Origin of the sequence: Amphibacillus marinus, from assembly GCF_900110345.1 — a bacterium.
GTDB lineage: Bacteria > Bacillota > Bacilli > Bacillales > Amphibacillaceae > Amphibacillus_D > Amphibacillus_D marinus.
Genome location: NZ_FODJ01000006.1, coordinates 57,672 through 115,342, shown reverse-complemented (window position 1 = coordinate 115,342; position 57,671 = coordinate 57,672). Strand labels below are relative to the sequence as shown.

Here is a 57,671-nt window from a genome sequence, read left to right as displayed (position 1 = left end):
CCGAACTAAAAAAGGAGAATAGTGAGGAAGAGTCAAGTGAACAGACTAAGCGAATGTTTGTTGAAGCTGCTAATTTCTTTTTAAATAAAGGTGAAGATGAATTGACCTTTGAGGATAAGAGGCACTTAATCCGAATCGTTGTCAAAGAAATCATTGTTTACAAAGATCATTTAGATATCTTCACCTTTTAACATTTTTTCCCGCTACACTATTGACTTTAAGATCTCGTTCTTAAAGTCAAGACTGTAGCGGGAATTTTTTACATATATAATCAAGCAACTTTAAGCAATGCGTTTATGATTCAATACGCTAATTTTACAGTGTCTTTTGAATGGTAGCAAGTGTTTTAAACGCTAAGATTAGGTTTGCTAACATGACTTTTTAACCCTATTTGTATAGAAAGTATAGGCACAAAGGATAGATTCCTTTGTCATGAAAAGATCATTATTGATTCATTTCATTAATAACACCGCTTTTTCAATTCATATTTATCACAATTTGTCGATTTATATAGTGTATGAATACTTAGAAAAAGGGGAGAAAGACGTGAAGAAATTTAAACAGATCCAATTTAAATCTTTGAGATTAAAAATATTATTAGGATTTATGGTATTAGTTCTTTTACTGTTTGGTTACAGCGGATGGAATTTTTATTCATCTTGGAAAATACAAGAGGAAACAATAAATATTACTAATTCTCAGTTACCCTTATTAATTATTAATGAAAAACTTGGTAATAACATTGCTGAACGAATTGGTTTAGCAAGAGCTTATGTTTTGTATGGGGATGAAACTTATATTGAAGCATTTAATGTCTTAACCAGCGAAAGCCAAAAAATTCAAGATGAAGCAACTGTTGATCTAGATTCTGAAGAGCTTGGCCCTTTAATTGAATTAATTGGAAATTGGCGCAATATGGTTGAACAAAATGTTTTTTATGTTTATCAATTAGGTAATCAAGACGAAGCTGCTAGGTATCTGCAAGAGGTAGCAGAGCCAGTTGCTAATAAGTTAATGAGTGATTTTAAAGAGCAAATTGATTATCGTGAAGATCTTATTATTGAGTCTGGTGATAGTTTGCTTTCACAGAATGAAGCAAGTAATCTTGTGGGTCTAATTGTGTCGGTTAGTTTACTCATCTCAGCAATTGCAATTGCCTTAATTGTTGCTCAAATGATTACGAAACCAATTAAAGCAATTAGGGATCGGATGACTTTAATTGCAAGTGGTGACTTAAAGCAAGAACCAATGGTCAGTAAAACAAAGGATGAGCTGGCTGATTTAATTCAGGCGATGAACAGTATGCAGTCAAGCCTAGCTGATATTGTTGGTGAGATTCAAGGTGTCTCTAATACTGTGGCGATGCAAAGTCAGCAATTAACGGAAGCATCGGGACAAGTTAAAGAAGCTGGAGACCAAATTTCAGTGACGATGGAGGAATTATCTCAAGGTGCAGAGACCCAAGCTACCACTACAAGTGAAATTGCCAATTCAATGCATGAATTTAATCAGCAAATTACTGAAGCAAATGGCAAAGGCGAGGTGCTTTATCACTCTACTCAAGAAATGATTAAGCTTGCCACAACCGGAAGAAATGAAATGGAAACGTCAATAAAACAAATGGGTAAAATTTATGATGTGGTTTCAAATTCTGTCTCGCAAGTTAAAGGGCTATAAGAGCAATCAAATCAAATTACTAAACTGGTTAATGTGATTAGTGATGTGGCTGAGCAAACAAATTTACTCGCCTTAAATGCTGCCATTGAAGCAGCACGTGCTGGTGAAAATGGTCGTGGCTTTGCCGTCGTTGCGGATGAAGTAAGAAAATTAGCTGAGCAAGTAGCAAATTCGGTAACAGATATCACCAGCATTGTGGCTAATGTTCAACAAGAAACAGATCAGGTGGCTACTTCGTTACAAGGTGGCTATCAAGAGGTTGAAACAGGTATGAATCAGGTTGCCCAAACGGGGACAATTTTCGGTAACATTAGTAATGGCTTAGATGGATTGGCTACAGAAGTAAGAAACATTTCAGATAATTTAACAACTATCAGAGATAATAGTGAGTCAATGAGTAATGGAATTGAAAATATTGCTTCTATCTCAGAAGAATCAGCAGCTGGCGTTGAGCAATCCGCAGCTTCTGTAGAGGAAATTAGTAGTTCAATGCAGGAGGTTTCCGATAACTCCAGTCAATTGTCAAAATTGGCTAACCAGTTAGAACAGGTTGTAGCAAAGTTTCAGGTTTAAGGATTATAGAGTACGCTAATTAATAAAAAAGCACATGAAGAGACGCTAACGATTCTAAAGTTAGGTGGTCACTGCATGTGCTTTTTTAGCCTGGTCTTTTTGTCAACTATTTATTATTAAGTTCCGCGTCAATACGTACAGTCTGATAAGCTGATAAATCTTCATATTCAAAGGATTTATCAATCCCTTTCATATACAACACGCGATCATAACTTTGATCGGTTAGAGCTTGTTTCAACAATTGTTCTATATTTTTTGTATTATTCTTGCTATGTTTCATGTAATTAAGATAATCGTACTTGCTTATCTGTTGCCAGTCTATACAAAGTTTTAATTGTTTTCGCAGTATCTGATCTAGCCAAATACGTGTTGCCCTTCCGTTTCCTTCGAGAAATGGGTGAGCAACGTTCATCTCCGCATATTTCGTTATAATTTCAGTGAAAGTATTTTCAGGTAGCTTTTCAACTGTTTCTAAAGTTTCTTGCAAATACAACGCAGGCGCAAAGAGAAAATCATCTTTTGAAATATTTACTTCACGTATTTCTCCAGCATTATAACCCTCCAAGCCAGAGAATAGATAACGGTGTATTTCTTTTAACCCCTTTGTCGTACCCGCTTCAATTTTATTAATATAACCAGAGTCCCAAAGTTCCAAAGCTCGTTGCTTTGATAAATATTCTTCGCTAATTTGATCCATTAACTATCCCTCAGTTCGCTTGTAGATATCTACCTAAATTATAAAACTAAATTAAAATAAGTTCAATTCAACAATAATAAGTAATCTCTTAATAACAGAAGAAGAGGACCTGTTGCAGCGGTGCATTTCATCCTAACACGCAAGTGCTGTCAAATTTATTATTTCTGAAGCTGGAAAAAGCAAGTCAGTTGTCAGGCTAAGTAATTATCCTTCTGTTAATATTCGTATTTAAAAGTAGATAGGCAACTATGCAATTAATTAAAAACTATTTCCTAGGCAATCGCAAAATTCGGCAAAAATGCTTAAATTGTGTTAAAGATATTCAATTGTAGTGTTAATACTTATACCTGCTCTTAGCTAAAATTGATCAAGTAGACAAGCGGCTATTGCATATGCTCTACCAAGGGGATGAAGTATATGCAAAGACCACCAAATTAAATGACATAACTAAGCGTGCTTGTTATGAGTATTTATATACCATCTATAAGGAGAGCGGCTTGCATGAAAGCCATCTATGTCAGAGTGAGTTCAGACGAACAGGCGAAAAAGGGCTACAGTGTCCAAGATCAAATAGCTCTGTGCAAAGAAAAGGCAGCAACGAACGAAATACTTGATTACATACACGACGGTTATTCAGGAGGATTTTATTGACCGTCTGGCATTGACAAAATTAAGAGATGATGTAAAAGCGGGTTTAATAACGTAAGTGTCAAATACTACACACGTATGCAACACAGCCTCCAAATGAGATAATCTTTTTATCCCGTTGTCGATTACAGAAAACGAATAGCGTAGGCGGAAATGGGTCGAGCTCAAAAGATTCCTTGACAATCACGACGAGTTCGTCAATGGATTTCCGAAGGTTCGTTACCCCACACGCTAAGTAGGCACGGTTAAAATTCGCTAGTACGAGCTATCCTTCATGAGATGAATAGCATTCGCTAATAATTCACGATCGACATGGAGGTAAATATGGATAGACAATTGGTCAACATGCATGACGATCGCCGCTTGATCTGTCGATAATGGATGGGCTATTTGCGCGTATGATAGCCAATCAATGGGTTGTTCATGATCTGCCTCAACTTGTTGCTTAAGTTTTCTCTTCCAGTAATACATTTGGTGGATCTGGACGTTTTCCTGTCGACTCCACGCCGCCATACTTTATTTACTTTCATAGCACGATTCAAGACGCGCTTGCCATAGGTTATGTTTCTTTGACATTAAGAACCTCCTGCATCATTTTTAATCTAAAACGATTATCTCATGATGCGTTCAGGTTTCATATGTTTGGTTTATTTGACGCTTACGATCGTATGCTAGAAGGTCGAGAATAGGTGATAAGAGATGAAATAACTCAATAAATGAGGAGTGATGTTTAAATTGAAAATGGGAAAAAGCTAATGCTGTTTATGGTATAATAGAAGAGAGGTGATGAGAATGTTTGGAGAAGATAGACCATATGAAGAAGTTGACTATAAGTACTCTGAAAAGTATAAAAGAGAATTATGGAATACCAGTTTTGGTTTACAAAAAACGGATGGACTGAAACCCTCAGAATACCTTATTAGTCTTTCAGAAGAAGAGGTTAAAGGAAACAAAACATATGAAGAAATTGGAGAAGAATTAGATAAATATTATTCGTCAAGTGATGTGGATAAAGAAACTGAAGAAGCCGACAAAGTTTCTGTTCGAATAGCTGAGGGGTTATCCCAACCAAGACCTTTTCAATTGAATACAAGGAGATTAAAGCAAATACTGATGCTAGACTAAAAAGTAGACACAGATTGTTATAATAAAACTATAAAAAGTAAAGAGGAGTTTCTACATGGCAAGACAATTTGAGGAAGCATTTAAAATGGAAACCGTTAAGTATATCCATGAACACAATAAGTCTGTTGCTCAGGTGGCAAGAGAACTTGGGGTGAACGTGAATACAGTGCATGGTTGGGTGAAAAAGCTGATATAAAGGCTGTGAAGTCTTACTCATCAGAAGCAGCTGAACTTAGAGCACTTCAGAAGGAAATGCGTGATCTCAAGGAGGAAAATGACATCCTAAAAAAGGCGATGCACTTCTTCGCGAAAAGCCCTCGGTAAAATATGCATTTATGCATGAACACCGCTCCCAGTATCGAGTGGAGAAGATGTGTAGCGTTTTGGGAGTGTCGAAAAGTGGTTACTTTAAATGGATTGGCCGACCAAAAAGTGATCGACAAGAAACGCATGAAAAGTTAGCACGAAAAATTCTACAAACGCACTTAGAATTCAAGCAACGCTATGAAAGCATAAAAATTGCTAAAACCTTAAAAAGAAGAGGCATTAAGGTGAGTGAACGGACAGTATCTCGTATTATGACAAAAAACCAATGGAAGTCCTGTACGGTCAAAAAATACAAGGCGATAACCCATGCCAAACACCAGCTACCTGTGTATGAGAACGTTTTGGATCGCCAATTCAAAGTAAGTAAACCAAACGAAGCTTGGGTAACGGATATCACCTATATCCCCACACATGAGGGCTGGTTGTATTTGGCGAGCGTGATGGATTTATATTCGCGTAAAATTGTCAGTTGGGCCATGGATAAAACGATGACCAAAACATTGGTTATAAACGCATTGAAAATGGCTTGCAAACGACAACAGCCAGGGATAGGTGTTATCCATCACTCAGATAGAGGTGTGCAATACGCCTCACATGCGTATCAGAGATTAGTAAGCACATACAAAATGGTTAGTAGCATGAGTCGAAAAGGAAACTGTCATGACAATGCTTGTATCGAATCCTTTCACGCTATTCTTAAGCGTGAATTGGTCTATTAAATGTCCTTTAAGACAAGGGTACAGGCAAAGAAGCTGTTATTTGAATACATTGAGTTTTTCTACAATTCAAAGCGTATTCACTCGACGTTGGCTTATTATACACCTAACGAATTTGAAAAGTTGTATCAAAATTCAGTCGCTTGATTTACCATGATAAAACCGTTTAAATCGATCTTTATTTAAACGGTTTTATCATGGCGACCAAGCAAAGCGCGGTAGAATAAATCTGTGTCTATTTTCTTGACATAGTATCACTATTTTCTATTTCTTCTTCTACCTATGGAGGTGCCTAAAATGATTTATGAATTAGAAGAAAAAGATTTTGAATTAGTAGAGCCTTTATTGAAAGGCAATGCTCGTGTTCCTGAAGCAAATTCAATTATCAAGTTAAATAATCCGAGCAGAATATTTGTGGACAATGTACGGGTGCCTCAAACAGCTTTGATTTGGAATAAAGGTTTAGAAGGATTTTTAATTGCGGGGGATGTAAATAACTCGGAATTTGTTCCTTACCTGAATCAATTTATTGATGAAGAGATTATTCCAAGCGCAAGAAAGGCTGGTATTAATTTTTTTGAAATATCTGGTTTGCATTATGAATGGAATCCTGTGTTGGAAGAAACATTTAAACATCGTAAATTGGATAAATGTACGCAACTTGTATATACATGGCCAGCTTCGGTTAAGGACATTCCTGGAGATTATACTAACGAGGGTAAGGTAATAAAGGTTACTCATGATTTTCTAATGAATACAAAAATCAATAATATAGAATTTTTAGTATCAGAAGTAGAGTTGTACTGGGGCTCAATTAAAACATTTTTAGAAAAAGGGGGACTTTGTTATTGTATTATTCACGAGGAGGAGATAGCGAGTATTTGTTATTCTGCTTTTGTCCATAGAGAGACACAGGTAATAGGGGTTGTAACAGAAGAAAAACATAGGGGTATGGGGTATGCCTTTCAAGGTGCCCATGCATTAATCAATGAATGTTTGCAAATAAATAATGTGCCATATTGGGATTGTACAGAGGAGAATACGGCTTCGAAAAGGTTGGCGGAGAAATTAGGGTTTGAAAAAGTATCTAAATATTTTTGTCATTACTTTTTCTTCTAGAGCATTGTTGCTAGAAAGACGGAAATGGAGTAGAGGGGTTGAAAACAGTGGTTAGTATAAAAGAAGAGATAGTAGTGCACTTGAAAAGGTTTATCGCGGAATCATTTGAAGTAGAGTTGGATAACGTGGATGAAGAATCAGATTTCTATGAATTTGGGATCGACTCAATCTCGATTCTTCAATTAAAACACAGGTGCTGCTAGAATAGAAGTCGGAGAGGAGAAAAAGAAACAATTCTTCGTTTAGTGATAAAATTAAAGGATCTAAACGAGGAGGAAATGGTTAATGTCTAAACAATATCGTGCAGAATTCAAACAGGACGCTGTCAACTATTATCATTCATCAGGCAACTCACATGAACAAGTCGCGAGCGATCTAAAAGTGAGTAAGTCTGCCTTAAGTAAGTGGGTGAGAAGTTCTGAAGCTAATCATGGTGTTGTTCATCACAGAGGATCAGGGAATGATGGATCTGATGCTGAAAAGGAAATCGCACGCTTAAAGAAGGAATTAAGGGATTCAAAAGATGCACTTGATAGTTTAAAAAAGGCTATCCGCACACTGAACGATTAACAGAATCTATTTACCAAGCAACACGTTTGACAGCGAAGGAACGCAAGATTTCTGTTAACAGTGTGCTCAATCTACTGGGCGTTTCTTCATCAGGCTATTATAGCTGGGGCAAGCGGAAGCCATTTTCTTTTAAAGATCATTTAGATATCTTCACCTTTTAACATTTTTTCCCGCTACACTATTGACTTTAAGATCTCGTTCTCAATGCACCTAGCCGCGTATGTAGCTAGCTTGGTACCTTTGTCTGGCGAGTAGCTTTCAATCCCTTTTATTAAACCGATTGTTCCGATTGAAATTAAATCCTCATTATCTTCACCTGTGTTTTCAAACTTTTTAACGATATGTGCGACGAGCCTCAGATTATGCTCAATCAGTTTGTTACGTGAATCGTCGTCACCCTTCAACATCAGTGCTAAATATTTCGCTTCTTCATCTGGATCAAGTGGCATAGGAAAGGCATGATTTTTAACATAAGAGACAAAGAACAGGGCGTCTTTAATCAGCAAGGTTAATGCACTTAAAATAGTCGACAAATGATCACCTCCAAGCTTTTGGCAAATGCCTATATGCTATCTTTATGATTGATGCTTAACAATTGTGTCTGTCCATAAGAATTAAGCGATGTACATTTAAATGGTAGCGATGGACTTGATCAGATGCGTAAGTGATCTACGATTTATTTCTAGCTCAATTAACTTAATGAATTCACGATCTAGATTCAATTCGGTAGCTTTATGATAAGATTCTAACAAGCCTTCATCTGATAAATGATTCAATTCCATTACCTCCCTGTATCAAATTAACTGTCCTTGTTGCGATGTACCGTAACCATACCAAAATATTGGAATTGACACAAGTTGATAGTTATCTACACACCCTGTAGATAACTTGTGAATAAAACTGTGTAAGACAACTATAAAACTTTTGATAGCGGTATTTATATTGTGGGTAAAACTATCCACATATTCGAAAATAGTTTGAATTTGTCGAACGATTTATCGCATATTTAATTTGTTTGCCAGCAATTTTTTAAAAAGTAATGTTTGACTGTTCTTTTGACTAGAAAGGAATAATTATTAGAAAAACGTTATTTTTTTGCCCAATTTCGAAAATAGTTTTTGAAAGAAGACGATAAATTGTTTATGATGGTAAAGAACAACATTTAATGAAGAGTAAATTGAGGTGGCAAGTCTTGTTAAAACGTTTTTTACCAGACCAATATGTAAGAAGTATTTTTGAAATTACACCTGAGCACCTAAAGGACAAAGGTGTAAAAGGGGTTATTACTGATTTAGATAATACGTTAGTGGCTTGGAATCAAGCTCATGCAACACCAATGGTATTAGATTGGTTTAAGCGGATGGAGGAAGGCGGAATTGAAGTCACGATTATTTCTAATAATAAAAAAGACCGAGTTGCGTTGTTTTCTGAACCATTAAACAGACCGTTTGTTTACCGTGCTAAAAAACCGCTAAAAAAAGCATTTATTAAGGCTACCAGAGCAATGGGGTTAAAGCGAAGTGAAGTCGTTGTTATTGGTGATCAACTGATGACTGATGTTTTTGGTGGTAATCGTGGTGGATTCCATACGATCTTGGTTGTTCCAATTGTGGCAACTGATGATAAAGCAACCAAATTTAATCGTCAGTTAGAGCGACGCATATTAAATTATTTCAAGAGAAAGGGGTTAATTGAATGGGACGATTAGATTTCGAACAGGTGGTTTGTCAGGGCTGTGGCGTTGGCATACAAGTTGAGGATAAAGAAAAGCCTGGATTTGTTCCTGCCTCTGCCTTAGAAAATGAAATGATTATTTGTCAAAGGTGCTTTCGATTAAAGCATTACAATGAAGTGCAAGATGTTCCTTATACTGATAGCGATTTTTTGAAAATGATTAGCCAAATTGGCGAGACGAATGGCTTAATTGTAAAGATTGTCGATATTTTCGATTTTAGTGGTAGCTTTATTAAAAGTATGCATCGCTTAACTGGGAAAAATCCGATTCTTTTAGTTGCTAACAAAGTGGACTTACTACCAAAGTCAACAAATTTAAATCGCTTAAAGCATTGGATGAAGAAAGCCGCTGCTGATTTGGGCTTAACGGTACAAGATGTTTGCTTAGTGTCTGCAAAAACAGGCCAAGGTTACCAAGATGTTAAAGCTGCAATTGAGTCTTATCGAAAAGGGAAAGATGTTTATGTTGTTGGTTGTACAAATGTTGGAAAGTCAACCTTTATTAATTACTTAATTAATGATTCAACAGGTGAACAGGATGCCATAACCACATCGTATTTCCCAGGTACAACTTTAGGCTTTATCGAAATACCATTGGATGAACAATCTTCTTTATTTGACACACCGGGTGTCATTAATCGTGGCCAAATTGCCCATTATTTATCAAAAAAAGATTTAAAAGTGATTACGCCAACTAAAGAAATTAAACCACGGGTCTATCAGCTCAATGAACAACAAACTCTATTTGTGGGAGGCTTAGCACGATTTGATTTTGTTAAAGGTGAACGCCAGGCCTTTGTTTGCTATTTTGCAAATAGTATTGAACTTCATCGCACCAAGATTGAAAAAGCAGATAGTCTGTATCAAGAGCATTTAGGTGGATTGCTATCACCACCAAGTAGTGAAATTGAGCATTTCCCTGCATTGCAAGAACGCACGATTAAAGTAACCGCTGAAAAGACAGACATTGTCTTTCCCGGTTTGGGTTGGATCACACTCTCTGGGCAACCGGCAACTATTACTGTATCAACACCATATGATGTACCCATTATGAAACGTGATGCTATTATTTAGTTAAGGGGAGAGGAAAATGAAGCTAGGTCTTATTGGACATCCTATCCAGCATTCGTTATCACCTTGGATTCATGAGCAGTTTATTAAACAAGTGGGTGGTACGGGGGGCTATCAACTGTTTGAAATGAATCCGGCTACCTTTGACCAAGAGATCCGACAGTTTAAATCTTGTCAGATCGATGGCTTTAATGTCACCATTCCTTTTAAAGAGCGTATTATCCCCTTCTTAGATTTTATTGAGGGAGATGCTGCGACAATAGGTGCGGTAAACACTGTTGTAGCAAAGAATGGGAAATGGTATGGCTATAATACAGATGGTCAGGGATTTGTCCAAGCTTTAAAGAAAAGCTATCCGCAATTTTTTCATGCGGGGGCAGCCGTGCTTTTGTTAGGAGCTGGCGGGGCGTGTCGAGGTATTTATGCTGCCTTAGCTAAAGAGGGTTTTAAAAAAATAACAATAGCTAACCGCACTATTCAAAGGGCTGAAGAGCTTGCTTCTATAACTAACCATACTGAAAACGTATCGGTTGTTTCTTATTTAGAAGCAGAGAGAACTTTACAGGACTATACAATTATTATTAATACAACCTCGGTAGGTATGCAACCTGATGTGAGCAATCAGGCTATCTCTTTAACTAATTTGCAAGATTGCGCTTTAGTATGTGATATTGTTTATCGACCGTTTTGGACCAGCTTCTTGCACCAGGCAAAGTCACGGGGTGCATCCGTTCACCATGGTCATGAAATGCTGCTTTATCAAGGTAAGATTGCCTTTGAACTATGGTCGGGGGTAACGATTGATGCTGATCTAATTTTGCCATTATTTGAACGAAAAATACAAGTAGATGTATAAAGGATGATTATCTTATGTTAACGAGTAAGCAAAAGCGCTTTTTAAAAAGTAAGGCGCACGAATTAAAGCCAATTTTTCAAGTTGGTAAGGAAGGCGTAAATGAAAATATGATTAAGCAAATTAATGAAGCTTTGGAAAAACGTGAGCTAATTAAAATCTCAGTGCTCCAAAACTGCCTTGAGGAGAAAGAAGATGTGGCGGAGCAGCTTGGTGAAGGGACAAGCGCTGAAGTCGTGCAGATTATTGGTAGTGTTATTGTGCTCTATAAAGAATCAATTGAGCATAAGACGCTGCAATTGCCATAGAGAGTTAATAATGAAACGAATAGGGCTATTAGGTGGTACGTTTGATCCACCACATATTGGTCATCTAGCAATAGCTGATGAGGTATACAAGCAATTGGCATTAGATGAAGTCTGGTTCATTCCTTCCGCTTCACCGCCACATAAGCCTGCCGCACATGTAGCTACTAAAGACCGTATAGCTATGCTTGAGGCAGCAATTGATTGTGATGACCGATTTAAGTTGGAGTTAATTGAAATAGAGAGACAAGGCAAATCCTATACAATTGATACGCTAACTGCGTTAATAGAAAGATACCCTAATTTATCTTTCTATTTTATCATTGGGGCTGATATGGTAGAGTATTTACCAAAATGGAATCAAGTTGACAACCTTGTTCAGCTTGCCCAATTTGTCGGAGTTAAACGACCAGATTATCAGTTATTAACACCATACCCAGTTACGCTTATTAACGGACCTAGTCTTGATGTTTCGTCGACAGAAATTAGAGAACGACTGGCAAGTAATCAACCGGTACATTATCTAGTTCCGCCAAAAGTTATGGAAATCATAAAGGAGCGACGATTATATGAATAAAGCTAGTGCTTTAGCACGGGTAAAGCCACAACTTAATGCAAGTAGGTATGCCCATACAGAACGTGTGACGGATGTGGCTATTGCATTAGCTGATCGCTTTGATGTCGATCAAGAACAAGCAATGTTAGCAGCTGTTTTTCATGATTATGCCAAATACCGCGATTTAACTGAAATGGAAGAAATTATCAGGACTTTCCGACTGCCAATTGATTTATTATCCTACCATCACGAATTATGGCATGGCCCTGTAGCGTCAGTTTTATTAGAAAATGAGCTGGGCATTGTGGATGAGGCTATCAAGAATGCTGTTTTTTGGCATACTACAGGCCATGCTCATATGAGCATGCTTGAAAAAGTTATTTATTTAGCAGATTATATTGAGCCAGGTAGAAATTTTACCGGCATTGATCACGTTCGAAAGAAGGCCGAGACAAGTCTGAATGAAGCTTGTTTCATGGCTGTAAGAAATTCGATAAAATTCTTAATTGAGCATGAGCGCTTAATTTATCCAGAAACATTAAATATGTATAACGATTTAAAAAGGAAATTGGAGGAAACATATTCATGATTAATGAAGCATTATTAAAATTGGTTGTTAAAGCCTGTGATGATAAACGGGCACAGGATATTATCGCATTAGATATGCAAAGCGTATCGTTTGTCGCTGATTACTTTGTTATTTGTGACGCTACAAATGAGCGCCAAGCTCAAGCAATCGCGCGTGAGGTAAAAGAGCAAGCTGAAAAGAATAACACGATTGTCAAACGCATTGAAGGGTTCGATAAAGCAAGATGGATTTTAATTGATTTAGGGGACATCGTTTGTCATGTTTTTCATCAAGAGGAGCGAGGTTATTATAATTTAGAAAAGCTGTGGGGCGATGCACCAATTGTTCAACTAGCTCTAGAGGATTAGGAGCATGGCATATCAGGATTTGGCCATGCTTTATGATCGCTTGATGGCTGATGCTCCTTATGAGCAGTGGGTGAGTTTTACAGAATTCTGCGTGCGTAACTATAATTTAAAGCCAGCTAATCAATTGTTAGATTTGGGCTGTGGAACCGGCAGACTAACTTGCCAATTAGCTGAAGCAGGCTATACAGTAACGGGAGTTGATCTGTCAGAGCATATGCTAACTGAAGCATCAGCAAGAGCTTTAAATGCTAATTTGGCTATTAATTGGATTAAACAAGATATTTCTAAGCTTGAAGGGTTTCAAGACCTAGATATAATTGTTAGCTATTGTGATGTCATCAATTACTTACCGGGTGAAGAAAGTGTAAGGGCGGCTTTACATGCTATTGCTCAATCATTACGCAATCAGGGGTTGTTTATTTTTGATGTTCATAGCATTAAGCATGTAAGGGACAATATGGTGAATCAAGTTTTTTCCGAGGTTGCAGATGATTTCTCATACATTTGGTTCTGTGAGCAAGGTTCCCAAATAGGCGAGATGATCCATGATTTAACCTTTTTTGTTAAGGACCGAACTGATAGCGTTTATCACCGGTTTGAGGAGCAACACAATCAGTTAACATACTCCGCTCTTTATTACCAACAACTCTTATATGATGCGGGCTTTAGTACAATTGATATTTTTGCTAATTTTCAACAGACTAAATTAGTGGCTGATCAAGCAGATGAGCAGGGCGATCGATTATTTTTTGTTTGTAAAAAATAATTAAAATTTTTAAATATATTTTAAATGATTATCTTTAATTTGCTAATAAAAACTTAACAATCACTAATTGTAACTAGTGAAAAATGCAGATTATTAGGTGAAGACCAAAAAGGGATTTCTCAACTTTTGTAGAATCATTAAACAAGCAAATAGCTTTAAAGCTTGAAGGGAGTTTAATGATGAAACAATGGTTAATTGATCATCTGTTAATTGTAATAGTTGTCTTTGTGCTAGCAAGCGGTTTAATTTGGGAGTTTGGCTTCAGCAATAGTAGCCGCTTGTCGCAATCATTTGAAAAAAACACTTTAGCAGTTGAAGAAGAATGGTCTGTTAATGATGAACAGGTTGATGAAGGTGGTCTTGTTGATATAAAAGGAGCTGTTTATCAACCAGGTGTACTAGGTTTTGAAGCAGGAGACCGGATTGTCGATTTAATTGAAAAAGCGGGTGGATTTACAGAGCTAGCCGACCAAACACAAGTTAATTTAGCAGAACGCGTCTATGATGAAATGATTATTTATGTACCAGAAGAGGCTGATTTTGAAGCTGGTATATCTAATCAAGCTCTCCAAGCAAATCAAACAAAAATCAGATTGAATTTAGCGACAATTGAAGAACTTCAGCAACTACCTGGTATTGGCGCAAAAAAGGCAGAAGCAATTATCCAATATCGTGAGCAAAATGGTCCGTTTACATCGGTTGAAGCACTAACAGAGGTGTCTGGCATTGGGGTGAAGACGATTGAAAAATTTATTGACCAAGTGACCGCCCCTTAAAAAAATAATATTTATATTAAATCCTTTAAAGGAGAATGAATATGGAAAGAATATCTTGGAATCAATATTTTATGGCGCAAAGCCATTTAATTGCTTTGAGAAGTACCTGTGAACGCTTGACAGTAGGAGCAACAATTGTAAGAGATAAGCGAATTATAGCTGGCGGTTATAATGGAAGTGTTTCTGGAAGTGCGCACTGTGTAGATGAAGGTTGCTATGTTATTGATGGACATTGTGTTAGAACCGTTCATGCGGAAATGAATGCAATTCTTCAATGTGCCAAATTTGGTGTTCCGACTGAAAATGCTGAAATTTATGTCACTCATTTTCCCTGCCTTCAATGCTGTAAATCGATTATCCAAGCAGGCATAAAGTCAGTCTATTATGCAACTGCTTATAAAAACCACCCATATGCCATTGAATTGTTTAATGAGGCAAATGTAGAGGTTAGCTGTATTCCTTTAGTAAAAGGTACCTTAGATCTTTTAATTAAGCTATAGTAAAGGAGATTATTTTGTTACGGGGAAAAGGTCATTTGCTGATTGTAGCTGCACTGGCTGGCTTCTTTTGGGCTCAGTATCAAATAAACGGACTTATCCTTATTAGTGCGCTTCTGTTTTTGAGCTATCTTTATCAAAACAAAAGACTAAGGTTATTGGAACTGTTAAGTATAGTGGTAGTCATTTTTTTCTTTAAATATCATTATGCAGGTCACTTTAACCAAACATATATGCAACAAAGTGAGGATCGATTGCTAGGCCAGGTGCTTTCAATTAATAATGAGCAGGGAAGCTTTCGATCGTTTATCATAAAAGCGGAACAGGGCAATAAAGTGTTAATTGTTGATTTCTCTAACTCTAATGCCACTGTGGTTGTCGCTGGAGCAACCTGTATGATCACTGGAGAGATAGAGGTTATCAATCAAGCTACTAATCCTGGTCAATTTGATTATCAACGCTATTTACGAAATCAGGGCGTTTTGTATCAGGTTGTCGTTAATAACAGTGAAGATTTGGTCTGTCAGGGTATAAATTGGCTGGGGCAATTATCCTTGCTTAAAGGTCAATTGCTCAATTATTTAGAGCGTTATTACGACCAAGATGCATTAAAATGGATGTACGCCCTTGTTTTTGGTGATCGGTCATTAATTGATGCTCCCACTATAGATTTATTTACCAAATGGCATCTTTCGCACCTCTTAGCCATCTCTGGGTTACACATTAATATAATGATTGCGATTTTTTCTTTAATATTGCTCAAATTTTTTCGAGTTACTAAAGAAACAACTGTTTGGTTTAACATCATTTTGTTAATTTTTATGCCTTTTTTTGCTGGTGGCACACCCTCTGTATGGCGTGCTGCAATTGTTGCTTGGTTATCTTTGATGGCTTTGCAATTTAAACAGTATTTTTTAAGCTTAGATATTTTAAGTATAGCATTTGTACTGTTGCTACTTCTTAAGCCAGTTTTTATTTTTCAGCTTGGTTTTCAGTTTTCATTTTTAATTTCGTTCTTCATTATTACTTCTAAAAAAATACTTAGCGACTTACCTAAGCATGTAAAGCCAATATTTATAACCTCATTGAGTATGTTCGTTGCCTTACCCATTCAAATTCAAACCTTCTATATTTTTAATCCATTTAGTATATTTCTGAATCTCTTTTTTAGTTTTATTTTCTCACTTATTTTAGTTCCACTCAGTGTAACAGCAGTAATCATTGCTTTTCTGTTTCCATATTTAACGGGTTTGCTTAATAGCCTTATTAGCATTGTTGATCAAGCTATTTTACAGATTATTGATTTCTTTAATAAGTATTTATACATGCCAATTATCTTCGGTAGACAACCTGATTTTTTTATTCTTTTCTATTTCTTGCTGATTTATCTCTTGTTATTATGCTTTGAACGCAAACAAGTTAAAAAAACAGTTAGCATATTTATAGCACTGCTATGTTTGCTATTTGTAATGAACATTCGACCTTATTTAAATCCGCTCGGTAAGGTCACCATGCTGGATGTCGAGCAGGCGGACACTATAATTATTGAATTACCTTATCGAAAGGGCGTTATTCTTTATGATGTGGGTGGTAGTTATAGTGGTGATTTCACAACCCCTTCGCCTCGGCTGTATGAGCAAAGAATACGTCCTTTTCTTTATTATTACGGGATTGACAAAATTGATACCGTTATCCTATCCCATGAAGATCATGACCATATCGGTAGCTTAGCACCACTTGTAGCGGATTTTTCGATTGGCTTAATTATAACGAGTCCTTACTTTAATACAGATATTATTCAATCGATAGATGCTCCTCATAAATCAGTTAACTATGGTGAAAGCTTCATGATTAGAGGTCAACGCTTTACTGTCATTAGTCCGTTCAAGGATTGGGGCAACGCTAACGATAATTCACTTGTTTTGCAAACTAATTTTGCTGATCAAGCTTGGCTACTAACTGGTGACATTAGTAAAGATGTTGAACTGAACATTATTAATAATTTCCCTCAATTAGCTGTTACCACATTATCTATTGCTCATCACGGGAGCGCTTCATCTAGTCATTTTGATTTTCTTAACCAATTAGAGCCTGACTTTGCACTGATCTCAGTTGGTAAAAATAATCATTATCAACATCCACATCAAGCTGTTATCGACCAGCTTCGGGAAATGGGTATTACTATTCTTCGGACGGATAAAAATGGTGCGGTACAATTTTTCTTTTCAAATCAAAGTAAAAAAGGAACGTTTTATCCATTTATTCCATAAGCTATGATTGAATGTAACAGGTAAATTTAACTGTGTTAGCAACAGTTAACAAGCGTAGCAAAGCTATAATTGGCGAGAATAAAAGTAGAAACAAATTAGTCTTCTTGAAAAGGATTGCTAAAACATCGATTGGGAAGCAGTGAGCCTAGGTCTGTTCCCCAACCGTTCATATAAATAGGGAAGGACACTTAAAAGCGTCCTTCTTTTTTCTTGTCAAATTTCGCAACAAGCATTACGATAGAAGAGATAGTTATTTTGAACGGGGTTGTCTATTGATGAATTATCTTGATGCACAAAAAGAGTTAAAAAAAACGAAGAAGAATTTTTTCTTACTTGTAGGGGAAGAGCAATATTTAATTGAATCGGCTGTGAAACAGGTTATTGACAGTAAACTTTCTGAGGCAGATCGGCAGGATAATGTCATTAAATTTGACATGGAGGAGGCTACCATTGATACAGCTTTATTAGAAGCTGAAACCTATCCTTTTTTTGGCGATGAAAAAATAGTTATTATCGATCGTGCTTATTTTCTTACTGCAAAGCAGGTTAAAACTAACATTGAGCATAATATTGAAGCCTTAATAAATTTTACTAATCACCCAGTTGATTTTGCAACAGTCATTATTATTGTGCCCTACGAAAAACTTGATGAACGAAAGAAAATAACAAAATTAGTAAAAAAACAAGCGATGTACATAGAGTGTGCGACGATAAAAGAATGGGAAATAGAGAAATGGGTTGATCAGTTAATCGAGAAGTATGGCTTAACGATTGAGAAGCAAGCAAAAGAACTATTAATTAGCGAGACGGGTGCTCATTTAGCTCTAATCGAAAAAGAAATTGAAAAGCTCTCTCTTTATATTGGTCAAGACCAACGTCATATTACAGAGGCGGTAGCTAGAGAACTTGTCTCGCATCAAGGGGAAACATCTGGGCTGAAGCTTGTTGATGCAGTAATAGCGAAAGATTTAAATCGAGCGATTCAGACCTTTAAGGATCTTTTAAGGCTAAATGAGGAACCCATTGCACTTATTGCCTTGTTAGCCTCGCAACTGCGCACAATTTATCAAGTAAAAACACTAATTCAGAAGGGCTATAATCAGCGACAAATCACACAACAGTTAAAACTACACCCTTTTGTGGTTAAAATGGCTGCGGAGCGAGAGCGGCGGTTTAGTATTGAGAAATTATACGCTTGTATTGATGCCTGCGCAAACACAGATCGACTCATAAAGCAGGGGAAATACGATAAGCTGTTAGCGTTTGAACTGCTGTTGTATCGGTTAGTCAAATGACTATAAACTGTTCTGTTATACACAAAAAAAGATCCTTTATTTAAAGGATCTTTTTTTGTGTTGGTCATTTCAATGACATTTACGCGCTTAGTGCGTTAACTTTTTTAGTTAAGCGAGATTTTTGGCGATCACCATTGTTTCGATGAATAATGCCTTTTTGAACTGCTTTATCAATTTTTTTAATTGCATTGTTTAAAGCAACTTTCGCTTCTTCAACGTTATTTTCACTAACTAGTACTTCAACACGTTTAATATGTGTACGCATATCAGATTTTACCGGTGCGTTTTGCGCGCGGCTATCTGCGTTTACACGGATACGCTTAATTGCTGATTTAATATTAGCCATTTCTTTTCACCTCCACCTGTTCACATCCACAATAAAAATATTATGGAACAAATGACATTGTACCAAAGCTTGGTTAAGTTTTCAATATAAATCGCAGAAGCCGAGTAAAATATTTTTAATCTCAACAAGATTAACATGGATTCGTACTAATTGTTCGCCTCGTTTTCTGTATGAAATACGTTAGTTTCGGCTAAAGTATTAACAATATTAAAATGAAAGAAGGGGTCGTTTTGGAACGGAATGAGCAACTAGAGGTAAGGACGGATTTAGCTGTTGAAGCAAAAGAAATGTATGTAAGTGAGGGGGTGTCGTCACAGCAACAGAAAGAGAGCACAAGCGGCGTTAATGTAATTGAAAAAAAAATTCAAGGCTACACGATCACATATGTTGAAGTTAACCAAGAAGGGGAAAAGAAAATCAATAAAAAAGCTGGGCACTATATTACCTTAGAATCGAATGCTATAAAAAAACACGATACGGATGGCCAACAAACAACGGCAGAGGTCTTAAGTCAATTGTTGGCCGAGCTACTGATTAAAAATGAGATTCAAGCAGATGAAAGCTGCCTTATTGTCGGCTTGGGTAATGGCTATGTTACCCCAGATGCGTTAGGGCCAGAGGTTATTGAAAAAATCTTAGTAACAAAACATTTATTTGATCATCATCCAGAGCTTGTTGAGGAAGGCTATCGTCCTGTTGCAGCATTTTCACCTGGAGTTATGGGGGTAACGGGTGTTGAAACAAGCGATATTATTAATGGTTTAATCGCGCAAATTAAGCCTGCTTTTATTATTGCAATTGATGCACTTGCTTCTCGCTCGATTGAAAGAGTGAATACAACCATTCAGTTATCTGATGCAGGCATTCATCCTGGATCTGGAGTGGGAAATAAACGGAAGGAACTAAGTAAGGAGACGTTCGGTATTCCGGTGATTGCAATTGGTGTACCGACAGTTGTCGATGCCGTTACAATTACCAGTGATACAATCGACTATGTGTTTAAACACTTTGGCAGAGAACTAAACGAACAAGATAAACCAGCAAAAAGCTTAATTCCTGCTGGACTTAACTTTGGAGAAAAGACATTAACTGAAGAAGATATGCCACATGCTGAAAAGCGAGAAGCAATATTTGGTATGATTGGTCAATTATCTGACCAGGAAAAGCGGCAACTCATTTCAGAAGTGCTTAGTCCGTTAGGTCATAATTTAATGGTTACTCCTAAGGAAATAGATGGTCTAATTCATGATATGGCCAATGTAATTGCAACAGGTATTAACGGAGCGCTTCATCAGCATATTGATAGTAAGGTTGCAAACAGCTTTACTCGTTAAGATAAATAGTTCTAATACCACCTTCTCTATCATAGACTCTAGTAAATACTAAAAGAGAAGGTAGTGTTAGTAAATGGTGGGTAATAAAAAAAGCGGATTTAAGGCTCCAATGATGGTAAAGGCTATGCTAATCTGGATGCTTATTTGCTTGACGCTCTATGGAATTATCGGTTTATTAACATATATTCCACGTGGAAAGGCACTATCAAACGCTACTTTATCAACAATTAGCGAACATATTGATAGTTCACTTTATTTAGCGCTATTGGCAACAGAGTACCGGGCATTAGGGGCACATTATGCCGATGAATTACCAAACATATCAGTATCTGAAACATTGCTTCAATTAACTACCCAGCTTAATCTTTCAGATGTTAGAACTCTTTTTGGCAATACGATCCCGGGTTTCCAGCCATATCGATATCGTATCATAGTTGGACAAGCAGACACGAATTACGATAATTTACCAGTTGAATCCTCACCACCTCTTGAGATCATTATGGAGGACAGACTGGTGACTGATTCAAGCGGTGCTGATAAAACTGAACAGGATGACAAACCTGAGCAAATAAATGATCCAAGTATTTTTATTTATAACACCCATAACCGAGAATCATTTTTACCCCATTTAGAGAATACGGATGACCCCAACAGTGCTTTCCACTCAGACGTCAATGTGACACTAGTAAGTGAGCAGTTAAAACAAAGTCTAGCTGATAAAGGTATCGGTGCAATTGTAGATCGTACTGATTTCACCAATGTTTTGCATCAAGAAGGTTTGGAATACTGGCAATCATACGATGCTTCTAGACCAGTCGTAGAAGAGGCAATCGCACAAAACCAATCTGTAGAATATGTTTTCGATCTTCATCGTGATAGTAGACGTTATGAGGATACGATGATCACTATTGAAGGAGAGGATTTTGCACGATTATTTTTTGTAATAGGTGCCGATTTTGAAGGGAATGAAAAAAATATCGAGCTCGCAAAACAACTTCATGAAAGATTAGAAGCAGCTTATCCTGGATTGAGTAGAGGAGTTGTTGAAATGGGTGGAACAGGTCGCAATGGTGTTTACAATCAGAATATCTCAGAGCAAGCTCTGCTAATTGAGTTTGGCGGTGTTGACAATAGTTTTGAGGAACTCTATCGTTCAGCAGATGCCTTTGCCGAGATTTTTGCCGATTTCTATTGGGATGCTGAACCAACGAGTACGAGTGACTAGTCTTAATAGACATTAGTTACGTTAAGGGAAATAGTAATTATACTAAGGGTTTAACGAAAGGGTTGTGTACAAGATGAAATGGCTTTTAAAAGCAGGGATCATTGTCTTTGTCTTTGTCTTGGGTACTCAAGTGACTAGCTCTCCTATGGAGACAGATCCTGTCATTTATTCGCAAAAGGAATTGCCAATTATAACGAGCGCTGAACAATTGTACCAGGTAGCTGATCAACCTAATGATACTAATGTGAATCAGACTACACAATCAACTTTGCTATTCAATGTTGCGCAAATGATTGAAACTGTTGGACTGTTCTTATATGAAGGTTTAGTAAAAATTATAGCGGAATTCGTCCAGATGCTCTAATTTCCAGTAGAATTAGTAGAAATTTGAAAGTTGATTGAAGGATTACTTGAAATCTGTACGGGGCATCATCGACAACCTATCAATTTCTTCTCGATGTGTTACGCTGTAATAAAAACAATTGAATGATCTTGCCATCACTGCTATAATCAACCTAGTATTGCTGTCCGAGAAAATAGGAGTGAATGAAATTGTCAAAAGAGAGATCACAAAAAAGGGTGCGGAATTTTTCAATTATTGCACATATAGATCATGGTAAGTCAACATTAGCTGACCGAATTCTAGAGAAAACAAAAGCTTTAACCCAGCGAGAGATGAAGGAGCAATTTCTAGATGCGATGGATTTAGAGCGTGAGCGTGGTATAACGATCAAGTTAAATGCTGTCCAACTGAAATATCAACATCATGATGATGAAGAGTATATCTTTCACTTAATTGATACCCCAGGGCACGTAGACTTCACGTATGAAGTGTCGCGAAGCTTAGCTGCATGTGAAGGGGCAATTCTTGTTGTTGACGCTGCTCAAGGGATTGAAGCACAGACACTGGCAAATGTATATTTAGCTCTAGATAATGATTTGGAAATTATTCCTGTTATTAATAAAATTGATTTGCCAAGCGCAGATCCTGAACGTGTCAAACAAGAAATAACTGATGTTATTGGTATAGATGGTGAGGAAGCTTTATTAGTAAGTGCTAAGGCGGGCATTGGAATTGAATCTATTCTAGAGGCAGTGGTTGACCGAATTCCTGCTCCAATTGGTAATGATGAGAATCCGCTTCAGGCATTAATTTTTGATTCCTTGTACGACCCTTATCGAGGCGTTGTTGCTTATATAAGGGTAAAGGAAGGTACAGTAAAAGTCGGTGATCGTATTAAAATGATGGCCACTGGTAAAGAGTTTGAAGTGAATGAGGTAGGTGTCTTTAACCCGAAGCCCGTACCTTTACAAAAGCTTCAAGTTGGTGATGTCGGTTACTTAACAGCATCAATTAAAAATGTTGGTGATTCACGTGTTGGGGATACGATCACACTAGCGAATAACGCTGCGACTGAGCCACTACCTGGCTATCGTAAGCTAAATCCAATGGTTTTCTGTGGTCTTTACCCAATTGATGCTAGTAAATATAATGATTTAAGAGAAGCATTAGAACGTCTCGAATTAAATGACTCTGCTTTACAATACGAAGCAGAGACCTCTCAAGCACTTGGCTTTGGCTTCCGTTGTGGTTTTTTAGGTCTTCTTCACATGGAGATTATTCAAGAGCGAATTGAGCGCGAGTTTAATATTGATTTAATTACGACAGCACCAAGTGTTATTTACCAGGTCAAAAAAACTGATGGTGACATGCTGTCAATTGATAATCCTTCCTTTATGCCTGACAACCAGTCAATAGAAGAAGTACTCGAACCTTATGTAAAGGCCTCGGTAATGGTTCCGAATGATTACGTTGGTGCCGTTATGGAGCTATGTCAGCGTAAGCGTGGCGACTTTATTGATATGCAATACCTAGATGAAAATCGTGTTAGTGTTATTTATGAAATACCGCTATCTGAAATTGTCTATGATTTCTTTGATACGTTAAAATCACAGACAAAAGGTTATGCTTCCTTTGATTACGAAATGATTGGTTATAAAGCCTCCAATCTTGTTAAGATGGATATTCTTCTTAATAGTGAAACAATTGATGCCTTATCTTTTATTGTTCATCGTGACTTCTCCTTTGATCGTGGGAAGCAAATTGTTGAAAAACTAAAAAAACTGATCCCAAGACAGCAATTTGAGGTGCCAATTCAAGCAGCCATTGGCAACAAAATTGTTGCGAGGTCAACGATTAAAGCGATGCGTAAAAATGTTCTTTCAAAATGTTATGGTGGTGATATTTCGCGTAAGCGTAAATTGCTAGAAAAGCAAAAAGAAGGAAAGAAGCGGATGAAGATGGTTGGTTCGGTCGAAGTTCCTCAGGAAGCGTTTATGTCAGTTCTTAAAATGGATGAAGAGTAAGGATAAAATTGTTAAGCACATGATTCATTAATGAATCATGTGCTTTTTATTTTAGCTGACTACCAATTTCAAACTTAATTTCTAGGGCTTGACAATAGCTTAACAATACTTTTATACTAAAAAAGTAAACCTTTAGTATACTTTTGGGGGGTGGATAGATGGAGCGAGCAGAAAAAAAGCATTTAATCAGAGAAAATATTATTAAAGCCTTATTTGATCTGTTAAGTGAAAAAAAATGGGGAGACCTATCAAGTAATGAGATTTGCACCCGAGCAGACATAAGTAAAAGAACTTTATATGTCTATTTTCGTAGTCAGGATGAAATGTATTTGGCAATAGTGAAACGAAGCTTTGAATCTTTAATGGGTGATATGAGTAAGGCATTCTCTATAGGAAGAACTGCTAAAGAGAAACTTGTTAATCTTGGACAAGCCTATTTATACTTTATGATCGATAATCCAATAAAAGGTTCTTTAATTGTTGGGTATGATGAGATGAATTACGTTGTTAACTATCCAGAACAAGTAGAATCTATTCAAGCTATTGCAAACAACTTCGAATTAATGACTATTTTTCAAAAATTAGATCTGGATCCGATCATTTTCAATCAACATTTGGCGATTTTTTTATGGGGACATCTTCAAGGCATTGCGCAGTTAATCAATAGTAAGGGGGAATGGTTAGCCGATTATTATGGTTTGACTATGGAGGCAATGATTGATGCTCAAATAAAGTTAGCTAGTGACTTACTAGAAGGGGTGGAGAAATGATTAAAAAAAGAAGGTGGCTTATCATGGTTTTGATTATAATGTTAAGTATTGTTGCTGGAATGGTAGTATGGAACGGTACTTTTTTAAAAACAAAATATGATAGTGCACAAGATAATTATGATCATGAGCAGGCCTCAATGACAGAAACACAATTTCAATTAATAAGAGCAGGTATTCAAGCGGCGAGTAGTCACAATATGCAACCTTGGAAAATTAAAATAATTGACGATCAATCTTTTGTGTTATATGCGGACCTTACTAAACACCTTCCTATTATTGACCCTGACTATCAGCAACTTTTAATGGGACAGGGAACTTTTATTGCTTTAATAAGAGCTACAGCTGAGCAATTAGGAATAGCACTCGAAGTTAATTATCATCCACTAAACATGGAAGAAGAACTGCCAATTATTGCAACATTCACAAGCGACGCACATGAAGATTCGACAATTGATTCCGTTACAGCTGCTTCAGCCGGAAGTGAATCTGAAGAACCTAGCTTTGCTGTTCATGAGGCTACCCAATTCATTCATGATCTTGCTCCGAAGTATGTTGTCAAATGGATAGCTGAAGAAAACAGAAGTGAATTTCAAGATTATCTTTATACTGCAACTGAAATCGAAGCAGAAAATCAACAAGCGATGGAAGAAATGCTAGATGTTTTCCGTTTTACAAAATGGGAGAAAAACAAATACCGCTATGGCTTATCATTAAATACAATTGGACCGCCGCTGAACACGTTTATTCCACCAATCGTAGGTCTTACCGCTCAATGGAAGAGCTTTGGAAAAGCAACCATTAATAGTTTTGAGGAAAGGTTGGCTAATGAAGAATTATATCTTGTTTTAGCCTTGGAAAACCCAACGCAATCTGATTACATAGAAGTTGGTGAAGTTATCACCGGACTTACTCAACGTGTTGCTGGATTTACACTACGACCTGCTGTCCAAATTTTACAACCATTGGCTGGGATGGAAGAGGTTTACCGTGAAATGCACGAAGTAATTGGCATTGAAGGTGAGATTATACAAATTATCGGTTTTACAAAGAAAGACAACGCCTTCCATGATTCCATACGTCATCAAGTAATGGATTTAATCTTAGAGTAAAAAAACTGACTTATTCTCTTTAATTAAGATAGAGCAATCATTCACCTCGATAAGGGGTGTTTTTTATAGTGTTTATTAGTTGTTCTCTGAATTTTTAAAATTGTATTTAGTATAAGGAATTAATGAGACTAAGTAATCTCCTTGCTAACTACAACAGTTTTAACTTGAATTAACGGAAAACACGTTATTAAATACAATGACTTGCTTAATGCAATGATCTATACTAAGATACATGAGTAAAATAATGCGAAATTAATGACCATTTCGTAATAAGTCAACAAGATCGCTTCATCATTCTAGTAAAAAGGATTTAACAATCCAATAAAGAAATAACCAATAGGCTATTAAATTAAGAATAACAGTAGAAATTGTGGAGAGAGAAAGGAGAACTAAGCTATGATTCATTCAGTATATATACACATTCCTTTCTGTGAAAAAATCTGTCATTATTGTGATTTCACCAAATTCTTCTATGAAGAGAAAATGGCGGATCAATATTTAACTGCGCTTTTTAAGGAAATGCATGCTTACCTTGGTACTGATAAGCAAAACGTAACGACTATTTTTGTTGGTGGAGGGACACCAACTGCTTTAAATGCACGTCAGTTAGAACGACTATTAATCCAAATTGCTGCTCACTTTGATGTTCCAACTGTCCTTGAATATACCTTTGAAGCAAACCCTGGGGATCTAGATGTTGAAAAAATTAAACTGTTAAGCAATTATGGCGTCAACCGTATTTCAATGGGTGTACAAGCATTTGATAATCAGTTGCTTGAGTCATTAGGAAGATTACATCGCGTTCATGATGTTGAGCAAAACATTGTCGCTTTGCAGAATAATGGGTTAAAGAATATCAGTATAGATCTCATGTATGGGCTACCAAATCAAACAGTAGAGAGCTTTGCAGACACTATTGAGCAAGCGTTGGCGTTTGATTTGCCCCACTATTCTTCGTATGCACTTCAAATAGAGCCTAAAACAATTTTCTATCAACGTCATCAGAAAGGTAAGCTTCATAAGCCTGCTGAAGAAGTTGAGGTTAACATGTTTCGGCTTTTATTAGCAGAAATGAAAGCAAAGGGGAAATTTCAGTATGAGGTGAGTAACTTTGCTGTGCCAGGTTATGAAAGCCAGCATAATCTTGCTTATTGGAATAACCAATACTATTATGGCTTTGGAGCAGGGGCACACGGTTATTTACCTGGTGAACGTATTACTAACCTACGCCCGTTTCCTGCTTATGTGAAGGCAGCTGAAGCTACTGGTCGACCTGTTTTGCATACAGAAAAAATAGGGTTGAAAGAGCAAGTAGAAGAAGAATTGTTTCTTGGTTTAAGAAAAAGAACAGGTGTAAATCGCCAAGATTTTCAAAGTAAATATAACTTCTCTATTGATCAGGTCTATGGTGAAGTAATTGAAGCACTTAAGGAGAAGCGTTGGTTAGAAGACACCAGTGAAGGTATTCGAATGACTGAGCAAGGCCAATTATTTGGCAATGATGTTTTTCAACAATTTTTATTAGACGAGTTTGATGAAACCATTCTTTTAGCTAATTCTTGATTTTTTAAAGGCTTTTGCATTGACAATGCTTAATGAATTTGATAATTTATTATTAGAATTAGCACTCGGAGATCAAGAGTGCTAACAGAGGTGATCATCGATGTTATCAAATAGACAGCTTTTGATTTTGCAAGTGATTATTGATGAGTTCATCCAAACAGCTCAACCGATTGGATCACGAGCAATATCAAAAAAACCAAGTGTGTCCTTTAGTCCAGCAACCATTCGTAATGAAATGGCTGATCTTGAGGAGATGGGTTATATTGAAAAAACACATTCATCATCTGGTCGGGTGCCATCAGAAAAGGGCTATCGATTTTATGTTGATAATTTACTATTGCCTTTTCATTTATCGCATGATGACAAGCAGATTATTACGAATGTGTTTGATCAGGATTTAGTTGAATTTGAGCAGGTTGTTCAAAAGTCAGTTCGCGTTCTATCAGAGATGACGAATTACACATCGATCATTCTCGGGCCTGAAGTTTATGAAACAACATTGAAGCAGTTGCAAATTGTTCATTTATCTCGGACAACTGCAGTTGCAATTCTTGTCACGAATACTGGTCATGTTGAGCATCGCTCGTTTACCATCCCGAGTGAGATTAATCCTGCTGATTTAGAAAAACTGGTAAATATTCTAAATGTAAAATTAACAGGTGTTCCAATTGTAAAGCTTCATAGTCGTTTACAACAAGAATTAATTGCAATTCTAACTGACTATGTTTCCGATTTAGAGTTGGCCATGAATTATTTGAAGGGTGCCTTATTAGATCAACAGCCTAATAACGTTTATATTGGTGGAATTACCAATATGTTGTTACAGCCAGAGTTTAATGATGTAAGTAAGCTCCATTCTCTCTATTCAATGATAGAGCAAGAAGACTTGGTTGCGAACTTATTAAGGGCCTCAGCAGAAGGTATTCATATTTCAATTGGCCATGAAAATAAAGTTAATGAAATGCAGGATTGTAGCTTAATTACGGCTACCTATTCATTAGCGGGGAAGCAAATTGGTACAATTGCATTACTGGGACCGAAGCGGATGGAGTATTCACGTGTTATTTCAATGCTCAATTTGCTCTCAAATCGCATGTCAGATACTTTTGACCGCTGGTAATTATGAAGCAGTATGTTATAGCATGGATATGACGGGGGGATAGATGTAAGGCCCCCTTTGTTCTGCACGAACAAATCTTATAATAGCTAGGTTTGATTGAAACAGGAGGTGAAGCATCATGGAAGAGAAAAATAATCAAGGGCATGATGAAGAATTAGTAGAAGAAGTAGAAGAGGTGGAAGCAGCTACGCAAGAATTAGTAGATGAACCATCAGACAATACTGAGGTAGAACTAGCTAATCAGGAGGACTACGAAAAAGTAGTACAGGAGAAGAATGAACTTTATGATAAATTTCTTCGCCTACAAGCTGAGTATGATAATTTTCGTAAAAGGACTCAGCGTGAAAAAGCTGCCGATCTTAAGTATAAATCTCAAGGATTAGCGACAGAATTACTACCAGTAGTCGATAACTTTGAACGCGCATTGCAAACAAAACCTGATAGTGAAGCAACAAAGGCCTTTATTGATGGAATTGAAATGGTCTATCGACAGCTCGTCACCGCTTTGGAGAAGGAAGGCATAGAGGCCATTCCAACTGTCGGTGAAGAATTTGATCCAAACTTACATCAAGCTGTTCTACAAGTTGATGACCCAGAATTCAAATCAAATACTGTAGTAGAAGAAATGCAAAAAGGTTATCAGTTAAAGGATCGCGTTATCCGACCTGCAATGGTAAAAGTGAATCAATAACTACATAAGTTTAAGGAGGAAATATAAATGGGTAAAATTATTGGAATTGATTTAGGTACTACGAATTCATGTGTAGCAGTAATGGAGGGTGGAGAAGCAAAGGTTATTCCTAATCCAGAAGGGAACAGAACAACCGCTTCTGTTGTGTCCTTTAAAAATGGAGAACGTCAAGTTGGTGAGGTTGCTAAGCGCCAAGCGATTACTAACCCAAATACGATCCAGTCGATTAAACGTCATATGGGTACAGATTACAAAGTCGAGGTTGACGGTAAGTCACATACACCTCAAGAAATTTCAGCAATTATTTTACAGTACATTAAGTCTTATGCTGAAGATTATTTAGGTGAGTCGGTTGACAAAGCAGTTATTACGGTTCCGGCATACTTTAATGATGCAGAGCGTCAAGCAACAAAAGACGCTGGTAAGATTGCTGGTTTAGAAGTAGAGCGTATTATTAATGAGCCAACAGCAGCAGCATTAGCTTATGGTATTGATAAAGGTGACCAAGATCAGACTGTTCTTGTTTATGACCTTGGTGGCGGTACGTTTGATGTTTCTATCCTAGACATTGGTGATGGTACCTTTGAAGTTGTGGCAACAGCTGGAGATAATCGTCTTGGTGGAGATGACTTTGACCAAGTGATCATTGACCATATGGTAGCCGAGTTTAAAAAAGAGAATGGCATTGATTTGTCTAAAGATAAAATGGCTTTACAGCGTTTAAAAGATGCTGCTGAAAAAGCAAAGAAAGACTTATCAGGTGTTGGACAAACACCAATTTCGCTACCGTTTATTACTGCGGGTGAAGCTGGTCCGTTACACTTAGAGATGAATTTAACGCGTTCAAAGTTTGATGAATTATCAGCTTCCCTGGTTGAACGGACAATGGGACCAACACGTCAAGCATTATCAGATGCTGGCTTATCAGCTTCAGATATTAATAAAGTCCTTCTTGTTGGTGGATCAACACGGATCCCAGCCGTCCAAGAAGCGATTAAGAAAGAGCTAAAGCAAGACCCTTCAAAAGGTGTTAACCCTGATGAAGTTGTTGCACTTGGTGCTGCTATTCAAGGTGGAGTACTTCAAGGTGATGTTAAAGATGTTGTCTTACTAGACGTTACTCCACTTTCATTAGGTATTGAAACAATGGGTGGCGTGACGACTAAACTGATTGAGCGTAATACAACGATTCCAACAAGTCACTCACAAGTATTCTCTACAGCTGCCGATAATCAAACAGCAGTAGATATTCATGTCCTTCAAGGTGAGCGTGAGATGGCTGCTGATAACAAGACGCTTGGACGTTTCCAGTTAACGGATATTCCAGCAGCACCACGTGGTATTCCACAAATTGAAGTGTCATTTGATATTGATTCAAATGGTATCGTTAATGTTAGAGCGAAAGATTTAGGTACAAACAAAGAGCAATCAATTACGATTAAATCGTCATCTGGTCTATCTGATGATGAAGTAGAGCAAATGATTAAAGATGCTGAAGAAAATGCTGAAGCTGATAAAAAACGTCGTGAAGAAATTGATCTTCGCAATGAAGCTGACCAGCTTGTCTTCCAGACAGATAAGACGCTTAAGGACTTAGGCGATAATGTATCTGAGGAAGAAAAGCAAAAAGCTGAGGCGGCAAAAGAAGAATTAAAGAAAGCTTTAGAGGAAAATGATCTTGAAGCAATTAAAGCAAAGAAAGAAGCTTTAGAGCAAGAAGTTCAAGCACTATCTGTTAAGCTTTATGAGCAGGCACAACAAGCTGCAGGAGAGCAAAGCAGCTCAGATTCAACTGCAGATGATGTGGTTGATGCTGATTATGAAGAAGTTGACGACGAGGATAATAAATAAATGCAAGTAAAAAAAGTCAAAGTCAGGGTAAACTTGACTTTGGCTTTTGTCCTTATATAGGATCAGGGATTGAATGTGAGTGGATTTCGCAAATCAGTTTGCTTGGTCAATTTAAATGCAGGCGATCTTATCTTTATTCAAATTTAACGAAGTACGTAAAACAATCATCATTAACATAGATTTTTTCATTTAATCTTATCTTAAGAAGTAGTTGTCTTCCGCTACTTACTAGTGTTATGATTAAATTTATGCAATAAATGAGACGGGAGTGAGACGTTCATGAGTAAGCGTGATTACTATGACGTTTTAGGTGTTGGAAAGAACGCACCTAAAGAAGAAATAAAAAAAGCATATCGAAAACTGGCACGTAAATATCATCCAGACGTAAATAAAGATACTGATGCCCCTGATAAGTTTAAAGAAGCTAAAGAAGCGTATGAAGTATTAAGTAGTGAACAAAAAAGAGCGCAATATGATCAATTTGGTCACGCCGGCCCGCAAAGTCAAGGCTTTGGTGGTGGTTTTGGTGGAGAAGACTTTGGCGGTTTTGGGGACATTTTTGACATGTTCTTTGGTGGCGGTGGTGGTCGCAGAGACCCGAATGCTCCAAAGCAAGGGAATGACCTACAATATACAATGGTGTTAGAATTTGAAGAGGCGATTTTCGGTAAAGAAACCGACATTTTCATCCCGAAAGAGGAGACATGTGATACATGTAGTGGAAGCGGGGCTAAACCAGGGACTAAGCCAGAAACGTGTAAACATTGTCAAGGTACTGGTCAAATGAATATTGAACAGAATACACCATTTGGACGTGTTGTTAACAAGCGGGTCTGTCATCATTGTAGTGGAACTGGAAAAGAAATTAAGGAAAAATGTACGACATGTAGTGGAAAGGGTACGCTTAAAAAGCGTAAAAAAATTCATATTAATATTCCAGCAGGTATTGATGATGGTCAACAAATTCGGGTAGCCGGTCAGGGTGAGCCTGGGGCAAACGGTGGCCCAGCAGGTGATTTATATGTTGTTGTCCAAGTTAAATCACATGAATTTTATCAGCGTGAGGGTGACCATATTTACTGTGATATGCCTGTTACTTTTACTCAAGCTGCTTTGGGAGACGAAATTGAAATTCCAACGGTACATGGTAAAGTTAAACTAAAGGTACCAGCTGGGACACAAACAGGTAAAACGTTTCGGTTAAGAGGCAAAGGAGCGCCAAACGTTAGAGGTTATGGTCAGGGTGACCAGCATGTCAAAATACGTGTCATCACACCTACCAGCTTAACGACAAAACAAAAAGAGTTACTTCGTGAATTTAACGACCTTAGCGGGAATGAAGCAGCTGATGAGCAAGAAGAATCCTTCTTTAGTAAAGTAAAACGTGCTTTTAAAGGTGAATAAAGAGCACAAATCAAAATAAAGAAAAGGGTTGATTAACTTGAAATGGTCTGAACTTTGTATTCATACGACTAATGAAGCGATAGAGCCAATTTCTAATATCCTCCATGAAGCTGGTGCAAGTGGTGTGGTAATTGAGGATGCTGAGGACTTTGCTAAAGAAAGGCCAACTAAATTTGGTGAATTGTATGAGCTTGACCCAGCTGATTTTCCTGAAGAGGGTGTTATTCTAAAAGCATATTTACCGGTAAATAGCTTTTTAGGTGAGTCGGTTGAACAAATTAAACAGGCGATTAACCAATTACTAGCTTATAATATTGATATTGGGCGCAACTTTATTACGGTAAGTGAAGTAAATGAAGAAGAATGGGCAACGGCATGGAAAAAATATTACAAACCTGTGAAGGTATCAGGTAAAATAACGATTACCCCAACGTGGGAAGACTATCAACCTGTATCAACAGATGAAATTATTATTGAGCTTGATCCAGGTATGGCATTTGGGACTGGTACCCACCCTACCACGGTTCTAAGCATGCAAGCACTTGAACGGTATGTAAAGAATAAGCAAACCGTGATTGATGTCGGAACCGGATCAGGAGTATTAAGTATTGCCGCTGCTAAGCTAGGTGCAACTGATATCTATGCCTATGACTTAGATGATGTGGCTGTCAAAGCGGCGAGAATTAATGTTAAGCTTAATAAAGCTGGTGATATTGTTACCGTCAAACAGAATAACCTCCTTGACCATGTTCAAGTTAATCCTGACATTATTGTTGCGAACATTTTGGCTGAAATAATACTAAGGTTTGAACAAGAAGCCTTCCAACTGTTAAAGCCGGGTGGTATTTTTATTAGCTCAGGTATTATTCAAGCAAAAAAAGTTGAAGTAAGGCAAGCTTTAATTGCTGCAGGGTTTGATATTATTGAGGTAAATCAAATGGAAGATTGGATCTCAATTGTAGCGCAAAAGCCTGAATAAAGAGAGTTGGATAGTTATGCAGTATTATTTTATTGATCAAGAAAATTGGTCCGATCAAGGTGTTATTATATCAGGTGATGATGTCCATCACGTTGTCCATGTCATGCGGATGACGCAAGGTGATCGTGTCGTTTGTAATCATCCTGATGGGAGATCGGCTATATGCGAGATTGTAAGTTTCGACAAGGAGGTTAATTTAGTCATTATTGATTGGTTGATCGAATTGGTTGAATTACCCGTATCTGTTACTGTCGTGCAAGCCTTGCCTAAGGGTGATAAGCTTGATTGGATTGTTCAAAAAGCGACTGAGCTTGGCGTTAATCAAATTGTCCCTTTTCAAGCGAGTCGTTCGGTTGTCAAATGGGATAAAAAAAAGCATGATAAAAAAATAGCGCGATTAGTAAAAATAGCTAAAGAAGCAGCTGAACAATCCCATCGCTCAAGACTACCCGTTATTACCGACTTGCATAAACTTGAGCAGCTTGTTACGCTAAGTAAAACATATTCACACAGGTTTATCGCATATGAGGAAACAACGCGTGCAGTAAAGGCAAAAAAATTAAGTCAGTATTTTAATAAAATAAAGCCTGCCGACTCCGTTCTGATCGTTATTGGTCCAGAAGGTGGCTTAGAGCGAGCTGAAGTTGATTTGCTCCTTGCTAATCAATTTGAGCCCGTTCGTTTTGGTCCAAGAATATTGCGGACGGAAACAGCGGCAATGTATGCTTTATCCAGCTTATCGTACTACTTCGAAGAAACGGAGTGAAAGTCTTGACAACAGTAGCTTTCCATACATTAGGTTGTAAAGTTAATCATTATGAAACAGAAGGTATCTGGCAAAAATTTAAGGATAAAGGCTTCGAGCGCGTCGATTTTGATCATGAAGCTGATATTTATGTTATTAATACCTGTACAGTAACAAACACAGGAGATAAAAAAAGTCGTCAAGTCATTAGACGGGCAATTAGAAAAAATCCTGAAGCTATTGTTTGTGTGACAGGTTGTTATGCTCAAATTTCACCAGGCGAAATTATGGAAATTCCTGGTGTTGATGTTGTAGTTGGTACGCAGGACCGAGATAAAATGATTGGCTATATCGAAGAACACCAACACACAAGATTGCCAATTAATGGTGTTTCTAATATTATGAAAAATCGTGTTTTTGAAGAAATGGATGTACCTGTTTTTTTCGATCGTACCCGTGCTTCATTAAAAATTCAAGAGGGCTGTAATAATTTTTGTACCTTTTGTATCATTCCTTGGTCCCGTGGCTTATTAAGATCAAGAAAACCAGAAAACGTCATTGAGCAAGCACAACAGCTTGTTGATGCTGGTTATCAGGAGGTTGTTTTGACTGGTATCCATACAGCTGGCTATGGCGAGGATTTCAAGGATTACGATTTTGCTGATTTATTGCATGATTTAGAAACAAAGGTTGCCGGCTTAAAAAGAATCCGAATTTCTTCAATTGAGGCAAGTCAAATAACAGAAAAAGTCATGCAAGTTATTGATCGATCAGAGAAAATAGTGCGTCATTTACATGTTCCGTTACAAGCTGGTTCAGATACAGTCTTGGAGCGGATGAGAAGGAAATATACAACGGCATTTTATAAGCAACAGGTAGATCGCTTGAAGCAAGCTCTGCCGGGCTTAGCAATCACATCAGACGTGATTGTTGGTTTTCCAGGAGAATCTGAACAGGAATTTAATGAAACGTATCAGTTTATTCAAGAAATAGGGTTCTCAGAATTGCATGTTTTCCCTTTTTCTAAGCGAACAGGTACACCAGCAGCCAAGATGGAAAATCAAGTTAATGATGAAGTTAAAAATTATCGTGTTCACCAATTAATTTCTTTATCCGAACAACAAGCAAAGCAATATGCAGCAAGATATGAGAATACGGTTGTCGAAGTTATTCCTGAAGAGGTTGATCAGGATCACACAGGTGATCAAGTTTTAATTGGTTACTCTGATAACTATTTAAAAGTCCAGTTCGTTGGTAGTGCTGATTGTGTTGGTCAAATTGTCCGTGTGAAAATTACTAAATCAGGTTACCCGATTAATGAAGGTCAGTTGGTCAAAGTTATGACAGAGCCCAATTTAACAACGATACCATAAGCTAAGGTTTAAGTTGATGATACTTTCACAGAAATGCTAGTCAAATAGACTATTGCTAAAACAAAAAGTTGACCAATAATGGGTGTTATATTATAATATCATAGAGACAAATGTATGAGATTACATATTGTCTGATTAAATTGTTGGATGCTTCGGAGGGAGGGAAATTAGCATGTCAAATACAACTCGCGTTCGTAAAAACGAGTCTCTTGAAGATGCTCTTCGTCGCTTTAAGCGCAGTGTATCAAAATCAGGTACATTGTCTGAATATCGTAAGCGTGAATTTTATGAAAAACCTAGTGTTCGTCGTAAAAAGAAGTCTGAGGCGGCTAGAAAACGTAAGTAATTTTACTGTAAGAAACATATGTTTCTTATAAAGAGGGTGTAGGATCAAAATGTCATTATTAGAAAATCTTAACCAAGATATGAAGCAAGCAATGCGTAATAAAGAAAAGCAAAAGCTTAGCGTCATTCGCATGGTAAAAGCTTCGCTTCAAAACGAAGCAATTAAGCTTGGTAAAGATGTTTTAAATGAAGAAGAAGAATTAACTGTTTTAGCTAGAGAGCTAAAACAACGAAAAGATTCCCTCCAAGAGTTTAAAGAGGCTGGACGCGACGATCTTGTAGACAACTTAAATGCAGAACTAGATGTTTTACAAGTTTACATGCCTGAACAGCTAACTTCAGAAGAGCTAGAGCGTATTGTTTTGGAAACGATTCAAAGCGTTAATGCAACTTCTAAAAAAGAGATGGGTAAAGTGATGGGTGCGCTTATGCCAAAGGTAAAAGGCAAAGCAGACGGAACAGAAGTGAATAAACTCGTTCAAAAACATTTATCATAATACACAATTGTGTCTCAATAACGGAAATCCCCTAATCGTATGTTATTAGGGGATTTTTTGCCATGATCATGATATAATAAAGAAGAGGCCAGAGAAAGTTTGTGTTCCGTAACGACGTGTCACAAGGAGGTGGTGTAATGGACAGAAGTCTTGGTAAGAAAATATTAATAGGTCTACTTTTAAGCGTATTCATCTTAACGCTAAACAACTTTAACGTAGTGAGGGCGGATGGAGAAGGTAAGCTTGTTCATGTTATACCAATTGAAAAAGAAGTAGAACGTGGTTTAGAAGCATTTTTGCGCAGAACAATTACTGAAGCCGTTGAAGAAAATGTTGACCATATTATTCTTGAAATTAATACGCCGGGCGGTCGTGTTGATGCGGCAAGTAATATTGGTGGAATTCTACAAAGTGTAGATATTCCAATGACTGCTTACATAAGAAGTCAAGCTTTATCTGCAGGATCATATATTGCCTTGTTTGCGGATTATATTTATATGAGCCCTCAAGCGACGATTGGCGCTAGTGGGATCATAACAGGTGATGGCAATGCTGCTGATGAGAAAGCCCAGTCCTATTGGCTTGAAGCGATGGGTAGTGCTGCTGAGGCGAAGGGAAGGGACCGACTCTATGCGGAAGCGATGGCAGATCCAGATATTGATCTTCCGGAATATAATGCGCCTGTTGGTAGGTATCTAACCCTTGGTCCGACTTCAGCAATTGAAGTGGGTTATTCAGAAGGGACCGTAAGCCATCGAACAGAATTATTAGTAGAGCTTGGTTTGTCAGAAGCAGAAGTTGTTGAGATTGAAGTAACTGTGGCTGAAGAGATTGCGCGTTTTCTGACCAATGCAGTGGTAGTATCAATATTATTATCATTGGCAGGACTTGGTTTTATTGTTGAGTTGTATTCACCAGGCTTTGGTGTTGCTGGTTCGATCGGTGCCGTCTCATTACTTGCGTTCTTCTATGGTCATGCTATCGCTGGTTTAGCTGGATACGAGGTACTTGTGCTAATTATCGTCGGAATTGCCTTAATTGTCGCAGAATTTTTTGTTCCTGGTGGCATTTTAGGAGCAATTGGTGCAATAAGCATCGTAGCATCGCTATTTATGGCTTCAACTAGTATTAGGCAAATGAGCATAAGTATTCTAATTGCGCTTGTCGTCTCGATCGCTGCTGCGATCTTTCTGTATAAGCGAATAGGATTAGAGAAGGGCATTTTTAAATATATTATTCTTAATGATGCAGAAACACCTGACCGTGGTTACGTCTCGGCGGTAAACCGACATGAATTGCTAGACCAAGAGGGCGTGACTGTTACACCACTAAGACCATCTGGTACTGCTGTATTTAATCATGAACGCTTAGACGTCGTTTCGGAGGGTGGCTTTATTAGCAGTGGTCAGTCGATTAAGGTAGTAAAGGTGGCTGGCTCACGAATTGTTGTTAGAGCAGTAGAAAAAGAGGAGGAATTATAATGGAAACATTTGCTGATTTTATGCCGATTTTCTTTATTGGTATCATTGTTATTGCTGTCGTTATTTTGTTAACATTTATCCCAGTTGCACTATGGATAAGTGCACTAGCTGCTGGGGTAAGGGTAAGTATTTTCACATTAGTGGGAATGCGTCTACGTCGTGTTATTCCACAACGGGTTATTAATCCGTTAATTAAGGCTCATAAAGCTGGGGTAACGGTAACAATTAATCAACTGGAAAGCCACTATTTAGCTGGTGGTAATGTGGACCGCGTTGTTAATGCATTAATTGCAGCACAACGTGCCAACATTGAATTAAGCTTTGAGCGCGGAGCAGCCATTGATTTAGCTGGTCGTGACGTTCTGCATGCTGTTCAAATGAGTGTTAACCCTAAGGTTATTGAAACACCTTTTATTGCAGGGATTGCAATGAACGGTATTGAAGTAAAAGCTAAAGCGAGAATTACCGTACGTGCAAATATTGATCGCCTTGTTGGTGGTGCAGGTGAAGAAACAGTTATTGCTCGTGTCGGTGAAGGGGTTGTTAGTACCATTGGTAGTGCTAACTCACATAAGCAAGTTCTTGAGAATCCTGATTCAATCTCTCACAATGTCTTGAATCGTGGTCTTGATGCAGGAACGGCTTTTGAAATTTTATCAATTGATATTGCAGATGTTGATGTAGGTAAAAATATTGGTGCGATTCTTCAAACAGATCAAGCTGAAGCAGACAAGAATATTGCCCAAGCGAAAGCAGAAGAGCGTCGTGCAATGGCGGTTGCACAAGAACAAGAGATGGTTGCGCGGGTTCAGGAAATGCGTGCCAAGGTTGTTGAAGCGGAGGCGGATGTACCATTAGCGCTAGCTGAAGCATTAAGATCAGGTAATATGGGTGTCATGGATTACTTGAATTACAAGAATATTAATGCTGATACGGAGATGCGTGATTCAATTGGCAAGCTGACTGAAGATGATTCTGATGAAGAGTAATCTTTTTGTTAGAAAGGATGTGAGATAATGGAAGATCTTATTGTACCTTTGATTACCTTTCTTTTAATTATTGGTGGTAGTTTGTTTAAGTCATTAACTGCTAATGAAGATAAGAATGCAAAGCCAGTAACACGAAACCCTGTCTCACCTTCACCGCATGTTGAACCTGAAGCTGAGCATACGGTTCAGCAAGTCGAGGTTAACTACGAGGATTTAAAAGCCGAAAAAACTGCGCAAATGGATATGTTAAAGAAAAATCTTAACATAAGTGAAAAGCGACCAAAGAACCAAATGCAAAAAAATACGATGTTAGTAAGTAATCGTGTAATGAAAAAGCGCAAGCGTCTAGCGCAAGGGCAGCAGCAGCTTGCGTTTAAAAAGAGACTATCCCAAAATGGTCTAGCTGAAAGTGTTGTTATGGCAGAAATTTTAGGTCCACCAAGAGCGGTTAAACCCTATTCTAATACGAGAAGATAGTAGCGGAGCGTCACAAATATTGTGACGCTCTTTTCATTTAATTATTTTTATTAGAATTGTATAGTTAAGGGCTCGTATATTTATTTGGAGTATATAGGGTGGGATATGGTTAGTAACTAAAAATATTTAATTACAGAAATATCAGGAGTTAACTTGATAATAGCATAAAGTGCCGTTTGCGTTAACGTGTGAATAAAAACCACTACCCATATCAACGAAAGTGCTATTTACGTTCACTTAATAGTTGGAGTTAAGAAATTAGGGATGTGATTTGCCTTTGTGAGCAATGTTCAGTACCTCTGTTCATATAATCAACTAAGGAGGTATGTGCCATGCGTTATCGTGATCTAAGTAGTAAAGAAATAGTTAATTTAGAGGATGGTTCTCGACTAGGTGTGCTCGGACAGACCGATTTAGAACTTGATCCAAAAACTGGACAAATTCACGCGTTTCTTGTGCCGAGCTATCGGATGTTTGGTATTAAGCGTGATCAAACAGAAACAACAATTAGGTGGGCACAGATTAAAAAAATAGGTAAGGATACGATTATTGTCCAGCGAACAAATTAATAGCTATTCTCAAACAGGCTAACCTCTTGGGTTAGTCTTTTTTATCTAGTAGATAATATGGCCATTACCACAGTCTAACAATTGGTTGACTTTACGAATTGTCCTGTAATAAGCAATCATTGGCTTGTTCTTTGTCTCCCGCCAGTCGTTTTGTTGCTAAATAGGAAATTATTCTTTAAACTAATTAGCTTAAACTGATGTTAACCCAATTCAATTAAGGAGTTGCACTGTCTTATCCAGCTGACATAAGATAAAGGGAGATAACCATTTGGAGTGGTGTCATTTTTAAAAGAAATGGAAGTGAGCGGAGCGTGAGTAAAAGGTTAGAGATCGCCGTTATTGGTGGAGATGCACGGTATTTAGAATTAATAAAGAAATTAACCTATTCTGAGAAATACACCATACATTTAATTGGATATGATCAGCTTGATCCTGGTTACTTTAGCGTTAATTATACTGATTTATCAGCAATTAACCCTGAAGAACTTGCAGCCGTTATTTTGCCAATTACAGGTGTGAGTGAAAATGGAGAAATAAATCCCGTTTTTTCAAATCAACTTATTACATTCCCCGAGGATTGGTTTAGTCAGCTTGCAGATGCCTGCTTTGTATTTACTGGAATAACAACACCGTTCCTTGATGACCAGGTTAAGCAACATGCCATTAGACTTGTTGCGCTTATGGATCGAGATGATGTTGCTATCTATAATGCAATTCCAACTGCAGAAGGTACGGTTATGCTAGCAATACAACATATGAATATAACCATTCACGAAGCGCAGGTCGTTATTTTAGGATTAGGGCGTGTTGGTCTAATTGTTGCTGATCGATTTGCTAAACTTGGGGCAAAAGTTGCCGTTGGCGTAAGAAAAACAAGAGATATAGCCAAAGCAAATGCACTCGGCTTTATCGGATTTCACCTTGGCGATTTATTGGCATATACTGAAAAGTGTGATCTATTGATTAATACCATTCCAGTTCTTGTCGTTAATAAGTCACATTTAAACACCTTAAAAACTGACGCTACCATTATTGATTTAGCCTCAAAACCTGGCGGGGTAGATTTCGACTATGCCGCAAAAAGAGGGTTAAATACGATCCATGCCCTAGGACTCCCTGCTAAAGTAGCGCCAAAAACAGCAGGGGAGATACTAGCTAACGTGATTGATCAATTGATTGCAGAACACTAGGAGAAAGAAGGTTGATTAAATCATGGTAAAGGGGAGAAAAATTGGCTTTGGCATAACAGGCTCACATTGCACATATGACCAAGTGTTCCCGATTCTAGAAATCTTAGTTGAGCGGGAAGCGGATGTTATTCCAGTGGTTTCATTTACCGTTCAAAAAACAGATACACGCTTTGGTGAGGCACAGCGACATTTAGAAAGGTTTGAAGCTATTACAGGTCATAAGCCTGTTACGACAATTGAGGCGGCCGAGAAGTTTGGTCCAGCTAATCCAGTTGATTGTATGGTAGTTGCGCCTCTAACGGGTAATTCATTAAGTAAACTAGCAAATGCTATTACAGACACGCCAGTCCTGATGGCGACTAAGGCTACATTACGAAATCAAGGACCCGTTGTATTAGCGATATCCACTAATGATGCTCTTGGCCTTAACGGTACTAACCTCATGCGTTTGATGGCTACAAAGGGAATCTTTTTTGTCCCATTTGGTCAAGATCAACCGTTTAGTAAGCCCAATTCGTTAGTTGCCAAAATGGATTTCTTACCAGATACAATTGAAGCAGCACTTCAGATGAAGCAGTTCCAACCAGTCATTACCACCTACTAATTAGAATCATAAAGATGTGTATAATAAATTCACAAATAAAGCGCATTTTCGCAAAAATATCTAACGACGGTTATCCTCTTCTTCACAAGAATATGTTAAAATAGAGATTGCACATTTAATTAGCTTGTGGAGAGGGGTTTTTTTATGTCTAACCAGAAAACTTATCATGTAGCTGTTGTCGGTGCTACAGGTGCAGTTGGCCAAAAAATGCTAGAAACGCTTGAAATAAAGAATTTTCCAATAAAGAAGCTTAAGCTTTTGTCATCTAGCCGATCAGCTGGAACAAAACTTAAATATAAGGATGACATTTACACAGTCGAAGAAGCAACACCAGAAAGCTTTGAAGGTGTGGATATCGCATTATTTTCTGCCGGTGGTTCGGTATCAAAGCGATTTGCTCCAGAGGCAGTTAAAAGGGGAGCGGTTGTAATTGATAATACCAGTGCATTTCGCATGGATGAAGATGTGCCACTTGTTGTCCCAGAAGTGAATGAAGAAGATATTCAATTGCATAAAGGTATTATTGCCAATCCTAATTGCTCCACCATTCAAATGGTAGCTGCTCTAAAGCCGCTTGATAAAAAATATGATTTAAAACGTGTTATTGTCTCAACCTATCAGGCCGTTTCTGGTGCTGGTACTGAGGCGGTGAATGAGTTAAAGGATCAAGCACAGGCTTTTTTAGCTGGTGAGGATCTTACTGCTAATCTTTTACCCGTTAAAGGGGAACCAAATCATTATCCGATTGCCTTTAATGCGCTTCCTCAAATTGATGTTTTTCAAGAAAATGGCTATACCTATGAAGAAATGAAAATGATTAATGAGACAAAAAAAATCTTGCATAAAAACAGCTTAAATGTTGCAGCTACTTGTGTGCGTTTGCCGTTTTTTACGTCTCATGCCGAAAGTGTTTATGTTGAGCTGGGCAAATCAGACCTTTCAGTCTCAGTCATTCAAGAAGAATTAGCTAAAGCGAATGGCGTGACATTAAAGGATGATCCTACTCAGCAGGTTTACCCAACTCCATTAGATGCAGCAGGTTTACCAGATGTATTTGTTGGGCGCATTCGAAAAGACCTTGATCATGATAACGGCTTTCATTTATGGATTGTCTCAGATAACCTATTAAAAGGAGCGGCTTGGAATTCCGTCCAAATAGCCGAGTCTTTAGTTAAACATAACTGGCTTTAATATGAGGTGAAGTGATGGATATTTTAGTGCAGAAATTTGGTGGCACGTCAGTAAAAAATAAAGAAACACGTAAAAGTGCCATTAAACATATTCATGCAGCTAAACGAGAAGGTTATAAAATTATCTGTGTTGTATCTGCAATAGGTCGATCGCCAGATCCTTATGCTACTGATTCGTTATTGGGCTTAGTCGATCATCCTAATTCGCATATCTCTGCACGCGAGCATGATTTATTGCTTTCTTGTGGTGAGATTATCTCAGCCATTGTTTTTTCAAATGAATTAAAAACTTCAGGTCTGAAGTCAACCGCATTAACAGGCGCTCAAGCAGGCTTTGTAACCACTGAGGACCATGGCTGTGCAAAGATTAAGGCGATGGAAGTTGAACGACTGCTTGACGAATTATTTGTTAATGATGTCGTAGTTGTCGCGGGTTTTCAGGGTCAAACGATTGATGGTGAGACAACCACTTTAGGACGAGGTGGAAGTGATACCTCCGCCGCGGCACTTGGTGCGGCTGTTGATGCGAAATTTATCGATATTTTTACTGATGTTGAAGGTATTATGACCGCAGATCCACGCGTTGTAAAGGAAGCGCAACTATTAGATGTCGTCACCTACAATGAAATTTGTAATTTAGCTTATCAAGGTGCGAAGGTCATTCACCCACGTGCAGTTGAGATTGCCATGCAAGCAAAGATACCATTACGTGTGCGTTCGACTGAACAAGACCATGTGGGAACATTGGTGACATCCTCTGTTGCTGAGGTGAAAGGAAAAGAAATTCCCGACCGGTTAATTACTGGAATTGCTCATATGGCGGGCATTACTCAAGTAAGAATTGCAGCAACTGATCAAGCTGACGTTCTGCATGCAGGTGTATTTAAAGCGATGGCAGAGGCAGGTATTTCTGTCGATTTTATCAACATTTTCCCTAATGATGTTGTCTATACCATTCCTGAAGTTTATAGTGAAAAGGCAGCTCAACTTCTAAATGAATTAGGCTATCAACCCAAATTTAACCACGACTGTGCTAAAGTATCAATCGTAGGTGCTGGAATGACTGGTGTTCCAGGTGTAACAGCGAAAATTGTCGACAGTTTAACCAATCGAGGTATTCAAATCTTGCAATCAGCGGATAGTCATACGACAATATGGGTACTCATTCACAATAAAGACCTAGTTCCAGCAATAAATGCACTACATGACGCATTTCAATTAAACAATCAAATGACCAGAATATAATAATAGCTATAAACGAAGGGAGATTTACGTTCATGTTTTTTGGCAAATTATTAACCGCCATGGTTACCCCTTTTAATGAACACGATCAAATAGACTTTGAAAAAGTGACAGCGTTGATGAACCATTTAATTGAGAATGGCTCAGACGGTCTTGTCGTTGCGGGTACTACAGGAGAGTCACCAACACTTACCCATGATGAAAAAATTGCATTATTTAAGCATACGGTTAAAATAGCAAATGGGAAATACCCTATTATTGCTGGGACTGGCTCAAACAACACGAGAGAAACCATTCAACTTACCAAAGAAGCGGAAGCGATTGGGGTTGATGCTGTTCTATTAGTATCACCTTACTATAATAAGCCTGATCAGGCTGGTCTATATCAGCATTTCCTTGCTGTTGCGGAAGCCACTGCTTTACCGATCATGTTATACAACATTCCTGGAAGAACAATGGTTCACCTGACAGTTGAGACAATCGTTGCCTTATCTAAAATCGACAATATTGTCTCTGTGAAAGAATCAAGTGGTAATCTGGATACCATTTCAGAAATTATTGATCTTACAGATGAACAGTTTACTGTTTATAGTGGAGATGATAGCCTAACCTTGCCGCTAAAAGCGATTGGTGCCGATGGTGTTGTCTCAGTGTCCTCTCATATCGTTGGTAATGAGATGAAAGCAATGCTAGATGCGTTTGATCATGGTGATGTCAAGCGTGCATCAGCTATTCACCGGGAGCTACTGCCAATTATGCGAGGTCTTTTTATGGCACCTTCACCAGCCCCTGTAAAAGCTGCCCTTAGAATGAAAGGGATTGATACTGGCAGTGTTCGTTTGCCACTTGTAAACGTAAGCGAAGTCGAAGAACAATTTATTAAAGGTTTATTGTAATAGCAGAGTGCAATATCTTATCTAGGATATTGTACTCTTTTCATTATAGAATCTATGTAAAATTATTTTAAAAGTCCGTACCTTTAAATTCAAAATGGTGATGACAACTATGCTATAATAATGGCACGCAAGTGAAAGTAAGGAGGTAGTTACATGGCTAGAAAAAAAGCAAGACGCAAATCAAAAAACAACAAGCGATCAAATCTATTAATATATGAATTATACGGGATTCTATTTGTGTTACTAGCGATCTTTGGTAGTGGTGCAGGCTCGATTAGTGATGGGTTAATTCCGTTTTGGCTAGAAAGCAGCTTTCGCTTTTTCCTTGGTTTTTGGTATATGGTATTGTCATTAATTTTTTTATGCCTCGGTATATATATGATAATCAAACGGAAGCTACCGAACCTAAAGAGTAGAAAATTATTGGGCCTTTTAATTATTCTATTAGCTTTTTTATTAATTAGTCATATTGATCAATACCGTGTCTTCCTTGATGGTCCTGAACGTATTTCAATTCTACGTCAAACATGGTTACACTTCTCCTTATATCTTGATGGGCAAATCAGTGCGATTGCTACTGGAGGAGGAATGGTGGGTGCGTTGATCTATACTTTTACATATGTGCTCTTTTCAACTACCGGCTCAATGTTTTTAGCTGGCTTTATGATCATTATCGGCTTTCTTTTCTTAACAAACCTCTCCATTGGGGATATCTTAGCGAAACAGTTTGATCAGTTAAAAAAGCTGACAAGCAAATTTAAAAGCAATACTCGAAAGAAGAGACGCGTTAAGAAGCAATCGGTTCCACAGATTAAAGATGATGCTGTCGAAGAAGAACTTGCCCCTGCGTATGATGAAGCGCCAGTTATTGAAGCCTTCACTGAAATTGCTTATGCAGAGCCATTTGATAAAGAAGAGCAGGCACAGGAAAAGGACAAGCAGATGGTTGAGAGTGGGGAGCAAGAAGTGCCATTACAAGTAACTGCGATGTCTGAACTAGAGAACGTTGATTACCAGTTACCACCGCTCAAGTTGTTAAATGAAGGAAGCAATAAAAAACAACAACAAGCACGGGGCCAAATTCAATCGGTGGTAAGAAAGCTAGAAACGACATTTAATAGCTTTGGTGTTAAAGCCAAGGTGACACGTGTCCATGTCGGTCCTGCTGTAACAAAGTATGAAATCTATCCCGAGGCTGGCGTTAAGGTAAGCAAGATTGTTAGCTTGCATGATGATCTGGCTTTAGCACTTGCTGCTAAGGATATTCGGATTGAAGCCCCAATACCAGGGAAATCAGCTGTCGGGATAGAAGTACCAAATGATGAGGTATCAATGGTGTCCTTACGAGAAGTGTTTGAATCAAAGCAAGCGAAGGAAAGTTCAATTCTCTCTTTTGTATTAGGCAGGGACATCTCAGGTGATGCAGTGGTTGCCGAGTTAAACAAAATGCCTCACTTATTAGTAGCGGGTGCAACAGGCAGTGGTAAAAGTGTTTGTATTAATGGTATTATTACCAGTATTTTAATGAAAGCTAAGCCACATGAAGTAAAAATGATGATGATTGACCCTAAAAAAGTTGAGCTGAACGTTTATAACGGTATTCCGCATTTATTAGCTCCAGTAGTGACTGATCCTAAAAAAGCTGCCCAAGCTTTAAAAAAAGTTGTGGCAGAGATGGAAAGACGTTATGAGCTATTCTCAGATACGGGTAATCGTAATATTGAGGGCTACAACAATTACGTGCGCCGCTTTAACGAAACAACAGGCGAAGAAGAACAGCAGCCGCTGTTGCCGTATATTGTCGTGTTAGTTGATGAGTTAGCCGATTTAATGATGGTGGCTTCTAACGAGGTAGAAGATGCGATAACTAGATTAGCGCAAATGGCACGGGCAGCTGGTATTCATTTAATTATTGCCACCCAACGGCCATCAGTCGATGTTATTACTGGTGTTATCAAGGCGAATATTCCGTCTCGTATTGCCTTTAGCGTCTCTTCACAAACTGATTCTCGGACAATTCTTGATGGTGGTGGTGCTGAAAAGCTATTAGGTAGAGGAGACATGCTCTTCCTTCCGGTAGGTGCGTCAAAGCCAACCCGGATTCAGGGTGCTTTTCTATCTGATGAAGAGGTTGAGAAGGTTGTTGATCACTGTATTGAGCAACAAAAGGCTCATTATCAAGAGGAAATGATTCCTGATGAGATTGAAACCAGTACTTCTGCCCCAGATGATGCGTTGTTTGATGATGCGGTGCAAATGATTATTGAATTGCAAAGTGCTAGTGTCTCAATGTTGCAACGCCGCTTTAGAATTGGCTACACACGTGCTGCTAGACTAATTGATATGATGGAGGACCGTGGTATAGTTGGCCCATACGAAGGATCCAAGCCAAGAACGGTTCTTATCACCGAATATTCTGATTAATAATACTTTTCAAATTGCTTTATTTCAAGGTTTTTGTCTAATTTTCTGTTTATTTATTAATAGGAAAATGGTATATTGTTAGTGACCAATTATTTCGATTTAAAAATACTGGGGGATATGTTTAAATGGAGATCGAACAAAGTGAGAACGATCTATTTAAAGAAACGCTTTCTAAGGTGCGACATGATATTAATCAAGGACTTTATCCGCCAAACGAAAAGCTGCACCCTCTTTATGAATTGGCGACAATTTATCAAGTGTCTCGTACGATAATGGAAGCTGTTGTTGATCAGTTAGTTGAAGAGAACAGGGTAACAAGACGGTTGGGAATAGGGGTGTTTGTAAACCCTAAACCTATCTATTCATCTGGAATTGAAGAATTAGGTAGTGTATCTGAAATGATTCGTCGTGCAGGAAAGGTGCCTGGAACACAGTATGTTGCTGCAGAGGTCGTTGAGCCAACTGCAAATGATCAAGCTAACTTTAATACGTTAGCGATTAAAAGTATAGCTAGAATTGAACGTGTTCGTACAGCAGACGGCGATCCAGTTGTCTATTGTATTGACAAGGTGGACAATGATCTTGTCCCAATTGGTCAAATACATAGTCAAAACTCTATTTTTAAATTGATAGAGGAATTTACCAATAAACACATTCAATATGCTCATACTGCGATTGAACCAATTGGCTTTCATGAGAAAATTTCAGCAATTCTAAATTGTCGACCAGATCAGCCTTTGCTATTATTACGACAAATGCACTATACAGCAGATAATCAACCGATTTTGTATTCAGCTAATTATTTTCGACATGATGTCTTCCAGTTTCATGTTGTACGTAAGCGCATGTAAATGAGCGAATTTGTAAAGACTAGGGTTATTCTCCAGTTTAATTAAACTGGACAGGTCAAACTATTAACATTTTGGGGGTATTAAATTGAAGAACAAATTACTACTTATGTTAGTTGCATTGTTTGCAGCGGTATTAGTCCTAGGCGCATGTGGGACTTCTGATGATGAAGATACAACAGGTGATGATACACCTGAAACAGAAACAGATGGTGGTTCTGAAGAAGAGCCTGAAGATGAAACAGAAGGCATTGGCGATTTCTCTGTTGCAATGGTAACAGACGAGGGTGGTGTTGATGACCGTTCATTTAACCAATCGGCTTGGGAAGGACTTCAAGCATTTGGTGCTGAGCATAATGTTGAGCGTGGAGCAACTGGCTTTGATTACGCTCAATCCACTGATGCAGCAGATTTCCTACCAAACCTAAATGGATTAGTACAACAAGATTTTAATTTAATTTTTGGTATTGGCTTCCTATTAGAAGATGCGATTACTGAGGTTGCAGCTAACTTCCCAGATCGTCAATTCGGTCTTGTCGATTCTGTTGCTGCAGGTGATAACGTAGCAAGTATTACTTTTGCTGAGGAGCAAGGCTCTTTCCTTGTTGGTGTTGCAGCAGCGTTAGCTACTGAAACAGACCAAGTTGGTTTTATTGGTGGAGTAACAAGTGACTTAATTAAACGCTTTGAAACTGGTTTTGTTGCTGGTGTAAAAGCAGTAAATCCTGATATTGATGTACGTGTTGAATATGCTGAATCATTTAGTGATGACCAAATGGGTCGTTCTTTAGCGAACAGTATGTATAGCTCTGGCATTGATGTTATTTATCATGCTGCTGGTGCAGTTGGCCTAGGTGTGTTTACAGAAGCAAGAAATAGAATTGAAAATGATCCAGAAGCTGGCGTTTGGGTAATTGGCGTTGACCGTGATCAATACGATCAAGGGCAACAGGGTGATCATAATGTAACGTTAACGTCAATGGTTAAACGTGTTGATGTTGCTGTCCATGAAGTAGCAAACATGGCATTAGCTGGCAACTTCCCTGGTGGCGAGCAAGTTATCTTTGGTCTTGAAGAAGATGCAATTGGTGTTGCGGATACAAATACAGAAGCATTCACTGACGAAATTGCAACTGCTGTAGAAGAGTGGAAGCAACGTATTCTTGATGGAGAAATTGACGTTCCACAAACTGATGATGAATTAGAAGCTTATTTAGAAGCTCTTTAATTTATCCTGATTTACTGATTAAAGGCACACTTTATTTGAAAAAGGCTGGGACATAACTAAATATTGAAACTGGGTATCCGAACATTCTGACTCAGCGTAGGTAAAATACGTAGACTCCAGTGGGAACAGCACGGGCTGAGGATCCACTGTGTGAAGTGTCTTTCTTCACACAGTTAGCCGAAGCCGTGCCCACGGAAAGCGAAGTGTTTTACCGAAGCGCTATATGTTTTCAAACATAATGTTCGGATTTTCCTTATCTAATTACGCTTTTGACCCGCTCTTTTTCTTTTTAGCAAAAAACAAGCATTAGGGGAGTTGTGTGTTAGGTTGTAATGCTTTATAGAGTAAATTTGAAAAGTCTTTAAATGAAGGGCCGTGACTCTCCCCTCTTCATTTGATGATTTTTCTATCTTGTAATCAAGGAGTGAAGTAAGTGGATAATTATGTTATTGAAATGCTTAATATCCGTAAAGAATTCCCCGGAATTGTTGCGAACAATAATATTAATCTCCAAGTTAAAAAAGGTGAAATACATGCGCTACTAGGAGAAAATGGTGCCGGTAAATCAACTTTAATGAATGTTCTTTTTGGTCTTTATCAGCCAGAAAAAGGTGAGATTAAGGTGAATGGTAAAGCTGTCAAAATTACTGACCCTAATGTAGCTAATCGCTTAGGAATTGGGATGGTACATCAGCACTTTATGCTTGTCGATACCTTTACTGTTGCTCAAAATATTATTTTGGGCAGCGAGCCTAAAAAGAATGGCGTATTGGTAGATTTAAAAAAGGCTGAAAAAGAGATTGCTGAGCTTTCAGAGCAATATGGTCTTCGGGTCGATCCTAAGGCAAAGATTCGTGATATTTCAGTCGGGATGCAGCAAAGAGCAGAAATCTTAAAAACACTCTATCGTGGGTCCGATATTATTATTCTTGATGAACCGACTGCTGTGTTAACGCCACAAGAGATTAAAGAGCTTATCGGAATTATGAAGTCACTTGTTACAGAAGGTATTTCAATTATTTTAATTACCCACAAGCTAAAGGAGATTATGGAAGCCTGTGATCGCTGTACGGTTATACGGAAGGGTGAAGGTATTGGCACAGTCAATGTTAATGAGACAAATGTTGATGAGCTTGCTTCATTAATGGTTGGTAGAGAAATTAACTTTAAAACAGAAAAAACAGCGGCAAAACCCGAGGATATCGTGCTCTCTGTTAAGCAATTAGAGGTTAAAGATTCTCGGCAAGCTTTGATGGTCAAAGGACTTGATCTTGATATTCGTGCTGGTGAGATTGTTGGAATTGCCGGGGTTGATGGCAATGGTCAAACAGAGCTTATTGAAGCAATTACTGGCTTACGTAAAACAGAATCTGGCGATGTCTTTTTAAATAACAAGAAGATTACCGGTCTCTCTACCCGAAAGGTGACAGAGCTAGGTGTTGCGCATATTCCACAGGATCGTCATAAATTTGGTCTTGTGTTAGATTTTCCGATTGGCGAAAATATGGTTTTGCAAACGTATTATCAAAAACCTTTTTCAAATAATAAAGTATTATCGTTTAGAAAAATCTATGAGTATGCTGAGAAATTAATTGAAGACTATGATGTTCGAACACCAAGCTCTAAGACGAAGGCAAGAGGTTTATCGGGTGGTAATCAGCAAAAAGCAATTATAGCGCGGGAAGTAGACCGCTCACCCGATCTTTTAATCGCCGTCCAACCAACTAGAGGCTTAGACGTTGGTGCGATTGAGAATATTCATAACCGTCTTATTAAAGAACGTGATAAAGGGCGCGCAGTGTTACTCGTTTCTTTCGAGTTAGATGAAATAATTAATGTCAGTGATCGGATTGCCGTCATGTTTGATGGTAGGATTGTTGCTGATGTGAAACCTGGTGAAACAAACGAGCAAGAACTTGGCTTACTAATGGCTGGGAGCACTAAAGAGAAGGCAGGTGAAGCCTAATGTTTTCAAATCGTTTATTTAATATTGTTGTTCCGATTGTATCCGTTCTTCTCGGACTCATCGTCGGTGCAATTATTATGCTTTTCTTTGGGTATAATCCGATTGAAGGTTATCTGGCGTTGTGGAATGGTGCCTTTGGTAACATGTATTTTTTTGGTGAGACCATTCGTCAAACCATCCCATTAATTTTAACAGGCTTAGCTGTTGCCTTTGCCTTTAGAACAGGGCTCTTTAATATTGGTGCTGAAGGTCAAGTATTTGTCGGCTGGGTGAGTGCTGTTTGGGTTGGAATTAGCTTTGATTTACCTGCAATTATTCACTTACCATTAGCTATTCTTGTCGCTGCATTTGCTGGTGCATTATGGGGATTCATACCTGGTTTTCTAAAAGCAACACGTGGTGTACACGAAGTCATTGTCACCATTATGTTGAACTACACCGCGCTTTATTCCAGCAATTATTTAATTCGTAATGTTCTTTCAGAGGGAGGCGACCGAACAGAGCCAATTGCGGAAACGGCTTCGCTCAGAACAGCTTGGTTATCGGAAACATTTGGTTATTCACAGGTCCACTGGGGGTTCGTCGTCGCTATTCTAATGGCAGTCTTAATGTGGTTCTTACTTGAAAAGACTACCTATGGTTATGAATTACGGGCGGTAGGCTTTAATGAGCATGCAGCTAATTACGCCGGTATAAGTGTAAAAAAGAGTATTATTGTCTCAATGATGATTTCTGGTGCCTTTGCTGGAATTGCCGGAGCTATGGAGGGACTCGGAACATTTCGTTACATTTATACCCATGCTTCCTTTACTAATCTCGGCTTTGACGGTATTGCTGTTGCCTTACTTGGTGCCAACACTGCGCTAGGGTCATCGCTAGCCGCTCTTTTGTTTGGTTCACTAAAAGTAGGTTCGCTGAGAATGCCACCACTCTCTGGTGTGCCTTCTGAACTTGTTGAGATTGTCATTGCTGTTATCATTTTCTTTGTCGCATCTAGTTATTTGATTCGTTGGGTGACCCTACGATTGAAAAAGGGGGAGAAGTAAAATGCAGATTATTGATTTATTACAGTCAATGATGCCGATGGTCTTGTTTTATTCTGCTCCATTGATTTTCACTGCATTAGGTGGCGTTTTTAGTGAGCGCTCTGGTGTTGTTAATATTGGATTAGAGGGGTTAATGGTTATCGGAGCCTTTGCTGGGATAACCTTTAACCTAGGCTTTGCCGATACATTTGGTTCGCTGACACCTTGGCTATCCTTAGTAGTGGCTGCCATTGTTGCTGGTATATTTTCAATTATCCATGCCGTTGCTGCCGTATCATTACGGGCTGACCAAGTGGTAAGTGGTGTAGCCATTAATATGATGGCAATCGGTATCGGTGTTTTCCTTACCCGTGAATGGTATGGAAAAGGACAAACAGATTCAATTATCGAACCGTTCTATACAAGAACGATTCCTGTCCTGTCTGATATTCCAATTATTGGTGATATGTTCTTTAGGGGAACTTACTATACGTCCTATGTTGCCATTGGCTTTGCCATTATTGCTTGGTTTGTTCTGTACAAAACACCATTTGGCTTACAACTACGCTCAGTTGGTGAGCATCCAATGGCGGCTGATACCAATGGAATTAATGTTACTAAAATACGTTATATTGCGGTTATCCTGTCAGGAATGTTAGCTGGTATTGGTGGCGCTACCTATGCCTTAACGATATCACTCAGCTTTGGGGCTGCAACGATTTCTGGTCAGGGCTTTATGGCTTTGGCAGCTGTTATCTTTGGCAAATGGCATCCGTTAGGCGCAATGGGAGCAGCTGTTTTCTTTGGCTTTGCACAAAGCTTAAGCATCGTCGGTCGGAGTTTCCCATTTCTACAAAACGTACCGACTGTTTACCTGATCATTGCGCCATATGTGCTAACTATTTTGGCATTAGCAGGCTTTATTGGTCGTGCTGAAGCGCCAAAAGCAAATGGCGTACCTTATATTAAGGGTAGTAGATAAACAAAATGAGTTAAATAGACTGGGACATAACTAAATATTGAAACAGGGTATCCGAACATTCTGATTTACCGAAGCGCTATACGCTTTCAGACATAATGTTCGGATTTTTCTTATCTAATTACTCTTTTGTCCCAGTCTCTTATTGTTGTTCGTTCTTATGTGCCAGTTGCATAATAATGTATGTACCGAAGCTGATAAGTTGTGGCAATTGTTTCCTATCATTATTTAGTGTAAACTATTGTTGTATTGTTTAAATCCGGACATATTAATAAGAAATAAAGTAAGCTTTAGGAGGCTATTTATGTTAGAGCTAGAAGAGCGTATTATAAAAAAAGAAGGTTATAATTTACATATTGTAAATAGTAAAAAATTTAAAACCATTCATGTTACGGCAAAGTTTTCCGCACCATTAAATCGGGAAGATGTAACTAAACGAGCGTTACTTCCATTTGTGCTGCAGCAAGGAACAGAAACTTATCCTAGCTCACATGCTTTTAGACGTGCGCTGGATGATTTATATGGCTCAATTTTTTCAATTGATGGGTCAAAAAAAGGAGAGGCACATGTCTTAACAGCACGCCTGAGTCTTGCAAATCCGACATACCTATCTGAAAACAATTCGATTTTAGAGAAAGGGCTGTTATTTTTTCAAGAGGCTTTGTTTAAACCAAAAAAAGTTAACGGTAGCTTTGACAAGAAAATAGTTGATAAAGAGAAGCAGACACTGCGACAGAAAATTGAGGCATTGACAGATGACAAAATGCAATATGCTAATACACGTTTAATTGATGAAATGTGTCAGGATGAGCCATATCAGTTACATGTTTATGGTTATCCTGAGGATTTACCTGCATTAACTGCAGATCAGCTATTTCACTACTATCAGCAAGTTACCCAGACAGATAACTGTGATCTTTATATTCTAGGCGATCTTGAAGAGATTGATGTTGAACGATTAATTGGTAATAAGTTCGATCGCAAAGGTAGTGATCAAGCACCACCGATCGAAATATCAGATGAAATGAAAGTAGTTGAGCCTAAGGAAGTTATTGAAGAACAAAAGCTACAACAAGGCAAGCTTCATTTTGGATATCGTACTTATACAACCTATGCCAGCGATTCGTATGCCGCATTACAAGTATTTAACGCCATTTTCGGTGGGTTTCCGAGCTCTAAATTATTTATTAATGTTCGCGAAAAGAATAGCTTAGCTTATTATGCTGCCTCCAGGTTTGAAAGTCATAAGGGCTTATTATTTGTTTTTAGTGGCATTGCACCAAACGACTTTGATAAGGCGAAAGCGATTATTTTTGAGCAGATGCAGGCAATGAAAGATGGCGACTTTTCAGCCGAGCAAATTGAAGAAGCAAAGCGTTTAATAACGAATCAATATAAGGAAGCTTTAGATGATCCGTTTGGGATAATAGAGGTTCTTTACAATCAATATTTTGCTCAATCTAAGCGGTCAATTCAAGCTTTTATTGAAGAAATTAGTGCAGTAGCTCACGATGATATTGTGGCTGTTGCGAACAAGATAGAACTAGATACAACATACTTTTTAACTGCAAAAGGAGTTGACCGATAATGGAGAAGATCGTATACGAACAAATAAAAGAGACCGTTTATCGTGATACATTACCCAACGGTTTACAGGTCATCCTTGTACCGAAGCCGGAAATGACACAAACATATGGTGTATTTACGACCGATTATGGTTCTATTGATCAAACCTTTATTCCAATTGGCTCAGATGAAAAAATAACTGTACCTGATGGAATTGCTCATTTTCTTGAACATAAGTTATTTGAAAAAGAGGATCGTGATGTCTTTCAAGACTTTACTAAAATAGGAGCATCAGCAAATGCCTTTACCTCTTTTACTAAAACAGCCTATCTATTTTCAGCAACCTCGGACATTAATAAAAATGTAGAAATTTTACTTGATTTTGTTCAGGCACCTTATTTTTCAGATCAATCAGTAGAAAAGGAAAAAGGGATCATTGCCCAAGAAATTCAAATGTATGATGACCAACCTGATTGGCGCTCTTTCTTTGGTGTCATTTCAGCAATGTATCAGGAACATCCGGTTAAAATTGATATTGCCGGTACGGTTGAATCCATCCAAGCCATTACAAAGGAAGATTTATATACCTGTTACCATACTTTTTACCATCCATCGAATATGGTCTTTACCCTAGTCGGCCAATTTGAGCCTGAGCAAATGATTGCGCGTATACAAGCCAATCAAGCAGCTAAAGATTTTGAGCAATTAAACGAATTAAAGCGCTTCTATCCGAATGAACCGCAGTCCGTATCGGTAAAAGAGGCACAAATTGAAATGCCAGTTGCTGTACCGCGCTGTATGGTTGGCATTAAAGAAACACCTCAACGTGATCCGAGATCATTTATTGAAGATGAGTTACTTGCTGAAATGATACTTGATTATTTTTATTCGAAATCGGGTGATTATTATCAAGAGCTGTATGATCTCGATTTAATAGATGGCAGTATTGGTTTTGAAACAGAACGGCAAAAACAATTTGCTTTCTCAATTATTGGCGGTAATTCGAGTAAGCCAGACGAGTTTGCGGAAAAAGTAAAAGAACAGCTTCAAACTTTTGCATTATATAAGCTTTCAGCTAAAGATTTTGACAGAATGAAGCGAAAGATGATCGGTGATTTATTGCGTGATATGAATAGTGTATCTGATATTGCCAATCAAGTTAGCCAATATCATATCATGGAGATTGATTACTTTGAACTCCTACCGATTTTAGAGCAGTTAACAGTAGAGAAGGCCAATCATTTCTTGAATAGTTGGGTAAGTACTGATAATGTTGCTGTTTTTAAGATTAAACCTGCCAAGGAATAAGTAAATGGATAAACATGCATTAGTCATTGGCGCAAGTGGAGAGATCGGTGGAGCAATTGCCAACACCCTAGTAGAGGATGGCTTCACGCTTTCTCTGCAGTATTTTCAAAACAAAGCAGCAATCACTGAGTTAATTCAGCAGCTCCCAGCGGAATCGGTACTAGAAGTTATTCAGGCAGACTTATCAACGCTTTCTGGTATTAATCAATTTAAACAACAACTCTCCTTCTCTCCGACCGCATTAATATTTGCCCAAGGGCAGGGGCATTACGGCTTATTTCAAGATACAAGTACAAGAACAATGGATGCACTGTACAACGTCCATGTTCGAGCAATGTGGGAGATAAGTCAACAGTCGCTAACAGCTATGGTTACAAAGCAAAAAGGAGATATTATTGTGATCTCATCTATCTGGGGCGAGCATGGTGCAAGTAATGAAGTGCTTTATTCTTCGGTTAAAGGCGCTCAGCTTGCTTTTGTGAAGGCACTTGCTAAGGAAGTCGCATCAAATCAAGTTCATGTTAATGCCATATTACCAGGCTTTATCGACACGAAGATGAATCAAGCATTTAATATAGATGAGAGGGCACAATTGTTACAGGATATTCCGGCACGTGAATTTGGCTCGCCAAAAAATATTGCTGATTTAGTAACTTTTTTATTAAGAAAAGAGTCTAATTATATAAATGGTGCATGTATAAAGCTTTCAGGTGGTTGGATGTAATTAAAAATTCGACAATTTTAGTTATTCTTCTTTATTTCTCTTTTCTAAAAAGGGAAAATCATATATGATTAGTTTAGTATACTGAGATTGATTAAGTGAAGTGACATTGATTATTTAAACGGATGGTGTTTTAGATGCAAATTGGTGAAAAATTAAAAGAGGCACGCTTAGAAAAGGGACTTACACTCGACGATGTCCAGCGTTTGACAAAGATCCAAACGCGTCATCTCGTTGCGATTGAAAAGAATGAGTTTTCAATTATCCCAGGAAGCTTTTATGTCCGTGCGTTCATAAAGGAATATGCAGCTGTTCTAGATTTGGATGCACAAGAGCTCTTGCAAGAGCATGCAGGGGAACTTCCTGCTCCAGATCAAGAAAATACAATCGAATATTCACGTATGCAAAGAACAAGAGGACAGTCATCGTCTTCAAAAACATCACCGTTAGCCTCATTGCTTCCTACTATTTTTGTTGTCATTTTGATCCTCGGTGTTCTTTTCTTTATTTACAGAGTTGCGTTAATGCCGAGTGAGACAGATAATGGATCGAACAATGGTCAGGGTCAGACAGAAAATAGTCCTGATGAAGTTTCGCTTCCTCCTGACGAAGGCAACGAAGGTGACAATAATGAAGAGGAAGAGGAGCCCGATCCTGATTCCGAAGACTTAGAACAAGCAGATTTAGATGAGGACAGCATAGAGCAGTTGTCTTTTGAAAACAATGAATCCACCTTTT

58 protein-coding genes and 4 pseudogenes (2 of these 62 cut by a window edge) are annotated in these 57,671 nt (G+C 38.1%); 56 read left to right on the top strand and 6 right to left on the bottom strand.

The genetic code is table 11. The features are described 5' to 3' along the window. The 3 genes and pseudogenes from BM000_RS09745 to BM000_RS09735 form a co-directional block, all read left to right on the top strand. A protein-coding gene (locus BM000_RS09745) for a recombinase family protein (RefSeq protein ID WP_091497472.1) crosses the window boundary here: on the top strand, positions 1 to 191 show its 3' portion. Its footprint begins 1,309 nt before the window's first position; only the last 191 of its 1,500 coding nucleotides appear in the window; its start codon lies beyond the left edge, outside the window; it ends in the stop codon at positions 189 to 191. Between the two features lie 355 nt (positions 192 to 546). Continuing rightward, a complete protein-coding gene (locus tag BM000_RS09740) occupies positions 547 to 1,677 on the top strand; it encodes a methyl-accepting chemotaxis protein (protein WP_177178268.1) in 1,131 nt (376 codons plus the stop codon). 33 nt (positions 1,678 to 1,710) lie between these two features. Next, a pseudogene (locus tag BM000_RS09735) lies at positions 1,711 to 2,250 on the top strand (methyl-accepting chemotaxis protein); the annotation flags it as partial. A gap of 106 nt (positions 2,251 to 2,356) precedes the next feature. On the opposite strand, the gene fic reads toward BM000_RS09735, so the two are convergent. Next, positions 2,357 to 2,947 carry a protein adenylyltransferase Fic gene (gene fic, locus BM000_RS09730; protein ID WP_091497464.1) on the bottom strand — a complete coding sequence of 197 codons (591 nt, stop codon included), beginning with the start codon at positions 2,945 to 2,947 and terminating at the stop codon, positions 2,357 to 2,359. A 462-nt stretch (positions 2,948 to 3,409) separates the two neighbouring features. On the opposite strand from fic, the gene BM000_RS16650 reads away from it, so the two are divergent. Further along, positions 3,410 to 3,598: a recombinase family protein gene (locus BM000_RS16650; protein WP_218144094.1), complete on the top strand. Its 189-nt coding sequence runs from the start codon at positions 3,410 to 3,412 to the stop codon at positions 3,596 to 3,598. 58 nt (positions 3,599 to 3,656) lie between these two features. On the opposite strand, the pseudogene tnpB reads toward BM000_RS16650, so the two are convergent. Together tnpB and tnpA are read right to left on the bottom strand one after the other, a co-directional pair. Then, positions 3,657 to 3,827 (bottom strand): annotated as a pseudogene (gene tnpB, locus BM000_RS17195) (IS66 family insertion sequence element accessory protein TnpB); the annotation flags it as partial. Between the two features lie 23 nt (positions 3,828 to 3,850). Continuing rightward, the gene (gene tnpA, locus BM000_RS09720) at positions 3,851 to 4,108 is read right to left on the bottom strand and encodes an IS66 family insertion sequence element accessory protein TnpA (RefSeq protein ID WP_143063924.1); all 258 of its coding nucleotides are present in this window, start codon (positions 4,106 to 4,108) and stop codon (positions 3,851 to 3,853) included. 279 nt (positions 4,109 to 4,387) lie between these two features. Here tnpA and BM000_RS09715 point away from each other — a divergent pair, with 279 nt between their 5' ends. The 5 genes and pseudogenes from BM000_RS09715 (at position 4,388) to BM000_RS09685 (ending at position 7,452) form a co-directional block, all read left to right on the top strand. Then, positions 4,388 to 4,720, top strand: coding sequence for a hypothetical protein (locus BM000_RS09715; RefSeq protein WP_091497456.1), 333 nt, complete (start codon positions 4,388 to 4,390; stop codon positions 4,718 to 4,720). A gap of 55 nt (positions 4,721 to 4,775) precedes the next feature. After that, positions 4,776 to 5,910: pseudogene (locus BM000_RS09705) on the top strand (IS3 family transposase). Positions 5,911 to 6,060: 150 nt separating this feature from the next. Further along, the gene (locus tag BM000_RS09695; protein WP_177178266.1) at positions 6,061 to 6,882 is read left to right on the top strand and encodes a GNAT family N-acetyltransferase; all 822 of its coding nucleotides are present in this window, start codon (positions 6,061 to 6,063) and stop codon (positions 6,880 to 6,882) included. A 47-nt stretch (positions 6,883 to 6,929) separates the two neighbouring features. Continuing rightward, on the top strand, positions 6,930 to 7,085 hold the full coding sequence (locus BM000_RS17190; RefSeq protein WP_177178265.1) for an acyl carrier protein: 156 nt from the start codon (positions 6,930 to 6,932) through the stop codon (positions 7,083 to 7,085). Between the two features lie 82 nt (positions 7,086 to 7,167). Further along, positions 7,168 to 7,452: a transposase gene (locus tag BM000_RS09685; RefSeq protein ID WP_091497442.1), complete on the top strand. Its 285-nt coding sequence runs from the start codon at positions 7,168 to 7,170 to the stop codon at positions 7,450 to 7,452. A gap of 188 nt (positions 7,453 to 7,640) precedes the next feature. Here BM000_RS09685 and BM000_RS09680 read toward each other — a convergent pair. After that, a pseudogene (locus tag BM000_RS09680) lies at positions 7,641 to 7,985 on the bottom strand (sigma-70 family RNA polymerase sigma factor); the annotation flags it as partial. Positions 7,986 to 8,081: 96 nt separating this feature from the next. Next, positions 8,082 to 8,228 (bottom strand): sporulation histidine kinase inhibitor Sda, encoded by a 147-nt coding sequence (sda, locus tag BM000_RS09675; protein WP_091497435.1) that lies wholly within the window; start codon positions 8,226 to 8,228, stop codon positions 8,082 to 8,084. A gap of 416 nt (positions 8,229 to 8,644) precedes the next feature. Here sda and BM000_RS09670 point away from each other — a divergent pair, with 416 nt between their 5' ends. From BM000_RS09670 to holA, 12 genes are all read left to right on the top strand, one after another. Beyond that, positions 8,645 to 9,160: a YqeG family HAD IIIA-type phosphatase gene (locus BM000_RS09670; RefSeq protein ID WP_091497432.1), complete on the top strand. Its 516-nt coding sequence runs from the start codon at positions 8,645 to 8,647 to the stop codon at positions 9,158 to 9,160. After that, entirely contained in the window at positions 9,148 to 10,260 is a 1,113-nt protein-coding gene (gene yqeH / locus BM000_RS09665; RefSeq protein ID WP_091497430.1) for a ribosome biogenesis GTPase YqeH, read from the top strand. The genes BM000_RS09670 and yqeH overlap by 13 nt, the downstream gene beginning before the upstream one ends. Positions 10,261 to 10,276: 16 nt before the next feature. Beyond that, on the top strand, positions 10,277 to 11,113 hold the full coding sequence (gene aroE / locus BM000_RS09660) for a shikimate dehydrogenase (RefSeq protein ID WP_091497427.1): 837 nt from the start codon (positions 10,277 to 10,279) through the stop codon (positions 11,111 to 11,113). A 14-nt stretch (positions 11,114 to 11,127) separates the two neighbouring features. Then, positions 11,128 to 11,418, top strand: coding sequence for a ribosome assembly RNA-binding protein YhbY (gene yhbY / locus BM000_RS09655; RefSeq protein ID WP_091497424.1), 291 nt, complete (start codon positions 11,128 to 11,130; stop codon positions 11,416 to 11,418). Positions 11,419 to 11,428: 10 nt separating this feature from the next. Continuing rightward, positions 11,429 to 11,992: a nicotinate-nucleotide adenylyltransferase gene (locus BM000_RS09650; RefSeq protein WP_091497421.1), complete on the top strand. Its 564-nt coding sequence runs from the start codon at positions 11,429 to 11,431 to the stop codon at positions 11,990 to 11,992. Next, positions 11,985 to 12,560, top strand: a complete 576-nt coding sequence (yqeK, locus tag BM000_RS09645; RefSeq protein ID WP_091497419.1) for a bis(5'-nucleosyl)-tetraphosphatase (symmetrical) YqeK — start codon at positions 11,985 to 11,987, stop codon at positions 12,558 to 12,560. The genes BM000_RS09650 and yqeK overlap by 8 nt, the downstream gene beginning before the upstream one ends. Beyond that, positions 12,557 to 12,907 (top strand): ribosome silencing factor, encoded by a 351-nt coding sequence (gene rsfS, locus BM000_RS09640; RefSeq protein WP_091497416.1) that lies wholly within the window; start codon positions 12,557 to 12,559, stop codon positions 12,905 to 12,907. Before yqeK ends, rsfS begins: the two co-directional genes overlap by 4 nt. Positions 12,908 to 12,911: 4 nt before the next feature. After that, entirely contained in the window at positions 12,912 to 13,673 is a 762-nt protein-coding gene (locus BM000_RS09635; RefSeq protein ID WP_091497413.1) for a class I SAM-dependent DNA methyltransferase, read from the top strand. 176 nt (positions 13,674 to 13,849) lie between these two features. Further along, positions 13,850 to 14,449 carry a helix-hairpin-helix domain-containing protein gene (locus BM000_RS09630; protein WP_091497410.1) on the top strand — a complete coding sequence of 200 codons (600 nt, stop codon included), beginning with the start codon at positions 13,850 to 13,852 and terminating at the stop codon, positions 14,447 to 14,449. Between the two features lie 41 nt (positions 14,450 to 14,490). After that, positions 14,491 to 14,949: a ComE operon protein 2 gene (locus BM000_RS09625; protein ID WP_091497407.1), complete on the top strand. Its 459-nt coding sequence runs from the start codon at positions 14,491 to 14,493 to the stop codon at positions 14,947 to 14,949. Between the two features lie 14 nt (positions 14,950 to 14,963). Further along, a complete protein-coding gene (locus BM000_RS09620; RefSeq protein WP_177178264.1) occupies positions 14,964 to 17,216 on the top strand; it encodes a DNA internalization-related competence protein ComEC/Rec2 in 2,253 nt (750 codons plus the stop codon). Positions 17,217 to 17,491: 275 nt separating this feature from the next. Then, on the top strand, positions 17,492 to 18,511 hold the full coding sequence (gene holA / locus BM000_RS09615; RefSeq protein ID WP_091497402.1) for a DNA polymerase III subunit delta: 1,020 nt from the start codon (positions 17,492 to 17,494) through the stop codon (positions 18,509 to 18,511). 79 nt (positions 18,512 to 18,590) lie between these two features. Here holA and rpsT read toward each other — a convergent pair whose 3' ends face one another. Further along, positions 18,591 to 18,857, bottom strand: a complete 267-nt coding sequence (rpsT, locus tag BM000_RS09610) for a 30S ribosomal protein S20 (protein WP_091497399.1) — start codon at positions 18,855 to 18,857, stop codon at positions 18,591 to 18,593. A gap of 212 nt (positions 18,858 to 19,069) precedes the next feature. Between rpsT and gpr the strand changes: the two genes are divergently transcribed. The 35 genes from gpr to BM000_RS09435 form a co-directional block, all read left to right on the top strand. Continuing rightward, positions 19,070 to 20,191, top strand: a complete 1,122-nt coding sequence (gene gpr / locus BM000_RS09605) for a GPR endopeptidase (RefSeq protein WP_091497397.1) — start codon at positions 19,070 to 19,072, stop codon at positions 20,189 to 20,191. A gap of 73 nt (positions 20,192 to 20,264) precedes the next feature. Further along, positions 20,265 to 21,416, top strand: a complete 1,152-nt coding sequence (gene spoIIP, locus BM000_RS09600) for a stage II sporulation protein P (RefSeq protein ID WP_091497394.1) — start codon at positions 20,265 to 20,267, stop codon at positions 21,414 to 21,416. 73 nt (positions 21,417 to 21,489) lie between these two features. Continuing rightward, on the top strand, positions 21,490 to 21,780 hold the full coding sequence (locus tag BM000_RS09595; RefSeq protein WP_091497391.1) for a hypothetical protein: 291 nt from the start codon (positions 21,490 to 21,492) through the stop codon (positions 21,778 to 21,780). Positions 21,781 to 21,962: 182 nt separating this feature from the next. Next, a complete protein-coding gene (gene lepA / locus BM000_RS09590; protein WP_091497388.1) occupies positions 21,963 to 23,783 on the top strand; it encodes a translation elongation factor 4 in 1,821 nt (606 codons plus the stop codon). 158 nt (positions 23,784 to 23,941) lie between these two features. Next, positions 23,942 to 24,553 (top strand): TetR/AcrR family transcriptional regulator, encoded by a 612-nt coding sequence (locus BM000_RS09585; protein WP_091497385.1) that lies wholly within the window; start codon positions 23,942 to 23,944, stop codon positions 24,551 to 24,553. 23 nt (positions 24,554 to 24,576) lie between these two features. After that, positions 24,577 to 25,662: a hypothetical protein gene (locus BM000_RS09580; RefSeq protein ID WP_143063921.1), complete on the top strand. Its 1,086-nt coding sequence runs from the start codon at positions 24,577 to 24,579 to the stop codon at positions 25,660 to 25,662. Positions 25,663 to 26,058: 396 nt separating this feature from the next. Beyond that, positions 26,059 to 27,225, top strand: a complete 1,167-nt coding sequence (hemW, locus tag BM000_RS09575) for a radical SAM family heme chaperone HemW (RefSeq protein ID WP_091497380.1) — start codon at positions 26,059 to 26,061, stop codon at positions 27,223 to 27,225. Positions 27,226 to 27,325: 100 nt separating this feature from the next. Next, complete coding sequence (gene hrcA / locus BM000_RS09570) at positions 27,326 to 28,345, top strand: heat-inducible transcriptional repressor HrcA (RefSeq protein ID WP_091497377.1); 1,020 nt, start codon at positions 27,326 to 27,328, stop codon at positions 28,343 to 28,345. 118 nt (positions 28,346 to 28,463) lie between these two features. After that, complete coding sequence (grpE, locus tag BM000_RS09565; protein WP_091497375.1) at positions 28,464 to 29,036, top strand: nucleotide exchange factor GrpE; 573 nt, start codon at positions 28,464 to 28,466, stop codon at positions 29,034 to 29,036. A 27-nt stretch (positions 29,037 to 29,063) separates the two neighbouring features. Continuing rightward, the gene (dnaK, locus tag BM000_RS09560) at positions 29,064 to 30,887 is read left to right on the top strand and encodes a molecular chaperone DnaK (protein ID WP_091497372.1); all 1,824 of its coding nucleotides are present in this window, start codon (positions 29,064 to 29,066) and stop codon (positions 30,885 to 30,887) included. Between the two features lie 279 nt (positions 30,888 to 31,166). After that, positions 31,167 to 32,291 (top strand): molecular chaperone DnaJ, encoded by a 1,125-nt coding sequence (gene dnaJ, locus BM000_RS09555; protein WP_091497369.1) that lies wholly within the window; start codon positions 31,167 to 31,169, stop codon positions 32,289 to 32,291. Between the two features lie 37 nt (positions 32,292 to 32,328). Beyond that, entirely contained in the window at positions 32,329 to 33,270 is a 942-nt protein-coding gene (gene prmA, locus BM000_RS09550; RefSeq protein ID WP_091497366.1) for a 50S ribosomal protein L11 methyltransferase, read from the top strand. Positions 33,271 to 33,286: 16 nt separating this feature from the next. Beyond that, on the top strand, positions 33,287 to 34,036 hold the full coding sequence (locus BM000_RS09545; protein ID WP_091497363.1) for a 16S rRNA (uracil(1498)-N(3))-methyltransferase: 750 nt from the start codon (positions 33,287 to 33,289) through the stop codon (positions 34,034 to 34,036). Positions 34,037 to 34,041: 5 nt separating this feature from the next. Beyond that, positions 34,042 to 35,388, top strand: coding sequence for a tRNA (N(6)-L-threonylcarbamoyladenosine(37)-C(2))-methylthiotransferase MtaB (mtaB, locus tag BM000_RS09540; protein ID WP_091497361.1), 1,347 nt, complete (start codon positions 34,042 to 34,044; stop codon positions 35,386 to 35,388). A gap of 172 nt (positions 35,389 to 35,560) precedes the next feature. Next, entirely contained in the window at positions 35,561 to 35,734 is a 174-nt protein-coding gene (gene rpsU, locus BM000_RS09535; protein ID WP_067837072.1) for a 30S ribosomal protein S21, read from the top strand. Between the two features lie 49 nt (positions 35,735 to 35,783). Next, the gene (locus BM000_RS09530) at positions 35,784 to 36,230 is read left to right on the top strand and encodes a GatB/YqeY domain-containing protein (protein WP_091497358.1); all 447 of its coding nucleotides are present in this window, start codon (positions 35,784 to 35,786) and stop codon (positions 36,228 to 36,230) included. Between the two features lie 137 nt (positions 36,231 to 36,367). Continuing rightward, positions 36,368 to 37,711 (top strand): NfeD family protein, encoded by a 1,344-nt coding sequence (locus tag BM000_RS09525; protein WP_091497356.1) that lies wholly within the window; start codon positions 36,368 to 36,370, stop codon positions 37,709 to 37,711. Positions 37,712 to 37,731: 20 nt separating this feature from the next. Then, positions 37,732 to 38,700, top strand: a complete 969-nt coding sequence (gene floA, locus BM000_RS09520) for a flotillin-like protein FloA (RefSeq protein ID WP_177178270.1) — start codon at positions 37,732 to 37,734, stop codon at positions 38,698 to 38,700. A gap of 27 nt (positions 38,701 to 38,727) precedes the next feature. Continuing rightward, entirely contained in the window at positions 38,728 to 39,177 is a 450-nt protein-coding gene (locus BM000_RS09515; protein WP_091497349.1) for a hypothetical protein, read from the top strand. Positions 39,178 to 39,509: 332 nt separating this feature from the next. After that, positions 39,510 to 39,746 carry a YlmC/YmxH family sporulation protein gene (locus BM000_RS09510; protein ID WP_091497347.1) on the top strand — a complete coding sequence of 79 codons (237 nt, stop codon included), beginning with the start codon at positions 39,510 to 39,512 and terminating at the stop codon, positions 39,744 to 39,746. A 311-nt stretch (positions 39,747 to 40,057) separates the two neighbouring features. Continuing rightward, positions 40,058 to 40,936 (top strand): dipicolinate synthase subunit DpsA, encoded by an 879-nt coding sequence (gene dpsA, locus BM000_RS09505; protein WP_091497344.1) that lies wholly within the window; start codon positions 40,058 to 40,060, stop codon positions 40,934 to 40,936. A 19-nt stretch (positions 40,937 to 40,955) separates the two neighbouring features. Beyond that, the gene (locus BM000_RS09500; protein ID WP_091497341.1) at positions 40,956 to 41,540 is read left to right on the top strand and encodes a dipicolinate synthase subunit B; all 585 of its coding nucleotides are present in this window, start codon (positions 40,956 to 40,958) and stop codon (positions 41,538 to 41,540) included. A 144-nt stretch (positions 41,541 to 41,684) separates the two neighbouring features. Then, complete coding sequence (locus BM000_RS09495) at positions 41,685 to 42,731, top strand: aspartate-semialdehyde dehydrogenase (protein ID WP_091497339.1); 1,047 nt, start codon at positions 41,685 to 41,687, stop codon at positions 42,729 to 42,731. A gap of 14 nt (positions 42,732 to 42,745) precedes the next feature. Continuing rightward, positions 42,746 to 43,975: an aspartate kinase gene (dapG, locus tag BM000_RS09490; RefSeq protein ID WP_091497336.1), complete on the top strand. Its 1,230-nt coding sequence runs from the start codon at positions 42,746 to 42,748 to the stop codon at positions 43,973 to 43,975. A 32-nt stretch (positions 43,976 to 44,007) separates the two neighbouring features. Further along, on the top strand, positions 44,008 to 44,868 hold the full coding sequence (gene dapA, locus BM000_RS09485; protein WP_091497334.1) for a 4-hydroxy-tetrahydrodipicolinate synthase: 861 nt from the start codon (positions 44,008 to 44,010) through the stop codon (positions 44,866 to 44,868). A gap of 153 nt (positions 44,869 to 45,021) precedes the next feature. Further along, a complete protein-coding gene (locus tag BM000_RS09480; protein ID WP_091497331.1) occupies positions 45,022 to 47,292 on the top strand; it encodes an FtsK/SpoIIIE family DNA translocase in 2,271 nt (756 codons plus the stop codon). Positions 47,293 to 47,417: 125 nt separating this feature from the next. After that, positions 47,418 to 48,143: a GntR family transcriptional regulator gene (locus BM000_RS09475; RefSeq protein WP_091497327.1), complete on the top strand. Its 726-nt coding sequence runs from the start codon at positions 47,418 to 47,420 to the stop codon at positions 48,141 to 48,143. 85 nt (positions 48,144 to 48,228) lie between these two features. Next, on the top strand, positions 48,229 to 49,368 hold the full coding sequence (locus BM000_RS09470; RefSeq protein WP_091497325.1) for a BMP family lipoprotein: 1,140 nt from the start codon (positions 48,229 to 48,231) through the stop codon (positions 49,366 to 49,368). A gap of 454 nt (positions 49,369 to 49,822) precedes the next feature. Next, complete coding sequence (locus BM000_RS09465) at positions 49,823 to 51,334, top strand: ABC transporter ATP-binding protein (protein WP_091497671.1); 1,512 nt, start codon at positions 49,823 to 49,825, stop codon at positions 51,332 to 51,334. Further along, positions 51,334 to 52,380 (top strand): ABC transporter permease, encoded by a 1,047-nt coding sequence (locus tag BM000_RS09460; RefSeq protein WP_091497322.1) that lies wholly within the window; start codon positions 51,334 to 51,336, stop codon positions 52,378 to 52,380. The genes BM000_RS09465 and BM000_RS09460 overlap by 1 nt, the downstream gene beginning before the upstream one ends. Position 52,381: 1 nt before the next feature. Next, on the top strand, positions 52,382 to 53,341 hold the full coding sequence (locus BM000_RS09455) for an ABC transporter permease (RefSeq protein ID WP_177178263.1): 960 nt from the start codon (positions 52,382 to 52,384) through the stop codon (positions 53,339 to 53,341). 301 nt (positions 53,342 to 53,642) lie between these two features. After that, positions 53,643 to 54,926, top strand: a complete 1,284-nt coding sequence (gene yfmF, locus BM000_RS09450; RefSeq protein WP_091497320.1) for an EF-P 5-aminopentanol modification-associated protein YfmF — start codon at positions 53,643 to 53,645, stop codon at positions 54,924 to 54,926. Further along, positions 54,926 to 56,212, top strand: a complete 1,287-nt coding sequence (yfmH, locus tag BM000_RS09445; protein WP_091497317.1) for an EF-P 5-aminopentanol modification-associated protein YfmH — start codon at positions 54,926 to 54,928, stop codon at positions 56,210 to 56,212. Before yfmF ends, yfmH begins: the two co-directional genes overlap by 1 nt. 4 nt (positions 56,213 to 56,216) lie before the next feature. Then, the gene (ymfI, locus tag BM000_RS09440; RefSeq protein ID WP_091497315.1) at positions 56,217 to 56,936 is read left to right on the top strand and encodes an elongation factor P 5-aminopentanone reductase; all 720 of its coding nucleotides are present in this window, start codon (positions 56,217 to 56,219) and stop codon (positions 56,934 to 56,936) included. 134 nt (positions 56,937 to 57,070) lie between these two features. Continuing rightward, on the top strand, positions 57,071 to 57,671 hold the 5' portion of the coding sequence (locus tag BM000_RS09435) for a helix-turn-helix domain-containing protein (RefSeq protein WP_091497312.1). The gene runs 287 nt beyond the window's last position; only the first 601 of its 888 coding nucleotides appear in the window; its start codon is at positions 57,071 to 57,073; its stop codon lies beyond the right edge, outside the window.

Excerpts from the sequence above, each read along its gene's own strand:
- fic (WP_091497464.1), bottom strand. The coding sequence starts at position 2,947 with ATGGATCAAATTAGCGAAGAATATTTATCAAAGCAACGAGCTTTGGAA.
- BM000_RS16650 (WP_218144094.1), top strand. The coding sequence starts at position 3,410 with ATGAGTATTTATATACCATCTATAAGGAGAGCGGCTTGCATGAAAGCC.
- tnpA (WP_143063924.1), bottom strand. The coding sequence starts at position 4,108 with ATGGCGGCGTGGAGTCGACAGGAAAACGTCCAGATCCACCAAATGTAT.
- BM000_RS09715 (WP_091497456.1), top strand. The coding sequence starts at position 4,388 with ATGTTTGGAGAAGATAGACCATATGAAGAAGTTGACTATAAGTACTCT.
- BM000_RS09695 (WP_177178266.1), top strand. The coding sequence starts at position 6,061 with ATGATTTATGAATTAGAAGAAAAAGATTTTGAATTAGTAGAGCCTTTA.
- BM000_RS09685 (WP_091497442.1), top strand. The coding sequence starts at position 7,168 with ATGTCTAAACAATATCGTGCAGAATTCAAACAGGACGCTGTCAACTAT.
- yqeH (WP_091497430.1), top strand. The coding sequence starts at position 9,148 with ATGGGACGATTAGATTTCGAACAGGTGGTTTGTCAGGGCTGTGGCGTT.
- aroE (WP_091497427.1), top strand. The coding sequence starts at position 10,277 with ATGAAGCTAGGTCTTATTGGACATCCTATCCAGCATTCGTTATCACCT.
- yhbY (WP_091497424.1), top strand. The coding sequence starts at position 11,128 with ATGTTAACGAGTAAGCAAAAGCGCTTTTTAAAAAGTAAGGCGCACGAA.
- BM000_RS09650 (WP_091497421.1), top strand. The coding sequence starts at position 11,429 with ATGAAACGAATAGGGCTATTAGGTGGTACGTTTGATCCACCACATATT.
- yqeK (WP_091497419.1), top strand. The coding sequence starts at position 11,985 with ATGAATAAAGCTAGTGCTTTAGCACGGGTAAAGCCACAACTTAATGCA.
- rsfS (WP_091497416.1), top strand. The coding sequence starts at position 12,557 with ATGATTAATGAAGCATTATTAAAATTGGTTGTTAAAGCCTGTGATGAT.
- BM000_RS09635 (WP_091497413.1), top strand. The coding sequence starts at position 12,912 with ATGGCATATCAGGATTTGGCCATGCTTTATGATCGCTTGATGGCTGAT.
- BM000_RS09630 (WP_091497410.1), top strand. The coding sequence starts at position 13,850 with ATGATGAAACAATGGTTAATTGATCATCTGTTAATTGTAATAGTTGTC.
- BM000_RS09625 (WP_091497407.1), top strand. The coding sequence starts at position 14,491 with ATGGAAAGAATATCTTGGAATCAATATTTTATGGCGCAAAGCCATTTA.
- holA (WP_091497402.1), top strand. The coding sequence starts at position 17,492 with ATGAATTATCTTGATGCACAAAAAGAGTTAAAAAAAACGAAGAAGAAT.
- rpsT (WP_091497399.1), bottom strand. The coding sequence starts at position 18,857 with ATGGCTAATATTAAATCAGCAATTAAGCGTATCCGTGTAAACGCAGAT.
- gpr (WP_091497397.1), top strand. The coding sequence starts at position 19,070 with ATGAAAGAAGGGGTCGTTTTGGAACGGAATGAGCAACTAGAGGTAAGG.
- spoIIP (WP_091497394.1), top strand. The coding sequence starts at position 20,265 with ATGGTGGGTAATAAAAAAAGCGGATTTAAGGCTCCAATGATGGTAAAG.
- BM000_RS09595 (WP_091497391.1), top strand. The coding sequence starts at position 21,490 with ATGAAATGGCTTTTAAAAGCAGGGATCATTGTCTTTGTCTTTGTCTTG.
- lepA (WP_091497388.1), top strand. The coding sequence starts at position 21,963 with ATGAAATTGTCAAAAGAGAGATCACAAAAAAGGGTGCGGAATTTTTCA.
- BM000_RS09585 (WP_091497385.1), top strand. The coding sequence starts at position 23,942 with ATGGAGCGAGCAGAAAAAAAGCATTTAATCAGAGAAAATATTATTAAA.
- BM000_RS09580 (WP_143063921.1), top strand. The coding sequence starts at position 24,577 with ATGGTTTTGATTATAATGTTAAGTATTGTTGCTGGAATGGTAGTATGG.
- hemW (WP_091497380.1), top strand. The coding sequence starts at position 26,059 with ATGATTCATTCAGTATATATACACATTCCTTTCTGTGAAAAAATCTGT.
- hrcA (WP_091497377.1), top strand. The coding sequence starts at position 27,326 with ATGTTATCAAATAGACAGCTTTTGATTTTGCAAGTGATTATTGATGAG.
- grpE (WP_091497375.1), top strand. The coding sequence starts at position 28,464 with ATGGAAGAGAAAAATAATCAAGGGCATGATGAAGAATTAGTAGAAGAA.
- dnaK (WP_091497372.1), top strand. The coding sequence starts at position 29,064 with ATGGGTAAAATTATTGGAATTGATTTAGGTACTACGAATTCATGTGTA.
- dnaJ (WP_091497369.1), top strand. The coding sequence starts at position 31,167 with ATGAGTAAGCGTGATTACTATGACGTTTTAGGTGTTGGAAAGAACGCA.
- BM000_RS09545 (WP_091497363.1), top strand. The coding sequence starts at position 33,287 with ATGCAGTATTATTTTATTGATCAAGAAAATTGGTCCGATCAAGGTGTT.
- rpsU (WP_067837072.1), top strand. The coding sequence starts at position 35,561 with ATGTCAAATACAACTCGCGTTCGTAAAAACGAGTCTCTTGAAGATGCT.
- BM000_RS09530 (WP_091497358.1), top strand. The coding sequence starts at position 35,784 with ATGTCATTATTAGAAAATCTTAACCAAGATATGAAGCAAGCAATGCGT.
- BM000_RS09525 (WP_091497356.1), top strand. The coding sequence starts at position 36,368 with ATGGACAGAAGTCTTGGTAAGAAAATATTAATAGGTCTACTTTTAAGC.
- floA (WP_177178270.1), top strand. The coding sequence starts at position 37,732 with ATGCCGATTTTCTTTATTGGTATCATTGTTATTGCTGTCGTTATTTTG.
- BM000_RS09515 (WP_091497349.1), top strand. The coding sequence starts at position 38,728 with ATGGAAGATCTTATTGTACCTTTGATTACCTTTCTTTTAATTATTGGT.
- BM000_RS09510 (WP_091497347.1), top strand. The coding sequence starts at position 39,510 with ATGCGTTATCGTGATCTAAGTAGTAAAGAAATAGTTAATTTAGAGGAT.
- BM000_RS09495 (WP_091497339.1), top strand. The coding sequence starts at position 41,685 with ATGTCTAACCAGAAAACTTATCATGTAGCTGTTGTCGGTGCTACAGGT.
- dapG (WP_091497336.1), top strand. The coding sequence starts at position 42,746 with ATGGATATTTTAGTGCAGAAATTTGGTGGCACGTCAGTAAAAAATAAA.
- dapA (WP_091497334.1), top strand. The coding sequence starts at position 44,008 with ATGTTTTTTGGCAAATTATTAACCGCCATGGTTACCCCTTTTAATGAA.
- BM000_RS09480 (WP_091497331.1), top strand. The coding sequence starts at position 45,022 with ATGGCTAGAAAAAAAGCAAGACGCAAATCAAAAAACAACAAGCGATCA.
- BM000_RS09475 (WP_091497327.1), top strand. The coding sequence starts at position 47,418 with ATGGAGATCGAACAAAGTGAGAACGATCTATTTAAAGAAACGCTTTCT.
- BM000_RS09465 (WP_091497671.1), top strand. The coding sequence starts at position 49,823 with ATGCTTAATATCCGTAAAGAATTCCCCGGAATTGTTGCGAACAATAAT.
- BM000_RS09460 (WP_091497322.1), top strand. The coding sequence starts at position 51,334 with ATGTTTTCAAATCGTTTATTTAATATTGTTGTTCCGATTGTATCCGTT.
- BM000_RS09455 (WP_177178263.1), top strand. The coding sequence starts at position 52,382 with ATGCAGATTATTGATTTATTACAGTCAATGATGCCGATGGTCTTGTTT.
- yfmF (WP_091497320.1), top strand. The coding sequence starts at position 53,643 with ATGTTAGAGCTAGAAGAGCGTATTATAAAAAAAGAAGGTTATAATTTA.
- yfmH (WP_091497317.1), top strand. The coding sequence starts at position 54,926 with ATGGAGAAGATCGTATACGAACAAATAAAAGAGACCGTTTATCGTGAT.
- ymfI (WP_091497315.1), top strand. The coding sequence starts at position 56,217 with ATGGATAAACATGCATTAGTCATTGGCGCAAGTGGAGAGATCGGTGGA.